Consider the following 55,573-nt stretch of genomic DNA (forward strand, 5'->3'; position numbering starts at 1 on the left):
CCTGCCGGCCCGGCACGAGCAGGCGGTCCTGCGCCACACGATCGAGCGGCTGCTCGAATCGAGCCACGGCGACTACGAGATCATCGTCACCGTCGGGCACGACGACCCGGAGACCGCCGCCGTCGCCGGGGCCGCGGCCGCGCGGGCGCCGGAGCGCGTACGGGTCGTCGTCGACCACCACGCGTCCAAGAACAAGCCGAAGGCCCTCAACACCGCCCTTCCGCACTGCCGGGGCGACATCGTCGGGGTCTTCGACGCCGAGGACCAGGTCCATCCCGAGCTGCTCGCCCACGTCGACCACGCCTTCCGCAGCGCACCCGCTGGTACCAGGGCTCCTCCAGGTCTACCGGGAGAAGGACTCGCAGCGGCTGTCCGGCCGCGGCGCGCCCCCGACCCGGACGGCGACGGCCTCGTCTGCACGTAGCGGTGCCGGACACCCCGCAACGGGAGGAGCCCCGGCGCCGATGGGCGCCGGGGCTCCTGCGGGTCCTGCTGCTCCCGCTGCTCCTGCGGGTCCTGCTGCTCCCGCGGGTTCGTGCCCTAGTGCTGGTACGCGGCGAGCGAGATGCCGATGTAGTGGGCCACGAAGGCGGCCAGGGTCAGCGAGTGGAAGACCTCGTGGAACCCGAAGAAGCGGGGGGAGGGGTTCGGGCGCTTGATCCCGTAGATCACGCCGCCCGCGCTGTAGAGGAGTCCGCCGACGACCACCAGGACCAGGACGGCGATGCCACCGGTGCGCAGGAAGTCGGGAAGGAAGAAGACCGCGGCCCAGCCCATCGCTATGTAGCAGGGGGTGTACAGCCAGCGGGGGGCGCCGACCCAGAAGACGCGGAAGGCTATGCCGGCCGCGGCCGCGATCCACACCGCCCACAGGAGCGTCCGTCCGGTGGAGGGCGGGAGGAGGAGGACCGTCAGCGGGGTATAGGTCCCTGCGATGATCAGAAAAATGTTGGCGTGGTCGAGACGCCGCAAGATCGCCTCGCCCCGCGGCCCCCAGGTGCCGCGGTGGTACACGGCGCTGATGCCGAACAGCAGGCAGGCCGTGAGGATGTACACCCCGCACGCCACCCGCGCCCGCGTGGAGTGGGTGAAGGTCATCAGCGCCAGGCCCGCGACGACGACGGCGGGGAACATCCCGGTGTGCAGCCAGCCGCGCATCAGCGGCTTGGCCTCCGGTGCGGCCGGAGCGGCGGCGGCGTCAGAAGTCATGGCCGACATGCTACCTACGGGTCCGTAGGTTTCCGTTAGTGCGCTTTACGGAAGATTGACGGGAGTGGCGATGCTCACGTGAGAAGCCCCCTGGACATATGCGCACATGCACCGGATGATCAGATGAGTGCGGTCGGCACCGGATGAGCGGAGCGCGAAGCGTCCGGGTCGCAGCCCCCACGGGGCAAACACCAAACAACCCCTCTTCAAGGAGCAATCGTGGCGCGCGAGAACGCGGCTCCCCTTTCCCTCCCGACGACCCACCAGGAGCTGATCTCCTGGGTGGACGAGATCGCAGCGATCACCGAGCCGGACCAGGTCGTCTGGTGCGACGGCTCCGAGGCCGAGTACGAGCGCCTGTGCGCGGAGCTCGTCGCCAAGGGCACGTTCAAGAAGCTGGACGAGGGCAAGCGACCCAACTCGTACTACGCCGCCTCCGACCCGTCCGACGTCGCGCGCGTCGAGGACCGGACCTTCATCTGCTCCGAGAAGGAGGAGGACGCGGGCCCGACCAACCACTGGAAGGCCCCCGCGGAGATGAAGGAGATCTTCGCCGGGGAGGAAGGCATCTTCCGCGGCTCCATGAAGGGCCGGACGATGTACGTCGTCCCGTTCTGCATGGGCCCCCTCGGCTCCGAGCTCTCCGCGATCGGCGTCGAGATCACCGACTCCGCCTACGTCGCCGTCGCCATGCGCACGATGACCCGCATGGGCAAGCCCGTACTCGACGAGCTCGGCACCGACGGGTTCTTCGTCAAGGCCGTCCACACCCTCGGCGCTCCGCTCGCCGAGGGCCAGGCCGACGTGCCGTGGCCCTGCAACACCACCAAGTACATCTCGCACTTCCCGGAGACCCGCGAGATCTGGTCCTTCGGATCCGGCTACGGCGGCAACGCCCTGCTCGGCAAGAAGTGCTACGCCCTGCGCATCGCGTCCGTCATGGCCCGCGACGAGGGCTGGCTCGCCGAGCACATGCTGATCCTCAAGCTCACCCCGCCGCAGGGCGAGGCGAAGTACGTCGCCGCCGCGTTCCCGAGCGCCTGCGGCAAGACGAACCTGGCCATGCTGGAGCCCACGATCCCCGGCTGGACGGTCGAGACCATCGGCGACGACATCGCCTGGATGCGCTTCGGCGAGGACGGTCGCCTGTACGCGATCAACCCCGAGGCCGGCTTCTTCGGCGTCGCCCCCGGCACCGGCGAGCACACCAACGCCAACGCGATGAAGACGATGTACGCCAACACCGTCTTCACCAACGTCGCGCTCACCCCGGACGGCTCCGACGTCTGGTGGGAGGGCATGACCGAAGAGGCGCCCGCGCACCTCATCGACTGGAAGGGCAACGCCTGGACCCCGGAGTCCCAGACCCCGGCGGCCCACCCCAACGCCCGCTTCGCCGTTCCGGCCTCCCAGTGCCCGACGATCGCCCCCGAGTGGGAGGACCCCAAGGGCGTCCCGGTCTCCGCGATCCTCTTCGGCGGCCGCCGCGCCTCCGCGGTCCCGCTGGTCACCGAGTCCTTCGACTGGAACCACGGCGTCTTCATCGGCTCGAACATCGCCTCCGAGAAGACCGCCGCCGCCGAGGGCAAGGTCGGCGAGCTGCGCCGCGACCCGTTCGCCATGCTGCCGTTCTGCGGCTACAACATGGGCGACTACATGGGCCACTGGATCGACGTGGCCAAGGGCAAGGACCAGTCCAAGCTCCCGAAGATCTACTACGTGAACTGGTTCCGCAAGAACGACGCGGGCAAGTTCGTCTGGCCCGGCTTCGGCGAGAACAGCCGCGTCCTGAAGTGGATCGTCGAGCGCCTCGAAGGCAAGGCCGCCGGCGTCGAGACCCCCATCGGCATCCTTCCCACCAAGGACTCCCTCGACCTGGAGGGCCTGGACCTCCCCGAGGCGGACCTCGACTTCCTGCTCACCGTCGACAAGGAGGTCTGGCGCGACGAGGCCTCCCTGGTCCCGGAGCACCTGAACACCTACGGCGACCACACTCCCAAGGAGCTGTGGGACCAGTACCACGCGCTCGTCGAGCGCCTGGGCTGAAAGACCTGTCCGGAGGCGACTCCGGGCACCTGAGTGTGGGAGCCCCCGACCAAGCGGTTCCCACCGCAGCACCGACCGGATCCCTGTCAGGAGTGTTGTCCGCGCTCCTCCAGGTAGGTCGTGTGCGTCTGCTGACGGCGGGCCTCTGCTTCGCGGAGGCCCGCCGTCAGGCGTTCCGCCTCCTCGTGCAGCAGCGAGAGCTGCAGCTCCAGGTGGCGCTCCGGGGACTCCCCGCCCGGCGTGAGCCGGGTCCACCAGCGCGTGCGGTTGTAGGTGTCCACGCACTCGGGCACGTCCAGCTCGATCGCCCGCGACAGCACGTGCACCGACTCCGGGTCGGCGGCCAGCACTTCCGCCACCCACCCCGGCTCCAGCAGCGCCCCGTACAGCTCCATCAGCTCCGCGAGCCGGCCCCCGGCCGGATCCGGCAGGTCCACCTCGGCCACGTACTCCCGCAGCCGCGCGAACCGTTCCCGGATGTCGTTCAGCTGCTCGGTGGGGCCCCCGGGCGGCGGCGGGGCCGGCCGCTCCGGCGGGGCGATCAGCGCGCCCACCCCGTAGAGCCCCGCCACGACCACCGGCCAGTACGTGCCCGCCGCCCCGGTGACGGTCAGGCCCAGCCCGGCCACCCCGCAGCCACTGCCGACCAGGTTCTTCTTCGACTCGACGTAGGCGAGAAGACGCGCGCCGAGCCCCCTCGCGAGGGACCTACTGGTAGCCACGGATCTCCTCGAAGGCCCCGTCCAGCGAACCGTTGCCCCCGGTGGCGTCGAAGAGCCGCCCGCCGGTCAGCTCGGTGATGTGGGAGAGCTCCTTGCGGTCCGAGTCCCCGAAGAGCACCGCGAAGACCGGCGTGCGCTTCTGCGCGTCCGGCAGCCCGGCGTAGAAGGAGTCGAAGTCCCGCGCCTTGTCGCCGCTCTGCCCGTCCGTCATCAGCACGATCGAGGTGAACGCGTCCGCGTTGCCCCGGCCCAGGTGCTCGTACGCGGCCTTCAGACTGCCGTACACCGCCGTACCCCCCTCCGGCCGGAGCGACTTCACGTCGTTTCGGATCGCGTCCAGCGCGGGCCCCGGATTCCCCGGCTCGACCACGTGCGTCAGCACCTTCTTCACCTTGTCGCCGAACGGCAGGAGCGTCACCTCCTCGCGGTCCCGGAACCGCTGCCCGGTCCCCGAATCGCCGGTCCCCGTCAGCTCGGTGAGCGCCGAGTGCAGCCGCCCTATGCGGTCCTCCTCCTCCATCGAGCCCGAGGTGTCCAGCACGTACACCGTCCGCGAGGGCCGGCGCAGCTCGTTCTCGTACGAGGCCAGCAGCCCGTCCGCGACCGGACGGGTGCCCGGGAAGGGCAGCTCGCGCCGCTTGTCCGCGGCCAGCCCGGCCGCCGGCTGCACCCCGGCCGCGACCGGCCGGCGGAAGGTCCTCTCGGTGATCGCCTTCTGCGCCTCGGCCCCGCTCAGGTAGTCGGTCAGCGCCCGCCCCGACTCGCGGGCCCCGGACGGGGCCGAGGTCAGCAGGGTCAGCGGGTAGTGCGCCGTGACCACCCCGTCGCGCGGCCGGATCACCGTCAGGCCCGCCTTCGCGTCCCGGTTCATGGACAGCAGCACGGACTCGTAGTTCACCAGCGCGTCCACGTCGCCGCGCTTGGCGTACGCCGTGGCCAGCCAGCCGGAGGAGCCCGAGGTCAGCTTCTGCCCGGCGAAGAACTCCTTCAGCTTGGGCTGCGCCGTCTTCACGTCCGCGTCGGTCAGCGCCGCCTGCGCGCCCGACAGCCCGGAGGCCACCGATATCAGGGCGGAGAAACCGGAGTTGGAGCGCACCGGGTCGGTCATCCCGTACGTCAGCTTCCCCGCGGCGACCGCCTCGTACACCGCCGACCAGGTCACCTCCTCCGGCTTCCAGCCGAGCCGGGCCAGCGCCTCCGCCCGTACGCCCAGCGCGACGGGCGAGGACATCACCGGCGTCTCGCTGCTGAGCTTGCCCGCCGCCTCCGGACGCAGCCGCAGGTAGTCGTTCGAGGAGAGCCAGATGGCGTCGTACTTGCCGTCGGCCTTCCCCGAGGCCACCTGCTCGGCCGCGTCCAGGGTGCCGGTCCAGGTGAGCTCGACGCCGACCCCGGTGGCCGCCTTCGCCGCCTTCAGCACCGGCTCCATGTCGGCCAGTTCGCTGGAGGCCAGCACGCGCAGCTTGCCCTCCTGGTACTTCGACTGCGTGGGCTTCGCCGGATCCGGAGAGCCGGCGTCGCAGGCCGAGGCCCCGAGCAGGGTCGCGGCGAGCGCGACCGCCGCGGCCAGCCGCCGGCGCACCGATGCGGTACGCACGCTCATCGCTCGCCACCCTCCAGCACACCGGGGACGCGCGTGCGGGCCAGATGGGCCGAGGCGGTCCGCAGCTCCCCGGTCAGGGACTCGACGGTGGCGGCCATGTTCTCGGTCGCCTGCGCCTTGAACGTGTCGATCGCGTCCAGCGTCCGGTAGATCTGCGCGAAGGCCGTGCGCAGCGTCTCGGCGCCCACCGCCGGATCGGCCGCGATCCGCTGGATCTCGCCGCTCTGCGTGGAAAGCATGTCCGCGTTGCCCCGGATCAGCTCCTCGGTCGTCCCCTTCAGGGCGTTGACCTGCTCGACCACCTTGCGCTGGTTGTCGAGGGCCGAGGCCAGCATCACGGCGATCCGCAGCGCGGACACGGTGGTGGTGGCGGCCCGGTCGACGCCCTTGATCAGCTCGTCGTTGTTGCGCCGGACCACGTCCATCGCCAGGTAGCCCTGCGCGCACACCGCGAGCTGGGTCAGCAGGTCCTGGTGCTTCTGCCGGACCGGGAAGAGCAGGTCGGCGCGCATCGCCTCGGCCGCCTGCGGATCCGCGTGGCCGGTCTCGGCGATCCGCTCCGCCACGGCCTCGTCCAGGGCCTCGGTGAGGACCGCGTACTCCTGGAGCTTGCCCATGGTCTCCCACAGGTGGGCCCGCTCGGTGTGCAGGGCCGCGTTGTCGCGGCGCAGCTCGTCCTGGCCGCTGCGCAGCGAGCCCACGATGCGGTTGAGCGTGGCCTGCGAGGAGGCGTACTTGGCCACGTGGTCGCGGAACCTGTTGCCCCCGGGCAGCTTCGCGAGCAGCTTGCGGGCTCCCCTGGCGGGCGTGTCCCGCGGGTCGAGGTCCTCGACGGTGCGGCGCAGTTCGACGAGGGAGCCCGCGACACGGGCCTGGGCGTCGCCGCCGCCGTCGGAGCCGAGCGAGCGCACGGCCCGGTCCAGCATGCGGTTGGACTGCCGGGCGGCGCTGCGGATGTCGCCGGCGCCGAGTGCGGATATCTCCCCGATCCGGCTCGCGAACTCGGGGGAGCGGGTGTCGATCCCGGCGAGCGAGCCGACGTACTCCCCGGCCCGGCGGGCCATCTCCTCGCGCACCCCGTCCTGGAGCGGGACGAGGCCCGAGGCCTGCTCCCGCTTGACGGGGGCGACGGGCTCGGGGGCGGTGAGGACGAGCGGGCTCTCCTCGGGTGGTGTCAGCGTCATGCGTGGGTCCCCCTAGCTCTTGGCGCGCGCGGCGAGCGCCATGAGGATCTTGACGGTCGGTGCGCTGACCTGGCGGATGCCCGTCAGCTCCGGGTTGAGGTACGCGGCGTGCGAGGCGGTGGCCGCGGTGAACTCGGGCACGCCGTTCTGCGGCCGGAACCCGTGCCGCACGGCCAGCTCGCGCAGCTTCGGGTCGTTCGCGAGGAGGGAGCCGAGCTCCTCGGCCTTCTCGCTGATCGGCACGAAGGTGTGCGGGGAGTTGACGGTGGTGTCCGGGTAGAGCACCACCATGCCGTCGGTGACACCCGGTGCGGGCTTCTGCTGGAGGAGCGAGGCCACCTGGGACTCGTAGGCCAGGATGAGCGGCTCGCCGCTGCCGGATATGAAGGCCCGGAAGGGGTCGTCCGTACTCGGCTCCAGCGCGCCCTGGACGCGGATCAGCTTCTGCATCAGGGGCGCGGTGCGCTCGATCCCGGCGTCGTCGGAGACCACCGTCTTGTCGTTGGCGACGTTGGAGGTGGCGGCCAGGAACAGCGCCCCGGAGTTGGACGTCATCGGATCGGTGGTCTTGATGAACACCGTGCCGGTCAGCTCGGCGAAGGCCGCGGAGCCGGAGAGCTGCTGCCACTTGCGGTCCTCGGCGGCCGCCTTGAGGTAGGGGCCCATGAGGAGGGTCCCGGAGTTCTTCCCGTTCGTCGTGGCGAGGCCGTTGTCGACGAGCACCTTGGCGGCGTTGGCGCGGGCGATGACCACGAGCGGGGAGAAGAACGGCTTGGTGGTCTGGGCCCCCTTGACGCCGGCCGCGGCCTCGATCTCCGGTGCGGGCTCGCTGCTGCCGGGGAAGGCGAAGTCGAAATCCTTGAGGGCGAGTCGGTCCATCGCCCAGGATCCCGAGGTTTCGGTCTTCACGGTGTAGCCCTTGTCGGCCAGGGCTTTGACGACGTCAGAGTCCCGGAAGTATGCGGACTTCTCGGATCCGATGACGCCCTTCACGGTCTTCGTCGCCGTGGCCGGCTCGTCCTTTCCTCCGGCGAGCGCGACGGCGACCACGCCGCCGAGGAGGAGGACCGCCAGTGCGATGCCCAGGATGCGTCTCACGGGTGCAGCGTGCTCGCGGAAACCCACATTCCGCGTCAAGTTGAATGAACGTCAGGTGTCCAGGCGGTCCCACTTCGAAATGCTGTGTGGATCGGCCGGTGCTGGCAGGCGGGGCGGCAGGCCGGGAGGATCGTCCCCATGGGCGTGAGCGCGTTGAAGTGGCAGGGCTGGGTGGTGGGCCTGACGGCGCTGGCCGGCCTGCTGGTGTTCGCCCCGCTGGGCCTGTACGTGTGGGCCAGCGGAGAACCGGGCGCGGCGCCGCCGCGACCGGCGGTGCAGGACGTACGGGTCACCGGCTGCCGGATCGACCCCGGCAGCCGCCGGGTGGTGGCGGCGGTCGAGGTCTCGGGCCGCCCCGAGGGCATCGGCGGCTACCTGGTCACGGTCGAGTTCCGTGAGCGGGCCACCGTGGACCCGGCCGCCGCCCGTGCGCCCCAGGCCCTGGTGAAACTCCCGAACGTGGCCCCGGACGCCACCGAACACGCGGAGGCCCTGGGTCCGGTCTGGCCGGCGTCCACGGTCCCCTGGTGCGGGGTGGCGGCGGCGGAGTTCACGGCGGCCCGGTAGGAGGGCATGGCGCCCGGTCCGGAGCCTCCGCGGCCCCGGACCGGGGCCGATCAGTGGCTGCCGGCCAGGTTCAGCTCGGCGGCGTGCGCGTCCATCCGCTCGGCGGCGAGGATCGCGACGGTGGTGTCGGCGCGGGACGCGGCGACGACCAGCGCCCGCCCGGCCAGGTCATGGGCCCGCCGGTGCAGAGCGGCGAGCCCGGCGGGATCCGCGACCTCGGCGCGGGCCGCCCGCGCCGGCTCGGCGCCCCGCAGCCGCGTCACCTGCGCGGCGATCCGCGCGGCGGCGCCGTCGAGCCCGAGCTCGTCGGTGACGGCGAGCAGGGCCGCCAGGTGCCCGGCCAGCTGGGTGTCCAGCGCCTCGGCGCGGCTGCTGTGCGGGTAGCCCGCGCGGCCGTCGGAGTGGTGGCCGCCCACGCGGTGGACGACCGGCTTCGTGCGGATCGGCTCGTACATGAGGGGGCCTCCTGCGTGGTCAGGAGGCCATCCTACATTGGATCTGTTCTAAAGTTGTGCTCGATCCGGCAACGAGTGCCGATCGGCCCGCTACGGCTGGCCGTAGCCGTCCAGGAACTTCCCGATCCGGGTCACCGCGTCCGCCAGGTCCTTGGCGTTCGGCAGCGTCACGATGCGGAAGTGGTCGGGCTCGGACCAGTTGAAGCCCGTACCGTGCACGACCATGATCTTCTCGGCCCGCAGCAGGTCGAGCACCATCTGCCGGTCGTCCTTGATCTTGTAGACGGCCGGGTCCAGCTTCGGGAACAGGTACAGCGCCCCCTTCGGCTTCACGCAGGTGATGCCGGGGATCTGCGTCAGCAGGTCGTACGCCGTGTCGCGCTGCTCCAGCAGCCGCCCGCCCGGCAGGACCAGGTCGTGGATCGACTGCCGGCCGCCGAGGGCGGTCGCGACGGCGTGCTGCGAGGGCATGTTCGCGCACAGCCGCATGTTGGCCAGGATCGTCAGGCCCTCGATGTACGACGAGGCGTGCTTCTTGGGGCCGCAGACCGCCATCCAGCCGGCCCGGTAGCCGGCGACGCGGTAGTTCTTGGAGAGCCCGTTGAAGGTGAGCGTCAGCAGGTCGGGCGCGATGGCGGCGGTGTTCGTGTGCGTGGCGCCGTCGTAGAGGATCCGGTCGTAGATCTCGTCCGAGCAGACGATCAGGTCGTGGCGGCGCGCGATGTCGGTCAGCCCGCGCAGCATCTCGTCGTCGTAGACGGCGCCGGTCGGGTTGTTCGGGTTGATGATCACGATCGCGCGGGTGCGGTCGGTGATCTTGCGCTCGATGTCGGCGAGGTCGGGCATCCAGTCGGACTGCTCGTCGCAGCGGTAGTGCACGGCGGTGCCGCCGGCCAGGCTGACGGAGGCCGTCCACAGGGGGTAGTCCGGCGCCGGGACCAGCACCTCGTCGCCGTCGTCGAGCAGCGCCTGCATCGACATCTGGATCAGCTCGGAGACGCCGTTGCCGAGGTAGATGTCCTCGACGTCCAGCTCGATGCCCTTGGTCTGGTAGTGCTGCATGACCGCGCGGCGCGCGGAGAGCAGCCCCTTCGCGTCCCCGTACCCGTGCGCGTTGCCCAGGTTGCGGAGCATGTCCTCGAGGATCTCCGGCGGGCACTCGAAGCCGAAGGCCGCGGGGTTGCCGGTGTTCAGCTTGAGGATGCGATGACCTGCCGCTTCGAGCCGCATGGCCTCTTCGAGCACGGGCCCGCGGATCTCGTAGCAGACGTTGGCGAGTTTCGTTGACTGGATCACCTGCATGACGGGAGCTTACGGGCCGGGCGGCCGCCGCGCCGAGGTATTCGGGACGGGAGTGGGGGATGGATATGTCCTGTTTCGAATGATGGGACGGTGGCGGCCCGGTCCGCCCTTGGAAACGGCGGCCACCGACCCGCCCCGACCTGCGGAATGGGTGAATCCGGGTGGCGCCGGATCCGCGGTGTTGCACGCGTCACGTCGGGGCGTGCGCACGGGGTGCGTACGGGGCCTGAGTACGGGCATGAGTACGCGCACTCATGCGCCGCGGCGCCACCGCGGCGCAGGCTTGCCGGGACGGCGGGCCGGAGGCGTGGGAAGGCGGGGGCGGAGCGTGGAATTCATGGTCGGCGGCATGGCGATCAGGACGGTGGGCACGGACGGGGACGACCGGGCGATCGAGTTCCTGGTCGCACCGCGGAGCGGGGAGGACGGCGAGGGTGCCGAGTGCGGCGGGGAGGCCGAGGAGGCGCATTTCGCGATCCACCGCGAGCACGGCCAGGGCTGGGAGAGCGCCCGGCTGACCATCGACCCCCTGTCGGGCAGCGTCCCGATCGCGGCGGTGGAATGGGCGATGGAATTCGCCCGCGAATACCTCTGAGCGGGCGACCGCAGCGGGCCCGCGATTCTCGCCGGCCCGTTGCCGGTGGTCCCCCTCCCGGGCGTGCCGGGCGTGGCCGCGGGCGTGCACGGCCCCGCCCGGGGTGTCCTACCTGCTGATGATCACCATGGGGATCTCGCGGGGGGAGGCGGACGCCTGGTAGTCGTCGAAGAGGGGCCACAGGGCCGTCATCGCCGGCCAGTAGATCTCGCGCTCCACGGCGCACGCCGTGCGGGCCGTGGCCTGGAAGACGGCCGCACCGACCTGGAGGCGCACCTCCGGGTGGGCGGTCAGGTTCCGGTACCAGGCCGGGTGCTCCGCGGCGCCCCAGTCGGCGGCGAGCACGATGTGCCGGCCCGCGTCCTCGACGTAGATCAGCGGGGTCCGGCCGGTCCGGCCCGTGGCGCGGTCGAGCGTGGTGAGCAGGAGGGTGGGGACCCCGTGCCACAGGTGGCCGTCGAGCCCGCCGGTGCTCACGTAGTCCCGGACGTGCTCCCGTTCGCGGCTGCGGCGCGGGTCGGTGGGGTGGTCCCAGTCGATGGTGATCGTCTGCATGGCGGTGCCTCCGAAATCAGACCCCCCGCGCGGCTTAACGATCCTTCGCCGATTCTGGATGCGGTGATCGCCCGGATCGCGCTCGGGGCAGCCCGCGTCCCCCCGGGGGCATCCCCCCGTCGGCAGCCCGTGGCAGCCCGTCGTGGCCCCGGCCCGGGAACACCGCCCGGCCGGGGCCACCAGCAGCTTCGTACCTGCCACCACCGCTCGAGGGGGGATCCCCTAAGGCAGGTAGCGCTCGATGACCTGCGGCCCCTCCTTCTCGATCAGCTGGCGCGCCTTCTCGAGCCGCTCCGGAGTCGGCTCCATGCCTTGCACCATCACGAGGTCCTCGGGGTCGTACGGCCGTTCCCCGCCGCTGAAGAGCTTGGCCGGCCGATTGGGCTGCTGGCCCGATTCACTGTCCATCGGGATACCTCCTCGCCGATTGCCCCCGGTTTCCGTGCCACCGGTCCCCTCATCCTCCGGCGACATCGCCATGAACGCACATCGGGCCCGTACCCCCGGCGGACCGCCCGGGCTAAGCGGCGGCGACGGCCGCCAGGGTCGTCACCGCCGTTATCGCGGCGCAGATGCTCAGGTTCACGGCCCTGTGCTCCCAGAACACCGCGACGAATTCGCGCAGCGTGGCGCTCGGCCAGTAGTACGTGGCCGTCGGGGAGCCGAGCACCTGGCCGTTGACCCCGACCGCGCGGGCCATCATCGCGGCCCGGAAGGCGTGGAAGTTGTTGGTGACGACCACGCACCGGTAGCCGGGGTCCGCATCGGCCATGATCGTGCGGCTGAAGGCGAGGTTCTCCCTCGTCGTGGTCGAGCGGTCCTCCAGCCGTACGTGCTCCTGCGGGACCCCGCGCGCGATCAGCCAGTCGGCCATCGCCCGCGCCTCCGAGAGCTTCTCGTCCGATCCCTGCCCGCCCGAGACCAGCAGCAGCGGGGTGCGCCCGCCCCGGGCCACCTGGGCGGCGTGGATCTGCCGGCCCTTCTCCAGCCGGGAGGCCAGCAGCGGCGGCACCCGCTCCCCGCAGATCAGCCCGGAACCCAGCATCACCACGTAGTCGACGTCGCCGCGCACCGTGATCCGCCCGTACAGGAAGGCGTAGGCGAGGAAGCAGAGGAAGAGGAAGGAGACGTAGCCGACGAGCATGACCAGCCCCGCCACCATCGTGTCCACGACCCGGTTGCCCCGCCCCGCCACCCCGAGGACCAGCGCGATCAGCGCGAAGATGCCCAGGCCGGCCGCCATGGAGAGCATGTTGGTCGGGCTGCGGCCCTCCTTGCGGAGCATCGTCAGACCGTTGCGGATCAGGTAGCCGCCGAGGACGAGCGTGCCGAGCGTCGGCACGACCAGTACCACCAGCACGGCGATCGCGTCCAGCGGTGACGGCAGTTCAGGTATCTGGAACAGCAGGCCGATCGAACCGCACATGAGGGTGAGGCCCAGCAGGACCGCGTTCCGGAAGCGCCGGCGGTCCTCCCGCACGCTCACGCAGAAGAGGACGAAAAAGAGCGCGGCGGGGAGAAAGGCGAGCATGTCGCCCATCGTAGGCGGACGGCCCCCGTCCCCCTGCCGTCCCTGTTGCTGCTGCCCCACATCCTCCTGCGGCCCGGACCCGCGGCGGCGTTCAGCGACCCCGGTACGGGGCCCTGCGCACCGAACGCCCCGCCAGGACCTGCGTCCTGCGCCCGTCCCGCATCACGAACCGGCCGTCGATCAGCACGTGCGGGATGCCGCTCGGCAGCACGCGCGGGTTCTCGTACGTCGACCCGGCCGCGACCGTGTCCGCATCGAACAGCACGAGATCGGCCCGGTACCCGGCCCGCACCAACCCCCGGTCCGCCAGCCGCAGCCGGGCCGCCGGACGGCCCGTCAGGTGGGCCACGCACTCCTCCAGCGAGAGGACCCCGAGCTCGCGCACGTAGTGGCCGAGGTAGTGCGGGAAGGTCCCGTACGCCCGCGGATGCGGTTTCGCGCCCTGGAGGATGCCGTCGGAGCCGCCGGTGTGGACCGGATGCCGCATGATCGCCCGGACGTTCTCCTCGTGGCCGACGTGCTGGAGGACCGTCGGCCCCAGCCGGTCCGCCAGCAGCAGCCGCCGGGCGCCCTCCCAGTCGCGCAGGCGCGTGCCCACGTACGACCCGAGCGCCGGGTCCGCCGTCCCCGCGATCTCGATCGTCGACCAGTCGACCGGCACGCCGTGGCAGCCGTCCGCCCCGGTCACCTCCAGCGCGTACCGGATCCGCTCCGACTCGGCGTCGTCGCCCAGCCGGGCGAGCACCGCCCGCGGGCCGCCCTCGTTCGCCCAGCTCGGCAGCAGCGCCACGAGGGTGGTGCAGCCGGGGGTGTACGGGTACGAGTCGAGGCTGATGTCGGCCCCGGCGGCGAGGGCGGCGTCGAGGAGGGCCAGCAGCTCGGCCGCCCGGCCCTCGTTCTCCGCGAAGTTCATGGTGGCGTGCGCCAGGTGGAGCGCGCAGCCGGCCTCCCGGGCCAGGGCGACCATCTCCGCGTACGCGGCCAGGGCGCCGCGCCCGTACGAGCGGTGGTGCGGGCAGTAGTAGCCGCCGTACGAGCCCACCACCCGGCACAGCTCGGTCAGTTCGGCGCCGGACGCGTACATGCCGGGGGTGTAGGTGAGCCCGGACGACATGCCGACCGCGCCCTGTGCGAGGCCCTCGGCGACGAGGGTGCGCATCCGGTCGAGTTCGGCGGCGGTCGCGGGGCGGTCCTCCCAGCCGAGGGCGTACGCGCGGACGGTGCCCTGCGGCACGAGGTAGGCGGCGTTGACGGCGATGCCGGTGCGGTCGAGCCGGTCCAGGTAGCCGCCCACGTCCCGCCAGTCGAACGCGATGTCCTCGCCCGCGCCGTTCCAGCCGGTGACGGCCGCCCGTACCTCGGCGAGCGTGCGGTCGTCGACCGGCGCGTACGAGAGCCCGTCCTGGCCGAGGACTTCGAGGGTCACGCCCTGCGCCGCCTTGGCGCTGTGGTCCGGATCGCGGAGCAGGGCGAGGTCGCTGTGCGCGTGCATGTCGACGAAGCCGGGCGCCAGGGCGAGGCCGTACGCGTCGACGGTGTGCCGGCCGCCGGAGCGGATCCGGCCGATCTCGGCGATCCGGCCCTCGTGCACCCCCACGTCGGCGGTGTACGAGGGCCCGCCCGTGCCGTCGACGACGCGGGCCCCGCGGATGACCAGGTCCACCGGCTCGGCCCGGCCCGCCTAGAAGAAGGTGCGGACGTAGTCGGTGACCGTGCCGTCCGCCTCGACCACCGGGATCAGCGGCCACTTCTCGAAGATCGTGCACGGGTGGGACATCCCGAGCGCCACCCAGTCGCCGACCCGCACGTCCTCCTCCGCGTCGGTCTCCAGCCAGGCGTGCTGGTCGGACAGCTTGACCACGCGGACCCCGGCGGCCGACCGCTCCTCACCGGTCAGCGCGTCGCGCACCAGCTCGGCCTCGGGCAGGCCGAGGTCGTAGGCGATGTCCCGCTTGCCGGCGTTGACGAAGGCCTGCGTGGGGGAGGGGCGGGAGACCACCTGAGTCCAGAGCCGGAAGGCGGGCCGCAGACCGCCCTCCTGCGGGACCCGGTTGAAGGGGGTGAGGCGGGTGTACCAGCCGTGGTCGTGGGAGACGTACGCCCCGGAACGCAGCAGCTTGAGCACCGGCCGGGACAGTTGCGGGAGCTCCCCGAACACGTCGGCGACGGCGTCGAACCAGGCGGAGCCGCCCGCGCTGACGACGATCTCGTCGAGTCCGGCGGCGAACCGCCCGGCCCGGTCGAACTCGACGGCCAGCCCCGTGAGCCGGCGCAGGTACGCGTGCACGGACTCCGGGTCGGCGCCCGGGACCTCGGCCTCGTACCCGGCGATGCCGACCAGGCGCAGGGTGGCCGCCGCGGCCACGGCGTCGGCGACGGCCCGGCAGTCCTCGTCGGTCCGCGCGCCGGTGCGGGCGCCCTCGCCGGCCCCGAGCTCGACGACGACGTCGACGACCTGGGACTGCCCTCGCAGGCCGCGGTCCATGAGCTCGACCCCGCGGACCGAGTCGACGTAGCAGACGAAGCGGAAGCCGGGATCGGCGGCGAGCTCGGCGGCGACCCAGCGCAGCGCCGCCGGGTCGACGAGCTCGTTGGCGAGGAAGATCCGCCGGATGCCGAAGGCGCGGTAGACGCGGGCCTGGTGGGGGACGGCGGCGGTGATGCCCCAGGCGCCGTGCTCCAGCTGGCGCTCGAAGAGCTGCGGGGCCATGCAGGTCTTGCCGTGCGGGGCGAAGGCGAGGCCGTGGCGGGCGGCGTACTCGCCGAGGGCGGTGAGGGTGTGCTCCAGCGCCTCGGCGTCGAGGGTCAGGACGGGGGGTGGTGAACCCGCCCGTGTACAGGTCCCGCTTCTCGGCGGCCAGCTGCCCGACGGTGAGGCCCGCCCGCTCGGCGTCGGGCGGCAGCCCCTTGAACCGGTGGTCGAGCGGTTCGTCGGCGAGCCGTCGGACTGCGTCGCTGCCCATGCGGAATCCTCCTCGCGTTGCATGTGCTGCAACGCCCGTTGCGTGTTTTGCCGCTTGCTGTCTAGCATCCTGCGTACGAGGGGTCAACGGCCGGCCTCGCGTACCGGTTCCGGACGGCGGCGGCACGGGAGGAGACGGCGTGAGCCAGTCGGTGGAGCGGGCGCTGCGGATCCTGCCGCTGCTCGCGCGCGGCCCGGCGGGACTCGGCGAGGTCGCCGAGGAACTCGGCGTCCACAAGAGCACCGCGCTGCGCCTCCTGCGCACCCTGCACGAGCACGGCTTCGCCTACCGCCAGCCCGACGGCCGCCACCGCCTGGGCGCCCGGCTCTTCGCGCTCGCCGCCGAAGCCGTGGAGAGCCTCGACGTCCGTACCGTCGCCCACCCCCACCTCGTCGAGCTCAACCGCCTCACCGGCCACACCGTGCACCTCGCCCTCCACCAGGACGACGAGGTCGTGTACATCGACAAGGTCGAGAGCCGCTACCCCGTCCGCATGTACTCCCGCATCGGCCGGCCCGTCCCCCTCACCGTCGCCGCCGTCGCGAAGCTGCTCGTCGCGGACCTCCCCGAGGCCGAGCGGCGGGCCCTGGCCGAGCGCATCGAATACCCCCGCCACACCGCCCGCTCCACCCCCGACGCGCAGGCCTTCCTCCGCGAGCTGGCCCTCGTACGGGAACAGGGCTGGGCCGCCGACCTCGGAGGGCACGAGGAGTCGGTCAACTGCCTCGGCGCGCCCGTGCGCGGGCCGGACGGGCGGGCCGTCGCGGCTCTGTCGGTCTCCGCGCCCAGCGTGGTCGTCAGCGCCGAGGGACTGCTCGAACTGCTTCCCCTGGTCCGGCGCACCGCCGAGACCATCGGCCGGGAGTACTCCGGCTCCCCGCACGCCCCCCACCACGACGAGGACACCCCGTGACCGAGAAGACCGCCCTCACCCCCGACACCCACACCACCCCGCCGGCCCGCTTCTCGCACGGCGTGCGCAAGGGGAACATCCTCCAGGTCGCCGGCCAGGTCGGGTTCCTCCCGCACGTGGAGGGCCGGGCGCCCACGCCCGCCGGGCCGACGCTGCGCGAGCAGACCGTCCAGACGCTGGAGAACGTCCGCTCTGTACTGGAGGCGGGGGGCGCGGGCTGGGACGACGTGATGATGATCCGCGTCTACCTGACCGACACCGGCCACTTCGCCGAGATGAACGAGCTCTACGACGCCTACTTCGAGCAGCAGGGGCTGAAGGAGGTCCCGGCGGCCCGCACCACGGTCTACGTGGGTCTGCCCGCAGGCCTCCTCATCGAGATCGACGCGCTCGCCGTCCTCGGCTGAGGCGCCGCGCGCCGCGGGCAGCGCGACGGCGGCGGGCCGCGCCCGGCGGTCGCCGGGCGCGGTGAAGGGCGCCCCCCTGGCGGTGGGGCGCCCCGGTGTCACGCACTCGGCTCACGTGCAGTACTGCGCCTGCTTCCCGATCGAGCGGTACATGCAGTCCGCGTTCTCCAGCAGTTGCAGCACGGCGTCGCGGTTGCGCGCCGTCTCCCGGTCGATCACCTCGTCCGGCGGGTAGAAGCCGCCGCCGCTGCCCGAGTCGGTCGGGTACATCTCGAAGGTGTACGCGAAGATCTTCTGGTTGCCCCACAGCCAGTCGTCGATCGTCCCGTCCGTGATGTACAGGTCGCTCGACTGCTCCGGCGTGTAGCCGTTGCTCCGCGCCATGCTCGTGCCGATGGTCTTGTACACGGCGAGGTCGTCGGCCGTCAGGCCCGGCGCCGTGTCGTTGTACGTCCACCCGAACGGCCACAGCACCAGCTCGCTGTACGTGTGGAAGTCGATCGCGGCCGTGATCTGCTGCTTGCCGCCGACCACCCGGCTGCGCACGAAGTCCGCGACCACCTTCACCTCGGGGCCCGACTCGGCGGCCGCGCCGCGGTAGGTCTCGGAGCTCTTGGAGCCGCTGGAGCCGCCGCAGCAGCCCCACTTGTAGTCCCAGTTGCGGTTGAGGTCGGTGCCGACGTACGAGGAGCCGGAATTCGGCTGCCGGTTCTTGCGCCAGGAGCGGTAGGAGCCGGTGGCGATGTCGTACTCGCCGCCGTCCGGGTTGAGGTCCGGCACGATCCAGATCTCGCGGCCGTTGACCATGTTGGTGATCCGCGAGTCGGTGCCGTACTTGGAGCCGAACTCCTTGAGCAGGTAGAGCGCCATCTCGACGGTCAGGTGCTCGCGGGCGTGCTGGTGGTGCGTGAAGAGCACCTCGGGCTCGTTCTCGTCGGTCGCGACGTTGTCGCTGATCTTGATGGCGATGATGTCCCGGCCCTGGTACGACTTCCCGATCACCTTCTTGCTCATGATCGAGGGGTACTGCGCGATGCGCTGGTCGATCTCCGCGCTGGCCTCGGCGTAGTTGTGGTACATCGAGTCCTTGGACGGGAAGTCCATCGGGCTCGCCGCGACGCCGCGCTCGGAGCGGTCCGGCGGTCCGGGCAGAGCGGTCAGCTTGTAGCCGAGCGCGCGCAGCTCCCGGGCCTGCATCGGATCGGCGCTGACGACGACCGAGCGGGCGTCGACCTCGTCGATGGAGACGCCCGTACGGAGCAGGGCCGTTCGCTCGGCCGGGGTGGCCGGGCCCTTGATCTCGTACTGGACGACGGCCTCGTCCTGGGTGGCGGTCGAGGGGGTGGGCGGCGGGGCCGCCGTCGCGCTCATGCCGTAGGCGGGTGCGCCGAGCGCGAGAGCGAGCAGGGCCGCCGTGACGGCGGCCCTGCGTCGGGTGTGGAGCCGCATGCGTTCTCCTGGGTGGGAGTGTGGGGGTAGCCGTGCGGACGCGCACAGCGTGCTCTCCTGGCATGTCCCGGTCAAGAACTCGATTCCGGCCAGATCCGCCGGGCGGGAGTCCCGGCGGTCGGCCCTCCACCGGGACGGCCACCCCCACACGTACCGCCTAGGGCAGCGCGTGAACCTTCGGACCCACCGAGTTGGACCAAGCGCCACCCGCCTTGGCGTCCCAGTTGGTCGACCAGGTCATCGCGCCGCGCAGCCCCGGGTAGGTCCGCGACGGCTTGAAGGTCCCGCAGTTCGTGCCCCTGGCCAGGCAGTCCAGCGCGTTGTTCACGATGGTCGGGGAGACGTAGCCGCTGCCCGCGCCGCTCGGCGAGGCCGGTACGCCGATGCCCACCTGCGAGGGGTCGAGCCCGCCCTCCAGCTGGATGCAGGCCAGCGCGGTGAGGAAGTCCACCGAGCCCTGCGAGTACACCTTGCCGTCGCAGCCGTTCATCGCGCCGCTGTTGTAGTACTGCATGTTGACGACGGTCAGGATGTCCTTGATGTTCAGCGCCGTCTTGAAGTAGCCGCCCGCCGTCGACTGCATGTCGATGGTCTGCGGGGCCATCGTGATGACGAGCGAGGAGCCCGCCTTGGCGGAGAGCGAGCGCAGCGCCTGCGTCATGTAGGTCGGGTTGAGGCCGTTCTCCAGGTCGATGTCGATCCCGCCGAAGCCGTACTCCTGCATCAGCGCGTAGGCCGAATTCGCCAGGTTGTTCGCGGAGGTGGAGTCGTTGACCGAGATGGTGCCCTTCTCGCCCCCGACCGAGAGGATGACGGACTTGCCGGCCGCCTTCTTCGCCGCGATGTCTGCCTTGAACTGGGCGACCGTGTAGCCGCCGAGGCCCGCGGAGTCGAGGTTGAACGTGATGGCCCCGGGCGTGGCCGTGGCGTCGGCGAAGGAGACCGCGATGATGTCGTACTGCGACGGGACGTCGGAGATCTTCTGGACGGTCGCGCCGTTGTTGAAGTTCTGCCAGTAGCCCGTCAGGGCGTGCTTGGGCACCGAGGGGTTCGGGTTCGGGTTGCCGCCGCCGGTCGTCGTCCCGGTCACCGCCGCCGACTTCGGGCCCTCGCCGGCCGCGTTGTACGCGCTCACCTGGAAGGAGTACGAGGTGGCCGCGGCGAGCCCGGTGATCTGGGCGGGGGATCCGGTCACGGTCTTGACGCGAACGCCGTCCTGATAGACGTAGTAGCCGCTCGCCCCGCTGACCGCGTTCCACGAAAGGGTGAGCGCGTTCGCGCTCTGGCCGGAAACGGCGGTCCCGCCCGGGGCGCCGGGGACGGACGGTCCCGGGTCGGTGCCCCCGCCGCCGTCCGGGCCGAACACGCTGAAGTCGTCGACGACGTAGGCCGGCTGCCCGTACCAGCCGTGCGTCCACACGGTGACCTGGGTGGTGTTCGCCCCCGTGGTGAAGGTGGTGGAGAGCTGCTGCCAGCCGCCGCCCGAGCCGGGGGTCCAGGTGGACACGTCCTGCGTGCCGGTCCCGGTCACGCCGAGGTAGACGTACGAGCCCTGCACCTGCTCGCTGAGCGTGTACGTGGAGTTCGGCTTGACCGTGACGGTCTGGCTGCACTGCGCGCTGTCCTGGCCCGCGGGGGTGGCCTTGAGGGCGGCGGCTCCGCCGTGGACGGGCGCGGAGACGACGGTGCCGCTCCCGGAGGTACAGGTCCAGTTCGCCAGACCGGACTCGAAGCCTCCGTTGCGGACGACGTTGACGTCGGCGGCTTGCGCGGTGCCGGCGGCGAGAGCGGTCAGCCCGCCTGCGGTCAGGGTGGCGGCGCCCAGCAGGGCGAGCGAGCGTATGCGGTTCACGTGGTCTCCGTGGGGGGAGAAGGGGATGTGAAGGGGGAGGTGGAACAGATGGGCGAACGCGCCCGGAGCCCTGGGTGGGGGAGGCCCGATGGGAACGTCACGGCGTGGGCCCCAAGTTGGTCCAGACCAATCTCCCTGTCAAGGCTCTTTGCAATGTGGCTTGAATTGATCGGCCGTCCGCTCCCGGATGTCCGGGTTTCCCGCCACCTGTGACCGGGGCCGCCGGTACGGGAATCACCAAGGCCCTGCCCCGCCAGGGACGACGCGGATATGGTGCTGGGGCAAGGGGGAAGGGCGCCGAACGTTTGCGGTCGCGCAGGGGTGCGCGTACGTGACGGCGGCGCCGACGTATGGGGCGTACGGGGTGAACAGGGGGATTCGCGTGCCGACCGCCATTGCCGTCACCAGCGCAGATCTGGTGCTTCCGGCCCCCGACCGGCACACACCGCCGGCCGTCGTCCTGCACCCGCCCGGACAGCTCGACCTCGCGGGAGCCCTCGCCGAGACCAGCGCCCTGCTGGAGCGCCACGGCCACCTCGTGGCCGTCGTACCGCCCTGGTTGCCGACGGCGACCGTCCAGCGGCTGCGCACCGTACGGGCCATCCTGGAGACCGACCGGATCGCCCTCCTCGACATCGATCTGCCCCCACTGGCCACGGCCCTGCTGGTGCGTCAGCTGCGCCAGCTCAGCGTGTGCGACTTCAGCCCCGGAATCATCGCCTGCGCGGCCCGGCTGCTCTCCCACTACATCCACGCCGGGGCCCTGCTGGGCTCGGTCGCCAGACTGGACCGGGTCCCGGTGGGCCTCAAGGCGCACGCCCGCTCCTGGTCGCCGGGCGCCCAGTTCGCCGTACTCGCCCACCCGACCCCGCACCTGGCCAGGCTGACCGGCTCCGGCGGGGGCGGCGCCCACGCCGGGGGCTCCGCGCTGCCGCCCGGACCGGCCTACGCCACCCACCTGACCTTCGCGCGCGGCCAGCTCTCCTCCGACTGGGTCACGGCCGAACTCGCCCCCGCCTGGCGGGTCCAGGGCGTGATGGAGAACCCGCTCCCCGCCGACTCCCCCGCGTGGTGGGCCACGGCGAAGCTGATCGAGTTCGCGGCCGCCATCCCGGACCCCTCCGTGCTCTACCAGCTGGTCGCCTCCGTCCGCCGCGAGGAGTGCCACTGGTGCGGCCTCGAACTGATCGGCGACCGCTGCGGCTTCTGCGCCGCTCCCCTGGCCGCCCCGCCGCCGGCCGGGACCGGGGAGCGCACCGCGCCGCCGGCCTTCGCCGGCGTCCCCAGACCAAGACACTGACCGGCTGACCGATCGAAGAACGGCGAGGTAGTACGGCCCATGAACTCACGCCAGCGCCGCGGCGTCATCCTGCTGCTCCTGTCGGTCCTGTGCGCCCTCGCGGCGTTCGGCGGGGTCCTCGTGGTGATCGGCGACGTCAATTCCAAGGTCGGGGCCGAGGTCACCGCCTACCGCGCCAAGGGCGACATCCCGCCGTACAGCCCGCTGTCGGCGGGCCAGTTCGAGGAGATCTCCATCCCCAAGCGCTGGCTGTCCGACACCGCCGTGACCGATCTGGGCCGGCTCAAGGACAAGATCGCGCTCACCACCCTGCGCAAGGGCTCGCTGCTCCAGTCGGACATGTTCGTCGACAAACCGCAGCTCCAGCCGGGGGAGCAGGAGATCGCGATCATGATCGACGCGTCGACGGGGGTGGCCGGCAAGATCTACTCCGGCGCCAAGGTCAACATCATCGCCACCTTCAAGGGGGCCAAGGAGTCCGACCCCTCCCGCTCGGTGATCATCGTGGCCAACGCCCGCGTCCTGAACGTCGGCCGACTCACCGCCCTCGACAAGGACAGCGACAAGAAGGGCCCCGCCGAGGCGGTCCCGATCACCTTCGCCCTGAACACCAAGGACACCCAGCGCGTCGCGTACGCCGAGTCCTTCGCGGAGCACGTGCGCCTGGCCCTGGTGGCCCCCGGCACCGACTCCGCGCCCGGCCCGGGCGACCGTACGTACACCCTCGACGGGGACAAGTGAGGCCCGGATGACCACCCGAATCCTCCCCGCGGCCGCCGACCCGGACGCCGCCCGCGCCATCTCCTCCCTCCTCAGCCAGCTCCCGGCCGCCGAACCGGGCGCCCCGGTCCCCGACTCCACCACCCTGCTCGACACGCTGGGGCGGCTGGCCGCCGAGTCCATCGACGAGCTGCCCGAGGTGGTCCTCGTACACGAGCGGATCGGGCCGGTGCCCGCGCTCGACCTCATCCGCGAGGTGGCCCTGCGGTTCCCCGCGGTGGGCGTGGTGCTGGTCTCCTCGGACGCCGGACCGGCGGTGTTCTCCGCCGCCATGGACTCGGGCGCCCGGGGCGTGATCGGACTGCCGCTCGCCTACGAGGAGCTCGCCGCCCGCGTCCAGGCCGCCGCCCAGTGGTCCACGGGCGTACGCCGCCACCTGGGCCGGGGGGCCGACGCGTTCACCGGCCCCGGCGGCAAGGTGGTCACCGTCGCCGGGGCCAAGGGCGGCGTCGGCACCACCTTCGCCGCCGTGCAGTTCGCGCTGGCCGCGGCCGCCTCGGGGCGGCGTACGGCCCTGGTCGACATGGACCTCCAGGCCGGCGACGTCGGCTCCTACCTCGACGTGCAGTTCCGGCGCTCGATCGCCGACCTCGCCGGGATCCACGACATCTCCCCGCGGGTGCTCCAGGACGCGGTGTACGAGGACCGGACCGGGCTCGCGCTGCTGCTGGCCCCCGCGGAGGGCGAGCGGGGCGAGGAGGTCGACGAGCGCGCCGCCCGGCACATCGTCGGAGCCCTGCGCAGCCGGTACGAGCTCGTCGTCATCGACTGCGGCTCCCAGGTGACCGGCGCGAACGCGGCGGCCGTGGAGATGGCGGACGTGGCCGTCCTGGTCACCACCCCGGACGTGGTCTGCGTACGGGCGGCCAAGCGGCTGGTGCGGATGTGGGAGAGGCTCCAGGTGCGCAAGGCCGAGGACACCGCGATGGTGGTCAACCGCTGGAGCAAGCACACGGAGATCCAGCCCTCCCTGATCGAGAAGATCACCAAGACGCGGGCCACCCGGACCCCGGTGCCCGCCGCCTTCAAGGAGCTCCAGGCGGTGGTGGACGCCGGCCGGGTGCAGGACCTCGACAACCGCTCCGCCGTCAAGCGGGCGCTGTGGACCCTGGCGGGCGAACTCGGCCTGCTGGCCGCCCCGTCCGAGGCGGAGCCCGAGGCCGCCGCCGCGGGTTTCCCGGGCGCGGCCCTGGCGGTGCGGACCGCGGGCCCGGTGGCGCGGCTGCGCCGGGGCCGGGAGGGCTGACGGATGTCCGCGCGCAGACCCGTACGGGACCGCGGACAGGTGGCGGTCGAGTTCGTCGGCATGGTGCCGCTGATCCTGCTGCTCGTGGCGGCGGTCTGGGAGTGCGTACTGATCGGGTACGCGTTCTCGCTGGCGGGCAACGCGGCGGACGAGGCGGCCCGCGTGGGCGCGGTGCACGGGGACGGGGCGTGCGATGCGGCGGCGCGCCGGCACATCGCGGGCGCCTGGCACATGAGCGTGCGCTGCGGCGCGTCGGGCGACGTCTACAAGGCGACCGTGGAACTCAACCTGCCGGTCTTCTTCCCGGGCCTGGACATCGGTACGCCGATCACGGGCGAGGGCGGCTCCCCGAAGGAAGAGGAGGACTGAGGTGGGACGAGAACGCGACCGGGGCCAAGTGGCCCTGGAGTACATCGGCTTCATCCCGATCCTGCTGTTCGTCGCGCTCTGCGGGATCCAGCTGGGCTGGGTCGCGTACGTGGAGCAGCAGGCGGACACCGCCGCCCGCACCGCCGCCCGCGTGGAGGCCCGCAAGGGCGAGGGCGGGGAGGCGGCCGGAAAGGCGGCGATCCGGCCGAGCCTCGCCTCGCTGGCGGTGATCGACGTCGCCGAGACGCGCGACGCGGTGACGGCGAGGGTGAGCATCACCGTCAGGTCGATCGTGCCCGGCCTGGACCCCGTCAAGGCCGAGCGAACGGCCGTCATGCCCAACGACGATCCGAAGGGGTGAGCGCACCATGAGCCTGCGTTCCCGCGTCAACGCCCCCGACGACCGGCACAGTCCGCGCGAGGACGGCCGGCTGGTCTCCGCGTACCGCGCGAAGCTGCTGGAGGAGATCGACCTCGCCGAGATGTCGGCGCTCGCGCCCGCCGAGCGCCGCGCGCGGCTGGAGCGCGTACTCGGGCACATCATCAGCCGCGAGGGCCCGGTCCTGTCCACCGTCGAGCGGGCGCAGCTGATCCGCCGCGTCGTGGACGAGGCGCTCGGCCTCGGCGTGCTCGAACCGCTCCTGGAAGACGCCTCCATCTCCGAGATCATGGTCAACGGACCGGACCAGATCTTCGTCGAGCGCGCCGGCCGGGTCGAACAGCTGCCGCTGCGCTTCGCCTCGAACGAGCAGCTGATGCAGACCATCGAGCGCATCGTCTCCACCGTCAACCGGCGCGTGGACGAGGCCAATCCGATGGTCGACGCGCGCCTGCCCAGCGGCGAGCGCGTCAACGTGATCATCCCGCCGCTCTCCCTGACCGGCGCCACCCTCACGATCCGCCGCTTCCCGCGCGCCTTCACCCTGCACGAGATGATCGGCCTCGGCTCGCTGGACGAGCAGATGCTCCTGCTGCTGTCCGGGCTGGTCCAGGCGAAGATGAACGTCATCGTCTCCGGGGCCACCGGCACCGGCAAGACCACCCTCCTCAACGCCCTCTCCGGACTGATCCCGGAAGGCGAGCGGATCATCACCATCGAGGACTCGGCGGAGCTCCAGCTCCAGCAGGCCCACGTCATCCGCCTCGAATCCCGCCCGGCGAACGTCGAGGGCAAGGGCCGGATCACCATCCGCGACCTCGTACGCAACTCCCTGCGCATGCGCCCCGACCGCATCATCGTCGGCGAGGTCCGCGGCGGCGAGACCCTCGACATGCTCCAGGCGATGTCCACCGGCCACGACGGCTCCCTGGCCACCGTCCACGCCAACAGCGCCGAGGACGCGCTCATGCGCCTGCAGACCCTCGCGTCGATGTCCGAGGTGGAGGTCCCCTTCGAGGCCCTCCAGGACCAGATCAACAGCGCCGTGAACGTGGTCGTCCAGCTGACCCGGTTCGGCGACGGCTCGCGCCGCCTCACCGAGATCGCCATCCTCGATTCGCACGGGCGCGAGCCCTTCCGGATCACCACCGTCTGCCGGTTCGCCGCCCAGCCGATGGGCGCCGACGGCCGCGTGCACGGGTACTTCGAGTACCACCCGCTGCCGCGCCGGATCGCGGACCGCCTCTACATGAACAACCAGCCGATCCCGCAGGCCTTCGGGGTCGCCATGTCCGACGACCAGCTCGCCACCCGCATCACCCGGACCGTCCTGTGAACCCACTGATCCTCCTCACCCTCGGCATCACCCTGCTGGCCTGCGTCCTCGTGGTCGCGGGCGTCCAGGCGTACGCCGCCGGCCGCGCCCAGCGCGCCGCCCTCGTCGAACGCCTCGCCGCCGACGGCGCACCGGAGCCCTCGGGCCGCCGGCGCCGCTTCCCCGGGGTGGACCGGCGGCTGCGCCGGACCGCCCTCGGCAGACGGATCGAGCTGAAACTGGCCGTGACCGGCCTGGACCTCACTCCCGGCGAGTTCTTCGTCTACGTGCTGATGTCGGTGGCCGGGGTGTGGCTGGTCGCGGCCAGCTTCCTGGCCCCCTTCTTCGGGCCGGTCGCCGGCCTGATCGGCCTGTGGGCGGCCGACGCGTACCTCAACTGGCAGCGGGCCCGGCGCAGCGAGCGGTTCATCAACCAGCTGCCCGAGCTCGCGAGGATCCTGGCCAACGCCACCCAGGCCGGGCTGGCCCTCCGTACCGCCATCGCCATAGCGGCGGAGGAGCTGGAGGCCCCCGCCGGCGAGGAACTCTCCCGCGTCGCCGACCGGCTCGCCGTCGGCCACTCCATCGACGAGGCACTGGGCGAGATCGCCGAACGGCTGCCCTCGCGCGAGCTGGTCGTCCTCGTCTCGACGCTGGTGCTGTCCGCGCGCGCGGGCGGCGCGATCGTCGGCAGCCTGCGCAACCTGACCGTGACACTGGAACAGCGCAAGGAGACGCGGCGCGAGGTCCGCACCCAGCTCTCCCAGGTGACGGTCACCGCCTACCTGGTACCGGCGATCGGGCTCGGCTCGCTGCTGCTCGTGAACGCGATGATGCCGGGTGCGCTGGACCGGATGACCGGCGCGTTCTTCGGCCAGACGGCCGTGCTGGTGGCGATCGGGCTCTTCACGCTGGGCTTCGTCCTGATCCGGCGGCTCTCGAAGATCGACGTGTGAGGGGGCGACGACGGACATGACGGCCCTGCTGCTCGCCGTACTGCTGGGGATCTCGGTCCTCGGCGTCTTCCACGGCATCCGCCTCTACCGCGCCGAGGTCAAACTGCCGAGCGACCTCGCGCTCGCCCTGGAGGTCGGCGCCACCCGTACGACCGCCGTCGGATCGGCCGTCGACCGCCTCGGCATCCGCTGGGCGCCGCTCGTCCTGCGGCTGATGGGCCCGGCCCGGGTCGCCCGCAAGCGCCGCCAGATCGACCTGGCGGGCAATCCGGCGGGCCTGACGATAGACCGGTACGCGGCGCGCCGCGCGGTGTACGGGTTCCTCGGCGCGCTCGGCGCGTTCGCCATGCTGATCAACGGGCAGCTCGTACCGGCCCTGCTGATGGTCGCGTTCGGCCTCTTCTGGATCGAGGTCGGCCTGTGGTCGGCGATCCGGGTCCGGCGCGACCACATCGAGCGGACGCTCCCCGACTTCCTGGACGTGCTCGCGGTCGTGGTGAGCGCGGGGCTCGGCTTCCGGCAGGCGCTGGAGCGGGTGGCGGCCAAGTACGACGGCCCCTGGTCCGACGAGATCCGGATCACCCTGCAACAGATGGACATGGGCGTCAGCCGCCGCCAGGCCTTCGACGAGCTGCGCAGGCGCAACGACTCCGAGCAGGTGGCGCAGTTCGTGACCGCGCTGCTCCAGGGCGAGGAACTGGGCTCGCCGATCGTGGACACGCTGATCGCGATCGCCGAGGACATGCGCCGTACGGATGCCCAGAACGCCCGCCGGCGTGCGGCCCGCGCCGTCCCGAAGGCCACGTTCGCGGTGACCATGTTCATGCTGCCCGGGACGCTGATCCTGCTGGTGTGCGGCTTCGTGTACGGCGCGGACGTGGACTTCGGCGCACTGCTCGGGGGCGGGTGAACCATGGCGGTCCTCCACATCCCCCTCGCGGGGCCGGCCGTACGCGGGAAGACCGCGGCGGCGGGGGCCGGGGAACTCTCCCCGGCGCTGCGCTCCAACGCGCTGCGGGCGCTCTGCCGGCGGGTGTTCGCCTTCCGGATGGTGATGATCGGTCTGGGCGCGCCGCTGGCGCTGGGGCGCACGGCGGCCGGCGGGCCGACGTACCTGGTCGGCGGCGCGATCCTGCTCACCTTCATGCTCTCGTACGTGCTCTTCCGCGACTGGGAGCGCTTCGGGCCGCTGCTGCTGGACCACCGCTGGCTGCTCGCCCCGGACCTGGCCTGCTGCGGGCTGCTGCTGGTCACGGCGCGGCCGGAGTCCCCGCTCGGCTTCGCCGTGCTCTGCACCCCGCTGCTGGCCGGGCTGGTCTACGGGTGGCGCGGCTCGGCGGTGTACGCGGCCGTCGCGGCGGTGGCCGTGGCCGCGGTGGCCGGCGGGCTGACGCTGCCGGCGCTGTGCCTGCTGGCGGGGGCGGCGGGGGCCTCGCTGCGGGACCTCCTCATCCGCTTCGGCGCGGCGAGCGCGGCCCTGACCGAGGCGAGGGCCCGGCTGGCGGCGGCCGAGGCGGTACGCGCCGAACGGGACCACCTGGCCCGCGAGATGCACGACTCGGTGGCGAAGACCCTGCACGGCCTGGCCCTGGCGGCGGACGCCCTGGCCCGCACCACGGACCCGGCGACCGTGCGCCGCCAGGCGGCCTTCCTCTCCGGTGCGGCGCGCGCGGCGGCGGCGCAGTCCCGGGCCCTGCTGACGGACCTGCGCCGGGAACCGGAGGGGACCGCGACCGCCCTGGCGGCCGAACTCCGCCGCCTGGTCGGCACGGAAGCGGAGCTGCGCACGCGGGGGCCCCTCCCGGAGCCGCCCGCCTCGGTGGCCCACCACATCCTGTCGATCACCGCGGAGGCCCTGGAGAACGCCCGCCGCCACGCGGCGGCCTCGCGGGTGACGGTCACGGCGGCAGCGGACCCGACGGAGCTCACCGTGACCATCGAGGACGACGGCCGCGGCCTCCCCCCGGGTGCCCGGCACACCCGGGGCCGCTACGGGCTGCTCGGCATGGCGGAACGCGCGCGGGCGATGGGCGGCCGGCTGACGATCGAGGCCCGGCGGCCCGGCCCCGGGACGGTGGTGGCGCTGCGCGTGCCGCTCGCGGCCCTGACCCCGGAGGGGAGCCCGTGATGCCGCTGCGCATCCTGATCGCCGACGACAACCCGGTGGTACGGGCGGGTCTGGCGTCCCTCCTGGCGACGGCGCGGGACCTGGTGGTGGTGGCCCAGGCGGCGGACGGCCGCGAAGCCCTGAGCCTGACCCGCAGGCACGCCCCGGACGTGATCCTGCTGGACGTGCGCATGCCGGGCGTCGACGGCATCTCGGCGCTGCCGCACCTCGTACAGCTGGCGCCCGTACTGATGCTGACGTACAGCCAGGAGTCGGAAGTCGTCCGGGAAGCGCTGCTGCTGGGCGCGGGCGGCTACCTGGTCCACGGCGAGTTCACGCCGGAAGACCTGGTCAGGGCGGTCCGGGACGTCCGCGAGGGCCGGGCCCACTTCACGGCGACGGCGGCGAGCGCGCTCCTCGCGGAACTCCGTACCTCTTCGCAACCGCAACGAAGTGTGGCACGCTCTTCCGAGGGACTGCACAACTCGGTTCTCTTCGGCCTGAGTTCGAGGGAGGCGGAGATCATGGACCTCATCGCGTCCGGGATGAGCAACCAGCAGATCGCCGCCGCCTGCTTCATCAGCGAGAAGACGGTGAAGAACCACATCAACCGCATCTTCGCGAAGCTCCAGAGCACGAGCCGCAGCGAGGCGATAGCACGCTGGCTGGGAACCGCCCGTCCAGGAGTGAGCGGCCATGGGTAGACGGAGTGCGCAGTGGGTCCGTAATTGGGCCCCGGGACCCTTGGTGGACACCGGTGACTCCCCGTACGGTCCGCAAACCAGCAGCGTCACCGGCCCGGGAGGAAACCCCCATGTTGCAGAACACCCTGGCGAGGATGCGGAACCGGTACGGAACCAGGCCCTCCCGGGACCGAGGCCAGACGGCCTTCGAATACCTGGGCATCATCCTGGTGGTGGTAGTGATCATCGGCGCAATCGTCGGCACGGGCATCGGTCAGAGCATCACCAACAAGATCAAGGATCAGATCACCGCCATCACAGCGGGCAAGTGACAGCCCACCGACCTGGTGATCGAGGGCAGGCCTTCCCCATCTACATCGTGGTGGTTGCCGGCCTGCTTTTCGCCGCGTTGGCGTTCTTCGCGGTCGGGATGGCAGGTGCGACCCGTAGTAACGCCCAAGGTGCGGCGGATGCCGGGGCACTCGCTGCTGCGCGTGAAGCGAGGGACAACGCATTTCTGGGCCTCGACCTGCTCAGCCTCACCCCCGCCGATTGGGGGAAGATCGTCAACGGCGATCTCCTCAACGAGACGGGCGCGTGTGGGAAAGCCGTCGACTTCGCCACGTTGAACGATGCCGATGCGGAGTGTGAACCTGCCCTGCCCAAGTTCACGGTCAAGGTGACGACCAAGGGCACCGTCGGAAACTCGGTCGTGCCGGGTGCCAGTGGCACGAAGGGCAAAGCAACGGCCACGGCATTGATCGAACCGCGATGCACTCTGCGGTCGGCTCCGACCCCTGCCCCCACACCGACTCCGGCGCCAACACCGAGCCCATCGCCGTCTCCTGGGGAGGCGAGTGTCGCTTTCGTGTGCAGTGGGAAGACCCTCACGTTGGATCCCGCGAAACCAGGCCCGTTGTCCCGGCTGGCGAGAACGCTCTTCAGCGTGCGACTGGTCGACTGACAGCTAACGAGAGACAAGGAAACTGCGTAGATGAGCATGCGGCACAAGGTGCAAGTCCGCGGGGGAGCGGCCGTTGCGGTTGCGGCGGTCTTGGCCCTCACATTGGCCGGATGCGGCGGCAGCGACGACAAGCCGTCAGGTGCGCAGAGCTCCTCCGCCCCGAAGCCCGCTGGGGGTGTCTCGCAGCAGCCGTCAGCCGGCAACCAGAGTTCAGCTCCTCCGGCAGTGATCGCGACGGCGGCCGGGGAGGACGGGGTTGTCCTCGAAGTCAACGAGGCCAAGCGCGATGGCGGCGGGTTCCTCACGGTGAGCGGCCAACTCAAGAACACCAGCGACAAGGATTTCAGCCACACCACGGCATGGCGCGGCAACGAACTCACGAGCAGCGGCGAGTCGGTTGCGGGGGCCACTTTGGTCGACAAGGCAGGAAAGAAGCGCTACTACGTGCTGCGCGACACCGAGGGAAGGTGTCTTTGCACCACAGGGGTGAACTCGATCGGAGCCGGCAAGTCGATGCCGTTCTTCGTTCAGTTTCCCGCGCCCCCGACGAACACTGCCGAGGTTGAATTCAACCTCCCCACCTTCGCAACGGCCACCATCAAAATCTCCGGGTGACCCCCATGAATAAACGCCACCGCGTCTCCGCATCCACCGCCGTCGTCGGCCTCGTCATCGCCGGGGTCCACTTCATCGGGGCGACCAGCGCCCACGCCGACGGGGTCAAGCCCTCCGTGCCCCCCGGCACCGAGCCCTCGGCCTCCGCGCCCGTGCCCATCGACTCCAGTGCCCCCGGCTTGAAGATCCCCCAGGGTGGAACCCTCGCTCCGGTCAAGGTCCTGGACATCGCCGAGGTCGTCGAGGACCTCGGCGGTGAGCAGCGGCGGCAGGAGACCAACCAGACCGTCATGATGGCCCTCCAGTCGGAGGTGCTCTTCCCCGAGAACAGTGCCGTCTTCAACGCCCAGGCCGCCGCCCGGATACAGGCCATCGCCAACGAGATCAACACGCAGAAGGCCACCCGCGTCCGGGTCTTCGGCTTCACCGACGACCAGGGCAGCTACGAGCACGGCAAGGAACTCTCCAAGCAGCGCGCCGACGCGGTCCAGGCCGAGCTCGCCAAGACCGTCACCAGTCCCGGCGTCGTCTACGACGTGCGCGGCTACAGCGAGGACTACCCGATCGCCGACAACGGCACCGAGGAAGGCCGCAAGAAGAACCGCCGCGTCGAGATCACCTTCCCCCGCACCACCCCGGCCGGCGGCAGCTAGGACCGCCGGGCGGACGCGCCCCGGGCGCGCCCCCTCAGGCCCCGGCGGCCCGCATCAGTGTGGCCGCCGCCGCGGCCGCGTTGTGGGCCGGGGCGGGGCCGGGGGTCAGGGCGGCCACCACCGTGGCACCCTCGACCAGGATCAGCAGCTGGTCCGCGAGGTCCTCGCGCCCGGCTCCGGCGGCCTCCGCCAGGAGTTCCTGCAGCTCCGCCTTGTGGCGGCGTACGACGTCCAGCACCGCGGCGGGGCCCGTGCCCAGCTCCCCGTACGCGTTCAGGAACGCGCAGCCCCGGAAGTCCGGCTCCGAGAACCACGCGGCCAGCCACGCGAAGACCGCCCCGACCGGATCGGCGGCCTCCGCCACCGCGCCGCGCAGACTCGCCGTCCACCGCCGGTCGCGACGGTCGAGGTAGGCCGCGACCAGGGCTTCCTTGGCCGGGAAGACCTTGTAGAGCCGCTTGAGCGGTACGCCCGACTCCGTGCGGATGCGGTCCATGCCGACGGCCTGGATGCCCTCGGCGTAGAACAGCGCCTCCGCCGCGTCCAGCAGCCGGGTCCGGGCCTCTTCGTCGTCCATGAAGGCAGCGTAGCCCAGGATCGCTTGCATTGAGAACGGTCGTTCTCTAGTGTCCTCACGCATAGAGAACGACCGTTCTCGCAGGCTCTCCCGTTGAGGTGTCCGTCATGACCGAAGCCCCCGCCCTGCGCCCGCCCCTGCCGCCCTTCACCGAGGAATCCGCCCGCGCCAAGGTCCAGGCCGCCGAGGACGCCTGGAACAGCCGCGACCCCGAGCGCGTGGCCCTCGCGTACACCGAGAACTCGTTCTGGCGAAACCGCGACCGCTTCCTCAGCGGCCGGGACGAGATCCGTGAGTTCCTCGCCGAGAAGTGGGAGCGCGAACTCGACTACCGGCTCCGCAAGGAGCTGTGGGCGTACACCGGCAACCGCATCTCCGTCCGCTTCGTATACGAGTGGCACGACGCGTCCGGCCAGTGGTGGCGCAGCCACGGCAACGAGCAGTGGGAGTTCGAGGACGATGGGCTGATGCGCCGCCGCGAGGCCAGCATCAACGACGTCCCGATCACCCCCGGGGACCGGCGCCTCACCTGACAGGTGTGCCGCCCGCCGGCCCGCGGTACTACGAGATCGGGGCGCCCCGGCCCGCGTGGCCGCCAGCTCCTTCGGGGCCTCTACCGCCCTCGGCCTCGCCGCCCGCCGTCCCAAGCTGCTGCGCAGCCTGGCCATCGTCGGCGAGCTCGCGAGCGCGCTCGGCGGCCGGGCGCGGATGCGGACGCTGGTCGGGGACGGCCACCTCCCCCACCTCACCCATCCGGAGCGCTATGCCGAGGACCTCACGGCGTTCATCAGGTCGAGTTGCGGTACCGGTCCGGCCGCCGCGAGCCCGGCATGATCGGCGGGGCGCCTCCTGAGGGTCATCTCCTGTCGGCGGCCCCCAGTCCGGTCAGGGCCTGGGTGACCAGGTCGCTCTGGTGGGTGGTGCCGGCGAGGTTGGGGTGGAGGCCCGTGCAGGCCTCCCCCGTGGCGGGGATCGCGCGGCAGAGGTCGGACGGCTGGTCGGTCTGGGTGCCGGGGCCGGTGAGGTCGTCCTTGAGCCCGTACATCCACCGCTGGTCGGGGGCCGCGCAGACACCGTGTCCGGTGCTGGAGGCGTACGTGTCCACGTAGACCGCGCCGGCCCGCTCGGCCTGGGTGCGCAGGACGGTGTTGACCCGGCGCTCCAACGCGTCGAGGAAGGGCATGTCCGCCTTGGTGACGGTGCCGAGCTGGCGCCAGGACCCGAAGGAGCAGCCGCTGGTGTCGGCGACGACGGCCGGGTACCCGACGACCGCCACCTTGGCGTGCGGCGCGCGGGCCCGGATCTCCTTCAGGGCGGTCGCGAGGTCCGCTTCCAGGGCGGTGAACCTGGCGTCCAGCCGGCTCTGGCCGGAACCGCGGGTGTAGTGGGTGGAACAGGGGCTGCCGGTTCCGAACGAGGCGATGCCCTGCGCGATGCATCGCGCGACGACATCGACGAAGCCGATGGAGTTGCCGCCGATCCCGAGCGTGACGAGATCGGTGGCGGCGGTGACGGCCTGGATCTGGGCCGGCCGGGGCGCCCAGCCGCCCTGGGGCGGGACGGACGGTGGCCCGGTGAGCTCGGTCTGGGGTTCCAGGACGCCGGCTCTGACCTGGGCGGCGGAACACGTGACGTCGGTCAGGCGGAGGGTGAGTCGGCGGGCGGTCTGCTGCGGATAGCTGAGCGTGGAGCGGCCGCAGCCGTCCTCGTCGGCCCAGGGCCGCACGAAGGCGCCGGCGCTGTACGAGTCGCCGAGGGCGGTGTAGTCGAGGGGGGTCAGCTCGCCGCTGTCGGCGGCGGCGGACGTGGGGGAGAGGGTCGCGGCCAAGGCGGTGAGGGTGAGGGCTGCGGCGGCTGCGAGGCGCATGGTCCGGTCCTTCGGGTGATGCGCCGGCCCGGGCGGCCGAGACGCATCACCCAAAGTAGCGGCTTTGACTACGGAGAGTAGCGAAGCGCGACTCAAACCCCCGGATCGAGTGATCGCGCGTCAGGCATTGCCCTCGCGGGCGTGCCGGGCCCGCGTCCTCACGAAGCCTGGTGGGCCTGCGTGATGAGGTCCGTCGCGACCTCCAGGGCCGCCAGCCGGGTCTCCTCCGGGTTGCCCTCCACGTGCTGGAGGAACATCATTCCGGCGTGCAGGGTGAACAGCGCGCTCACGCACCGCACTTGGTCCGTCAGCGGCCCGTCCTCCGTCCGCAACAGCTCCACCAGCGTGAACAGCCGGCGCTTCACGGTCTCGCCGATGCTCAGCTCCCGCATCGTCGCCTGGTTCTCCTGCATGAAGCGGTACAGCGGCGAGCCCGCCGCCATCGCCTCGCTGTAGCGGCGCAGCACCTCGCGCTTCATCTCCAGTGTGTGCGGCTGCCGCTCCGCCCAGTCGATCAGCTCGTCGATCGGCCGGGTCAGGTCCTCGAAGACGCTGATGATGATGTCTTCCTTGGTCTTGAAGTGGTAGTACAGCGCCGCCTTCGTGACCTCCAGCCGCTCCGCGATCTCGCGCAGCGACGTCTTCTCGTACCCCTGCTCGGCGAAGAGCTCCAGCGCGACGTCCTGGATGCGCTGGCGCGTATTGCCGCGGCGCGCCTGCGGACTGCTACTGGACATGGCTCTCCCAAACTACTTACTTGACGCCCGGCTAGTGACGGGTCTACCTTCCCCAGTGTAGTGAACTAGCCGGGCGGCAAGTAAGGGCCCGGAGCGCATGGGTAAACGGGGAGTGACATGGCTGAAAACATCAACGCGGCGGAGATCTCCGAGGAGGTGAAGCCGCGCAGCGTCCGTGTCGTCCTCATGGCACTCATGATCGCGATGCTCCTCGCCATGCTCGACAACATGATCATCGGTACCGCGATGCCGACGATCGTCGGCGAGCTCGGCGGCCTGGAGCACCTTTCCTGGGTGGTCACCGCGTACACGCTGGCGACCGCCGCCTCCACCCCCATATGGGGGAAGATCGGCGACATGTACGGGCGGAAGGGCTCCTTCCTCACCTCCATCGTGATCTTCCTGATCGGCTCCGCGCTCAGCGGCATGGCCCAGGACATGGCCCAGCTGATCGGCTTCCGCGCCGTCCAGGGCCTCGGCGCCGGCGGCCTGATGGTCGGCGTCATGGCGATCATCGGCGACCTGATCCCGCCCCGCGAGCGCGGCAAGTACCAGGGCATGATGGCCGGCGTGATGGCCCTCGCCATGATCGGCGGCCCGCTGGTCGGCGGCACCATCACCGACCACCTCGGCTGGCGCTGGTCCTTCTACATCAACCTGCCGCTCGGCGCCGTCGCCCTCGCGATGGTCACCGCCGTCCTGCACCTGCCGAAGAAGGCCGGGGGCCAGCGGCCGAAGATCGACTACCTGGGCGCGGCCCTCCTGACCGTCGCCATCACCTCGACCGTCCTCGTCACGACCTGGGGCGGCACCGAGTACGCGTGGGGCTCCGGCCAGATCATCGGCCTGATCGTCGTCGGCGTCGTGTCCATCGCCGCCTTCCTCTTCGCCGAGACCAAGGCCGCCGAGCCGGTCATGCCGCTGCACATCTTCCGCAGCCGCAACTTCACGCTCATGTCGATCATCGGCTTCCTCGTCGGTTTCGCGATGTTCGGCGGCGTGCTCTACCTGCCGCTGTTCCAGCAGTCGGTCCAGGGAGCCTCCGCCACCAACTCCGGCCTGCTGCTCCTGCCGATGCTGCTCTCGATGATGGTCGTCTCGCTGATCGCGGGCCGCGTCACCACCAGCAGCGGCAAGTACAAGATCTTCCCGATCGCGGGCGGCGCGCTCATGGTCGTGGGGCTCTTCCTGCTCGCGCAGATGAACACCGACACCACGCGTCTGATGTCCGGCGTCTACATGGCCGTCCTCGGCGCCGGCCTCGGCTTCCTGATGCAGATCACCATGCTGGTAGCTCAGAACAGCGTGGACATGAAGGACATGGGCGTCGCGTCCTCCTCGGCCACCCTCTTCCGTACGCTCGGCGGCTCGTTCGGCGTGGCCCTGATGGGTTCGCTGTTCACCAGCCAGGTCACCCAGACCATGACCGAGCGCCTCGGTCCGGGCGCCGCCACCGCAGCGGGCTCCGCCCAGCTCGACGCGGCCAGCCTGGCCAAGCTGAAGCCGGCGATCCGCGAGGCCTACCAGCACGCGGTCGCCGCCGGTACGCACTCGGCGTTCCTCCTCGGCGCGGGCGTCGCCGTACTGGGCTTCGTGGCGGCCTGGTTCGTCAAGGAGGTCCCGCTGCGGGGCGCGGGTCCGGCCCAGGGCGGGGACGCGGCCGACGGCAGCGGGGCGCAGGCTCCGGCGCAGTCCCTCGCGCACTGACCCCAGGCCCCCCCCGAACCCGGCAGCCTCCGGGTTCACGGTTCATCGGCCCGGCCCCGGCGGATTCCCGCCGGGGCCGGGCTTTTTCACGCCCCGACGCCGTGGGGCGCGGGGTCCATGAGTACGGGTGGTGCGGGGGAGGTTGAGCTCGTTACGTCCTGTTTCAGGTGGGGTTCAAATCGGGATCATCGAGTAGCAAGGTTCTATTAGCTGGATTTTATGGCGAATTGGTGGGAACCCGTCTGCCTCACGGATCGTCATGGAAGGGAGAGCGCACACGTACGCGGACGGGGAGGGGAATGATCATGGGCTTGATGGCGCGCGCGAACGGGCAGGGTATGCGGGGCACGGCAGCCGTCGTGGCGGCGGCCGCCGCGGTGGCCGGGACGGTCTGGGGAGTGGCGACCTTCGTGGGACCGGGCCAGGGCGCCGGACACCAACCGGCGCAGGAGAACGTGTCCCGCCGGAGCGACCCGCCCGCCCCGCCCGGCACCCCCGGCACACCCGACGACGGCGCGAAGGGCGGCGGCGCCCAGGGCGCAGGCGGTGCTCCGCGGTCCGGCATACCCGAGGGCATAGCCCACGCCTCCGAGAGCGGAGGCAACGCCGTCAACATCACCATCGATGACGGCCCGGACCCCCAGTGGACCCCCAAGGTCCTCGCCGTGCTGGAGAAGTACGACGTCAAGGCCACCTTCTGCATGATCGGGCCGCAGGCCAAGGCCCACCCCGACCTGGTCAAGCGCGTCGTCGCCGCGGGGCACCGGCTCTGCGACCACACCATGGACCACGACACGGGCATGGGCAGGAAGCCCGTCGCCTACCAGGAGCGGCAGATCCTGGACGCGAAGAAGATGATCGAGGACGCGGCCGGCGCGGGCGCCGAGGTCGAGTACTACCGCGCCCCCGGCGGCGCGTTCACCCCCGACAGCCGCCGCATCGCCGCCGCGAACGGCATGCGCCCGCTCGGCTGGAACGTCGACACCAAGGACTTCGGGAAGCCCGGCGTCGCCGCCATCGTCAAGGCGGTCAAGAGCGAGATCGGCAACGGCCCGACCGTCCTCTTCCACGACGGCGGCGGCAACCGCGCCCAGACCGTCGAGGCCCTCGACCAGGTGCTGGCCTGGCTGCAGGACCGGGGCCGCCCCACCGGATTCCCCGTCCGCACCGCCCCGGAAGGCTCCTGACACGCCGTCCGGCGGCGAACGGGTGAAGGTCGCCGCCCCACCGCCGCCCGCGGTGTTCCCTGGTCGCGCACACAGCCGCCCGTACGACGGCCGTGCGACGCGGGCCGCACCGCGCGACCCGTACGACCGCCCGTACGACCGCCCGTACGACCGCCCAGGACCCAGGAGGCCCCCGTGATCGCGCCGAACCAGCTGACCGACCCCACCGTCCGCGCCTTCGTCACCGCCGTCAACGCCGGCGACCGGAGCGCCTTCTCCGCCCTCCTCGCCCCGGACGCCACGATGTCCGACGACGGCTCGGACCGCGAGGTCGCCCAGTGGGCCGAGAAGGAGATCTGGTCCGCGAACGGGCACATGGACGTCGTCAGCGAGTCCGACGGCGGCCTCGCCCTCGTCGTCGACTACCGCAACGACACCTGGGGCGAGATGCGCACCGCCTGGCGGTTCGTCACCGACAGCGGCCGCGTCAGCCGTTTCGAGACCGGCCAGGCCTGAGCAGCCGGACCTGAGGGGCCAGGCCTGAGCAGCCAGGCCCGAGCGGCCGCCATCCGCACGCCCCATCCCGTACGGGTGAAAGCGCGCCCGGGCTCGTTCCAGCCCCCGCCGGGCCCCGTTGGACCGGTCATGAAGCGCACCCGTACCGCCGCCATCGCCCTCGCCGCCGCGGCGGCGGCCCTCGCCCCCGCCCTCGGCCAGGCCGCCGCCACCGCCGCGGACGGCTCGTACCTCCAGGACCCGGCCGGCGGCGAGAAGACGATGAAGTCGCAGTGGACCAAGGACGAGATGCACAAGGTGGAGGGGCAGTTCCGCTTCTACCCCGGCGTGCAGTACAAGATGGTGACCCGCCCCGGCCCCTCGGGCGCCCCCGACTACGAGCGGAAGGTCGCCGACCCCAAGACCCTCGCCTGGCAGCCCTCGTTCGACTTCGGCTGGGCGGTGTCGGACTCGACGCTGGTGAAGAAGGCCGTGACCACGAAGGACGGCAAGCACCCGATCGTCGTGCACGCCGTGCTGCGCCGCGTCTCGGACCACGCCAAGGCGGTCGAGGTGCACCAGGAGCTGGCGAACCGGCCGGCGACGGGGCGCGCCAAGGTCCCGGGCGGAAAGAGGATCGCCTGCGACACCGGTGAGTACGCGGTGGAGTGGTCGCTCACGCGCTCGGGCTACGGCACGCTCACGGGAACGCTGCGCTGGGACTCCAGCTGTGAGCAGTACCGGACGGCGTTCTCGACGGAGAACGGCAAGGTCTGACCCGGAGACGGGAAGCGGGCAAGGGCGGAGCAGGGGGGAAGGGCCGAGCAAGGGGGAAGGAGAGGGCCGGCCGCCCCGCGCACCTTGTGGGTGGTCGGCGGCGACTGGTCCGCGGCCTTGGATCAAGAGCCGTTGCGGCCATTCTGTCGCATGGGATGGGGTGCGGCAGGGTCGAAAGTCCTGTGTCGGACGGGATGTTCGGCGTTCTTCACGGTCAGTGCTTCTTCTTGCCGGCCTCGTTCGCCGTGGCGGCGATCTCCTCCAGCACGGTCTTCGGATCGCCGTTCGGTTCCACGGCCCGCCCGATGCTGCGCTTGATCGTGTCGCTGACCGTCACCCACGAGGGGTCGTTCACCGGGTACAACTGCGCGCCGCGCAGGGCGGTCAGGAAGAACTGGTCGTTGCTGTCCAGGCCGGCGCCCGACGGGTTGCGGGAGGCCGAGACGGTCGACGGCAGCAGGTGGTACCGGCCCGCGAAGTCCGACAGCTTCTTGTCCTCGTAGATGAAGTCCAGGAACTTGCCGATCTCCGCGCGCTTGCCGTTCTGCTTGAACGCCATCATCCAGTCGGCGACGCCCACGGCCGGCGGACTCTCCCCGGAGCCGAGGTTGTCCGCGACCGGCATGGCGGCGGTGCGCACGTCGATGCCCTTGGCCCGCGCCTCGTGGAGGAGCTGCGGGTAGCCGTTCAGCATGCCGACCTCGCCGCGCGTGAACGCGGCGAAGGCGTCGGCGCGGTTGAGCTGGGACGGCGGAACGGGCCCGGTCAGGCCTGGGCCGACCAGGTTGTCCTTGAGCCAGCGGAAGGTCTGGATGTTCTGGTCCGAGGCCAGGTTGTAGTTGCCGCTGCTGTCGGAGTAGCCGCCGCCGTTGCTGAGCTCCCAGATCATCGCCTCGGCGTGCGCCTCCTCCGGACCCAGGGGGAGCGCGTACGGGTACTTGACGCCCTTGTCCTTGAGTGCCTTGGCGGCGGACTTCAGGTCGGACCAGGTCTTGGGCTCGCTGACGCCGGCCTGCTTGAAGAGGCCCTGGTTGTAGAAGAGGAGCCGGCTGCTCGCCACCCAGGGCAGGCCGTAGAGGGTGTTGCCGACCGACCCGGCCTCGGCCAGCGGCTGGAGGAAGTTGGCCTCCGCGGTGACCGTGAGGAGTTCGTCCGCGGAATAGAGCTTGTCCTGCGCCGCGAAGTCCGAGTAGGAGCCCATGAGGGCCATGTCCGGCGCATTGCCGGCCTTGACCATGCGGGAGACCTCGCGGTCGATGTCCGCCCAGGGCAGGAGTTGGACCTGCACCTTGATGCCGGGGTTGGCGCTGGTGAAATCCGCCGTCACCTTGTCCCAGAAGGCTTTGGAACTGGTGGCCTGGCTGTCCCCGTATTCCGCGGCGACCAGACGGAGCGTACCGCTGTCACCTGCGCTGTTGCCCGTATCGCCGCATCCCGACAGCGGGAGCAGCAGACCGAGCGCGACCGCGGCCGCACGCGGGCCGAAGATTCTTCGTTGCACGGGTGTATTCCCCTGAATTTCTTTTGAGTCCCGTTACTACTTATGAGTTGCTCCGGGCTGGGGTGTCCGTCCGTGGCCCGTTGGCCGGAATTCTCTCCTGTGCGGGTGCGGTTGATTCCATGGGGGCGGAACTTGTGGTCAATGCTCCAAGTGCGGCTTTTCCGGCTGGTGTTTTTCGATATGTGATCAACGAATCGGACGCGCGTAGACATGCCGAATCGCCCGATTCCGGCCCCTTGGGGCGCCGGAGCGGGTGAGAGGTCCGGATCAGGTCAGAGGGTCGGCCGGAGCCGGCGCGGGCCCGTCGGCCGCAGCCCGCTGGCCGCTCCCGTGTCCTCAGTCGGCGAAGTCGCCCGCGTACGGGTCGGGCTCGCCCGTCTCCGGGTTGCGGCCCTCCTGCCAGCGCCGCTGGGCCTTGCGCCAGTGCACGAAGCTGAGGTGCCCGCCGTCCCAGAAGGTGATGCTGACCGGGCTCACGTCGAACTCGTCGGAGCAGAGCCGGTACAGGAACTCCGCCATGCCGTACGGGTACACGGCGAAGGCGTCGGCGGTGTGCCGGCCGACCACCAGCACGGGCCAGCGGTCCGGATCGGGGTCGGTCGTGAGCCAGCAGAGGATGTCGGAGCCGCCCGTGACACCCCACGCGATGATCGCCTCGGGGTCGACGCCGAAGGCGGCCCGGCCGCCCTCCGCCTCCCACAGCTGGCGGGCGTTGGCGGTCTCCTCGGCCATCTCGGCCGGGTCCCACTGGAGGCCGGGCTTGGGGAGCGGGAGGAGGATGCTGGCCTCGCCGTTGATGGAGCCGGCGCCGAAGCGGCCCATGAAGGCGACGAAATCGGCCGGGAACCGGGTGCGCCAGGTGGCCTCGACCGCCGGCCAGTCGATGTCCTCGTCGGCGCCGTGCGTCGCCGGCATGATCTGCTCCAGCGCCTTGATCCGCGCGTTCTCCGTCATGCCGCTCCCCTGAGACCCCAGCTCAACCGCCCCAACCTACCGCCGTCCCCGCGCGGAGCCTAGGCGGTGCCCCCCGGACCATGGCGGGCCGGGCCACCGCTCGCCCCCCGGCGGCGGCCGGGGGGGGCGGGTCAGTGCGTCGGTCCGGCCGTCCGGTCCTCGACGGACAGCAGGGCCCCGACCCGCAGCCCCCAGGCCGCCATCGCGCCCGCCTCGGCCTCCAGGACGTGCCGGGAGCGGAGCCGGGGCAGGCCGAGGCGGTTCGGCGCCATGGTGGTCAGGGCGATGACGCGCAGGCGGCGGTCGAGGTACGCCACGTCGATCGCGAACCGCATCCGGAACGTGTGCACGCTCCCGGCCGGGGTCAGGAGCAGGGCCGCGCCGGGGATGCCGTCGCGGCCGAGGAGCCCGCGGGTGCGGGCGCGGTAGGAGTCCGCGATCTCCAGGGGAACCGCAGGCAGGTCCGGCCCGAGCCGGAGGAGGCCTTCTCTGGTGGTCATGGCGGCAGGGTAGGGGCGGTTGGGCCCCCGGGCCCATGCGGGCGGCGGAGTCCGCCCCTACCGTCGGCGGATGGGCCTCATCGTGATCACCGCCGCGGCGGTCGCCTACGGCGTGGCCGCGGGGCTGCTGCTGCCGCGGGCGGCGTACCGGCTGTCGGTCGCACCGGACGCCCCGTGGCGCGACCGCTGCCCCGAGGGCCACCCCATCCCCGGCTGGCTGGGCCTATCCCGCTGCCAGGCCGGGGGGCCCGGCTCCGCCGCCCACCGCTACGGTGCGGGCCCCGCGTGGACCGCCGCCCTCGCCGGAGCGCTGTGCGGGGTCCTGGGGGGAGTGCTCGGGGGGCGGCCCGAAGCGGTCGTGTTCGTCGCCGCGGCTCCGGTACTGCTCCTGCTGGGCCTCGTGGACCTGGCCGTACAGCGGCTGCCCGACGTGCTGACCCTGCCGCTCGCCGCGGCCCTCGCCCTCGGGCTCGGGGGAGCGGCGCAGCTGCCGGGCGCCGCGGGGTCCTGGACCGATGCGCTGGCCGGCGGGGGCGTGCTCGCCGGGGCGTACCTCGTGCTCTTCCTCATCAACCCCGCCGGGATGGGCTTCGGCGACGTCAAGCTCGCGCTCGCCCTCGGGGTCACTCTTGGGTGGTACGGCTGGGGGGTATGGGCCGCCGGAGCCTTCCTCGGGTTCCTCTACGGCGCCCTGTACGGGCTCGGCCTTGTGCTGCGGGGCTCCGCAGGCCGCCGTACGACGTTCCCGTTCGGCCCCTTCATGGCCGCCGGAGCACTCACCGGAGTGCTGCTGGGCGGTTTCGGAGCGTAATCATCTTGCGCCGATGCACGCATCAGGCTTTACGAAGGGTTATGGTGGAACCCCCCCCTCGGGCCGGTCCGTATCCCCCCCACGGACCGGCCCGTTTTCTGTCTCCACCACCCCACACCTCAAAGCGCAGGTCAGCCGCGCTGCGCCCAGATGTTCGTGCCGGGGGTGGACACCGCGAAGGAGTCGATCTCCTTCAACTCCTCCTCGGAGAGCGGCGCACCGCCGAGCGCGGCCACGTTCTGCTCCAGCTGGGAGACGCTCGAAGCGCCGATCAGCGCCGAGGTCATCCGCTCGTCCCGGAGCACCCACTTCAGCGCCAGCTGCGCCAGCGACTGCCCGCGGCGCGCGGCGATCTCGTTCAGACCGCTCAGGCGGCGGACCACGTCCGGCGACAGCAGGTCGGGGTTGAGCGACTTGCCCGCGGCCGCGCGGGAGTCCTCCGGGATGCCCTTCAGGTACTTGCCGGTCAGAAGGCCCTGCGCGAGCGGCGCGAAGGAGATGCAGCCCATGCCGGCCTCCTCCAGGGTGTCCAGCAGCCCGTCCTCCTCCGTCCAGCGGTTGATCATGGAGTAGGAGGGCTGGTGGATGAGCGGGCGGATGCCCATCTCGCGCAGGATCCGCGCGGCCTCGGCCGTCTGGGCGGCCGTGTAGGAGGACACGCCCACGTACAGCGCCTTGCCCTGCCGGACCGCGGACGCGAGCGCGCCCATGGTCTCCTCCAGCGGGGTCTCCGGGTCGAAGCGGTGCGAGTAGAAGATGTCGACGTAGTCCACGCCCATCCGCTTCAGCGAGGCGTCGAGCGAGCTGAGCAGGTACTTGCGGCTGCCCCATTCGCCGTAGGGGCCCTCGTGCATGAAGTAGCCGGCCTTGGTGGAGAGGACCAGCTGGTCGCGGTAGGGAGCGAAGTCCTGCGCGAAGATCTTCCCGAAGTTGAGCTCGGCCGAGCCGGGGGGCGGGCCGTAGTTGTTCGCCAGGTCGAAGTGGGTGACGCCGAGGTCGAAGGCCCGGCGGAGGATCGCCCGCTGGGACTCCAGGGACTTGTCGTCGCCGAAGTTGTGCCAGAGGCCGAGGGAGATGGCGGGGAGCTTGAGGCCGCTGCGGCCGGTGCGCCGGTACTCCATGGAGTCGTAGCGCGAGGGCTCTGCCCGATAGGGATTGTTATCAGTCACGTTGTCCTCCCTATCACGGACTTGTGACAGACCGAGTTGGGTACCCGATCCCGCCGCGCAGTAATGTGGCGGACTCGGGGGTGGGACCGCAATTCGCACGGGGGCATTGCACGGAGGGGCTGGAAGATCGTGAAGCTGCGCGACCTGGTGTACAGGCTCTACGCACGCCGGGTGGAAGGCCGCCTCGACCATGACGCGTCGCCCAAGCACATCGGCGTGATCCTGGACGGGAACAGGCGCTGGGCGAGGGCGTCCGGAGGCACGACGGAACAGGGCCACCAGGCGGGGGCCGACAAGATCTCCGAGATGCTGGGCTGGTGCACCGAGACGGACGTCGAGGTCGTCACCCTGTGGATGCTCTCCACGGACAACCTGGACCGGCCGGAGGTCGAGCTCCGCCCGCTGCTCAACATCATCGAGAACACCGTCCGGGGCCTGGCCGCGGACGGCCGCTGGCGCGTCCACCACGTGGGCAACCTCGACATCCTCCCCGCGCAGACCCAGTCCGTGCTCAAGGAGGCCGAGCAGGCCACCCACGACGTGGACGGGATACTGGTCAACGTCGCCGTCGGCTACGGCGGCCGCCAGGAGATCGCCGACGCGGTCCGCTCGCTGCTGCTGGAGCACGCGGAGAAGGGCACCTCCTTCGAGGAACTCGCCGAGATCCTCGACATCGACCACATCGCCGAGCACCTCTACACGCGCGGCCAGCCCGACCCGGACCTCGTGATCCGCACCAGCGGCGAGCAGCGGCTGTCCGGATTCATGCTGTGGCAGAGCGCGCATTCGGAGTACTACTTCTGCGAGGTCTTCTGGCCGGCCTTCCGCAAGGTCGACTTCCTGCGGGCCCTGCGCGACTACGCCGCCCGCCACCGGCGCTACGGAGCCTGACGGCCGGGCGGGCTGACGCCCCCTCGGCCCCGCCCGCCACCTCCACCCCTCCCGCAGGGCCTTCACCTGGGATTCACCGAGCGTCCGTCATATGCCATGGCATGGCCGGGCCTGATCGGGGAATATCCCTTTCAGGTCGACGCCCGATCCACGGGTGTCGAGTCTCAGCGGGCGACATGGGGTCGTCCGCCCGGGAGGCCCTTTGCACCAGGACGCACGTGCGGTTCGCACGGACGGAGTGGGAGGGCCGGAAATCGGCCCCGCAGGGGTGCCGATGACCGGTCCGGTCTTCATGGCCCGACCTCTTCCGAGGGGGTACGTCCTTCCGTGGTGACCAGCACAAAGCGCCGCCTGCCCGACAGGCGGACCTACGTCCTCGACACCAGCGTCCTGCTGGCAGACCCCAACGCGATCACGCGCTTCGACGAGCACGAGGTCGTGCTCCCGATCGTGGTGATCACCGAGCTGGAGGCAAAGAGGCACCATCCCGAACTCGGCTACTTCGCGCGTCAGGCCCTGCGCCTGCTCGACGACTTCCGGGTTCGCTACGGTCGCCTCGACGCCCCCATCCCGTTGGGCGATATCGGCGGCACCCTCCGTGTCGAGCTCAACCACTCCGACCCCGGCGTCCTGCCCGCCGGCTTCCGGTTGGGGGACAACGACTCGCGGATCCTCGCGGTCGCCCGCAATCTCCAGGCCGAGGGCTACGACGTCACGGTCGTCTCGAAGGATCTCCCGCTGCGCATCAAGGCCTCCTCCGTGGGGCTGCTCGCCGAGGAGTACCGGGCGGAGCTCGCGATCACCGATGCCGGCTGGACCGGCATGAGCGAGCTGGCGCTGTCCGGAGAGCAGATCGACCTGCTCTACTCGGAGGAGCGGCTGTACGTACCGGAGGCCGCCGAACTGCCCGTGCACACCGGACTGGTCCTCCAGTCCGAGCGGGGCAAGGCCCTGGGCCGGGTCACGCCGGACGGCAACGTCAGGCTCGTACGGGGCGACCGCGAGGCCTTCGGACTGCACGGCCGCAGCGCCGAGCAGCGCATCGCCCTGGACCTCCTGCTCGACCCGGAGATCGGCATCATCTCCATGGGCGGCCGGGCCGGCACCGGAAAGTCGGCGCTGGCACTGTGCGCGGGCCTGGAGGCGGTGCTGGAGCGCAGGCAGCACCAGAAGGTGATGGTCTTCCGGCCGCTGTACGCGGTGGGCGGCCAGGACCTCGGCTACCTGCCCGGCGACGCCAACGAGAAGATGAGCCCCTGGGCGCAGGCGGTCTTCGACACCCTCTCGGCGGTGGCCGGGCGCGAGGTCATCGAGGAGGTGCTGAACCGCGGGATGCTGGAGGTCCTGCCGCTCACGCACATCCGCGGGCGCTCGCTGCACGACGCCTTCGTGATCGTGGACGAGGCGCAGTCGCTGGAGCGCAATGTCCTTCTGACCGTTCTGTCCCGGATCGGTGCGAATTCGCGGGTCGTTCTGACCCACGATGTCGCCCAGCGGGACAACCTGCGGGTCGGCCGGTACGACGGAGTGGTCGCCGTCGTTGAGAAGCTGAAGGGGCATCCGCTCTTCGCGCACGTCACGCTCAACCGCTCCGAGCGCTCCCCGATCGCCGCGCTGGTGACCGAGATGCTGGAGTCGCTGTAGGCCGCGACGGGGCAAAAACCCCATAGCGGGTAAGTGAGTTGGCGCCGCCCGGCAAAGGCACGAGAGCCTAGCCGGGCGGCGTCGTGCTGCACAGCCCTTTGAGGAAACCAACGGCAACATGCCTGGTGTGACCTTTCACACGCAACGGAGAATTGCCTTGCGGTGTCGGGGTCCGGCAGAGTCTGTTTTCCGTCAGGCCCCGCATACGGCACACCTGTATCTCCCGTTACTACGACGGGTGGTACGCGCAGCACCACAACTCCAGAGCCGTTCGCCGTATGCCGCCCGAGTCATCACGCGGCAGCCCCCGCAAGGGAGTTGCCCACGGGCCCGCGCCTCCAGTGATCACAGCTCCACGGAGGCCAGTGTCGAGGGGCACTATTGCGCCCGCCCGGTCACTGCGGACGCTGCTGGAAGGACACCGTGTGAGCCGGATCTCGGTCCGGGGATTCGCAGTGGCTTCGGCCACCGCAGTCACCACCGTTGGCGCAGTCGTGGGCGTTGCCGCTGGCGACCCCGCCTCGAACGATCTCGAGACCACCGCGTCCGGGGCGACCCTCCTCGCCGACATTCCGGTCGGCGAGCAGGCGCAGGTCCAGAGCGCGTCCCTGACGCAGCAGGCCGACGCCATCGCCCAGGGCGCAGACACCGACGCCAAGCGTGTCGCCGAGGAAGCCGCCCGCATCCAGGCCGCCGAGGACGCCAAGTCCAAGAAGGCCGAGGCGCAGAAGGCCGCCGACGAGAAGGCGAAGAAGGACCGCGAGGAGAAGGAGCAGATCGCCTCCCGCTCCGCGGCGCGCAGCGCCGGCGACTTCGCCGTCCAGAGCTCCTACACGGTCGCCCAGGTCAAGGAGATCGCCCGGCAGATCGTTCCGGCCGGTCAGTTCCAGTGCTTCTCGAACATCATCAACGAGGAGTCCACCTGGAACTACAAGGCCGTGAACTCGTCCTCGGGCGCGTACGGTCTGGTCCAGGCACTCCCGGGCTCGAAGATGTCCTCGGTCGCCGACGACTGGCGCACCAACCCGGCCACCCAGATCCAGTGGGGCCTCAACTACATGAACGAGCGGTACCACAGCCCTTGCGCCGCCTGGAGCTTCCACCAGTCCAACGGCTGGTACTAGAGGACGCCCCCGCTCGACCTCGAAGAGCCCCGCACCGTCCTACGGTGCGGGGCTCCTCGCGTGTACGGTCTTTCGAGGCGGGTACACGGGCGGGGGAAGGGAAACACATGGTGAAGAGGGCAGGCTGGCTCGGCCGGCTCGGCAACAGGCTCAACCGCGTGGAGGCGAGACTCCAGGCGCGGCGGGCCGAGGTCGAGGCGGAGAGCATGGGCGCGGTACCGGTTCCGCCCGGAGTTCCCGGCGTGGCCCGGTCGGGCGGGGGCACGAGCGCGGTGGCGCCGGCGGACCCGGCGTCCGGGACGTCCGCCGAGCACCCCGGCCACCCCGGCCACGCGCCGCACCCGCCGGCCCTGCGCGGGCGCCCCGACCCGGTGAGCGTGGTCCCGTGGGGCATGCGGGTCGCCGCCGAGGTCAGCTGGCGGCTCCTGCTGCTCGCGGGGATGCTCTGGGTCGTCATGAAGGTGATCAGCGAAGTCCGCCTGGTCGTCCTGGCCTTCGCCGCCGCCCTGCTCGTCACGGCACTGCTCCAGCCCTTCGTGGTCCGGCTGCGCCGCCTCGGCCTGCCGCGGGGGCTCGCCACGGCCGTCACCGCGATCCTCGGATTCGTGGTCATCGGGCTGGTCGGCTGGTTCGTGGTCTGGCAGGTCATGGAGAACCTCGACGACCTCTCCAACCGCGTCCGCGAGGGCATCAACGAGCTCAAGACCTGGGCGCTGGACAGTCCGTTCCACGTGACCGAGAAGCAGATCAACGACATCGCGAAGAACCTCAGCGAGACGATCGGCACCAACACCGAGCAGATCACCTCCGCCGGCCTCCAGGGCGTGACGGTGCTCGTCGAGGTGCTCACCGGCATCCTGCTCGCGATGTTCTCGACGCTCTTCCTGCTCTACGACGGCAAGCGCATCTGGACCTGGGTGCTCGGCCTGGTTCCCGCCACCGCCCGCCCCGGCGTCGCGGGCGCCGGCCCGCGCGCCTGGCGCACGCTGACGGCGTACGTGCGCGGCACGGTGCTGGTGGCGCTGATCGACGCCATCTTCATCGGCCTCGGCCTCTACTTCCTCAAGGTGCCGATGGCGGTCCCGCTGGCCGTCTTCATCTTCCTGTTCGCGTTCATCCCGCTCGTCGGCGCGGTGGTCTCCGGCGCCCTCGCGGTCGTCGTCGCCCTCGTCACCCAGGGGCCGTGGACCGCGCTGATGACGCTGGCCGTCGTACTGGCCGTGCAGCAGATCGAGGGGCACGTGCTCCAGCCCTTCATCCTGGGCCGGGCGGTACGCGTGCACCCGCTCGCGGTGGTGCTGTCCGTGGCCGCGGGCGGCATGGTCGCGGGCATCGGCGGAGCGGTGGTCGCGGTCCCGCTGGTCGCCGTCACCAACACGGTGGTGGTCTACCTGAGGGCCTACTCCCGGGACCAGCTCCTGCACGGCGCCGCCGCAGTCGGCCCGGGTCCGCACGGCTCGACGGCGCTCGAACAGGCCGCCGTGGAGGCCGGGCGTGATCAGCAGGCCTGAGCCCGACGGGGACCGGGCGGCCGCGGCCGCCTCCTGTGGCGCAGCGAGGACATGCGCGATCTGATGACGAGCCTGCGCACATGAACGACAGGGCCCCCGCCGCCGGGAACGGCAGCGGGGGCCCTGGAGCTCGTACGGTGGTCCGCACGAAGGGGTACTACTCGGCGGCGAGGGCGGCCTCGGCGTCGAGGGTGACCGCGACGGCCTGGATCACCGAGGCGATCTTGAAGGCCTCCTGGACGGTCTCGCGGTCGACACCGGCCTTGCGCAGGACCTGCTCGTGCGAGTCCAGGCACTGGCCGCAGCCGTTGATCGCGGAGACGGCGAGCGACCACAGCTCGAAGTCGACCTTCTCCACGCCCGGGTTGCCGATGACGTTCATCCGCAGACCGGCCCGCAGCGTGCCGTACTCCGGGTCGGAGAGCAGGTGGCGGGTGCGGTAGAAGACGTTGTTCATCGCCATGATCGCGGCCGCGGACTTGGCGGCGGTGTACGCCTCCGGCGACAGGGCCGCCTTCGCCTCCGGCTCCAGCTCACGCAGGACGCGCGGGGAGCGGGCGGCGATCGCGCAGGACAGGACCGTGCCCCACAGCTGCTGCCCGGTCAGGGTGTCCTGGTTGCCGATGACCGAGCCGAGGTTCAGCTTCAGGTCCTTGGCGAAGTCCGGTATGGCGGACTTGAGGGAGTCGAGGGACATCCGTCACTCACCCGCCAGCAGGGCGCCGGCGTCCAGGGTGCCCTCGCCCTTGTTCCAGTTGCAGGGGCACAGCTCGTCGGTCTGCAGGGCGTCGAGGACCCGCAGGACCTCCTTGGGGTTACGGCCCACGGAACCGGCGGTCACCATCGTGAACTGGATCTCGTTGTTCTGGTCGACGATGAAGACGGCGCGCTGCGCGAAGCCGTCCTCGCCCTGCACGCCACAGGCCTGCATGAGCTCGTGCTTGGAGTCGGCCAGCATCGGGAAGGGCAGGTCACGCAGGTCGGAGTGGTCCTTGCGCCAGGCGTGGTGGACGAACTCGGAGTCGCCGGAGACGCCGAGGATCTGGGCGTCGCGGTCCTGGAACTCCTCGTTCAGCTTGCCGAACGCGGCGATTTCGGTCGGGCAGACGAAGGTGAAGTCCTTCGGCCAGAAGAACACCACGCGCCACTTGCCCTCGTAGGTCTTGTGGTCGATCTGGGCGAACTCGCTGCCGGCTTCGAGCGAGACGCAAGCGGTCAGATCGTAGGTGGGGAACTTGTCACCGACAGTGAGCACGTGCTCTCCTTGCGAGATGGGAAGGTGATCCCTTTTGGGGGCTTTCCCTGCGGGGTTGGACGTGTCTCACATGCTGGCACAAGCAGCATTGATCGCGGAAATCGCAAGCGGTGGTCGCGGTGATCAGGGTTCCCTATCAATGCCTCTTTATGGACAGAGAGCGACGGGGAGCGATCAGTCGGGGGACACCTTTCGGCGCGAGCGCGTCACCGCCTCCGCGGAGGTCCGCCGAGCGGCGCACGGCCCGGCAAGGAGTTCCGCCGGGGCTAGTGTGGTGGCGGGTGATCGGAGGTACCTGTCAGTGGCCGTCGGCAACAGGGGAGCGAAACAGGCGACGCTCGCGCAGCTGCGCGCGTTCGCCGCCGTCGCCGAACACCTGCACTTCCGGGACGCCGCCGCGGCGATCAACATGAGCCAGCCCGCGCTCTCGGGGGCCGTCTCCGCACTGGAGGAGGCCCTCGGCGTCCAGCTGCTGGAGCGCACCACCCGCAAGGTGCTGCTCTCCCCGGCGGGCGAGCGGATCGCCGCCCGGGCCAGGGCCGTCCTCGACGCGATGGGCGGGCTGCTGGAGGAGGCCGAGGCCGTACGGGCCCCCTTCACCGGGATCCTGCGGCTCGGGGTGATCCCCACGGTGGCCCCGTACCTGCTGCCGACCGTGCTCGGGCTGTTCCACCGCCGCTACCCCCGGATGGACCTCCAGGTGCACGAGGAGCAGACCTCCTCGCTGCTGGACGGGCTCGCCGGCGGACGCCTGGACCTGCTGCTGCTCGCGGTGCCGCTCGGCGTCCCCGGCGTCACCGAACTGCCCGTCTTCGACGAGGACTTCGTCCTCCTCGCACCCCGGGAACACCCGCTCGCCGGGCGCCGGGACATCCCGCGCGAGGAACTGCGGGGCCTGCGGCTGCTGCTGCTCGACGAGGGGCACTGCCTGCGCGACCAGGCCCTGGACATCTGCCGCGAGGCGGGCCGGCCCGAGGGGGCGGCCGTCACCACGACCGCCGCCGGGCTGTCCACCCTCGTCCAGCTGGTCGCCGGCGGGCTGGGCGTGACCCTGCTGCCGCGCACCGCGCTGCGGCTGGAGACCGCCCGCAACGAGCACCTGGCCACGGGGTACTTCGCCGAGCCCGCCCCCTCGCGGCGGATCGCGCTGGCCATGCGGACGGGAACGGCCCGGCAGGAGGAGTTCCGGGCCATCGCGGCCGCGCTGCGCGAGGCCGTACGCCCGCTCCCGGTGTGGCCGGCCGAGTAGGGCGGCCCCGCCGGGCGGCCGTACTCGTACGGACCCCCGCGCGCCCGGCGCCACCGCGTGCGCAGCCCGCCGGCGAACCCGTGGTGCAGAGATGACTGCCGGCCTGCCGTGGCGGCCATTCGTAGGGACTTTCGTCGCGCCGGGGACGGATCGGAGCCGGGCCCGCGGGCGGCTGGCACTTTGAGGGCGAAGGGCACTGCCCCGTCCCCGGAAGGCTCCCGGAAGCTCCCGAAAGGCGCGCCATGCACGCACCCCCCACCGACGTCACCGCGCTCCCGCCCCAGCAGTCGACAGAGCCCGCCCCGACGGCCGCGCGGCCGTCTGCCGGATCCCCCGACCGGGTGGCCGGGCCCACGTGGTGGATGTGGGCCATGGCCTCGGGGCTCTTCCTCCTCTACATGCTGCTGTCGCTGCGCACCCATGAGCGGCTGCTGTCGCACGCCTTCGACCTGGCGATCTTCGAGCAGGCCGTGCGCTCGTACGCGGAGGGCCACCTGCCCCTCTCCGAGGTCAAGGGGCCCGGCTTCCCGGTCCTCGGGGACCACTTCTCGCCGGTCCTGGCCGTGCTGGCACCCCTGTACCGGCTGTGGCCCTCGGCGCGGACCCTGCTCGTGGCGCAGGCGGGGCTGATCGCCGTCAGCGTCCTGCCGCTGACCCAGTGGGCGCGCCGGAGCCTCGGCTCCACCGCCGCCCTGGTGCTCGGGCTCTGCTACGGACTCTCGTGGGGCATCGCCAGCGGGGTCGGATTCGACTTCCACGAGTGGGCGTTCGCCGTCCCGCTCCTCGCGTGCTCCCTGAGCGCGCTCGGCGAGGGCCGGCCGCGCGCCGCCGCGTGCTGGGCGCTGCCGCTGGTCCTGGTCAAGGAGGACATGGGGCTGACGGTGGCCGTGGTCGGCCTGCTCATCGCCTGGCGCGGAGGCCGGCGGGCGCGCCGGCTCGGGCTCGGCGTGGCCCTGGCCGGTGTGGCGTCGACGCTGCTGGCGGTGTTGGTGGTGCTGCCCGCGTTCAGTCCGAGCGGCTCGTACTTCTACACGGTGTACGCGGGCGCGTCCGGGGGCGGCCAGGGCGGCGGCTTCGCGGAGGCACTGCGCACGGCCACGATCGGGCTGGTCACCCCCGAGACCAAGGTGACGACCCTGATGCTGGTGCTGGCGCCGACCCTGTTCCTCGCGGTGCGCTCGCCGCTGGTGCTGGTCGCCGTACCGCTGCTGGTGGGCCGGGCCGTCTCGAACAACCCGGCCCACTGGGGCACCGGCTACCACTACTCGCTCACGCTGATGCCGATCGTCTTCGCCGCCTTCGTCGACGCCCTGGGGCGCCGCGGCACCACGGGCGCCGGCCTGCGCCGCTACCTGGCGGGCGCGGCCGGGGTCTGCGCACTGCTGCTGCCGGTGTACTCCCTGGCGCAGGTGGCCTACCCGGAGACCTGGCGGTCCGATCCGCGGATCGCGGCGGCGCACCGGGTGATGGACCGGATCCCGGACGGGGCCACGGTGCAGGCCTCGGACGGGCTGGTGCCGCACCTCTCCGACCGCACGAGCGTCAGCCTCTACGGGTGGCCGGCCAGCCGCCCTGAGCCGCAGTGGATCGTGGTGGACACGCAGGTGCCGCAGCAGCGGCGCTGGCCGCTGTCCGCGACCGACGAGTCCATCGCCCTCGCGGGGGCCCGGGCGCAGGGGTACCGGGTGGTGGCCCAGGAGGCCGGGTTCATCCTCCTCGGCCGGTCCCCGAACACTCCCTAGGTCTCCGGCGGGACGCGGGGGCGGCCGCGGGGCGGGATCGGGGCCGCCCCGCCCGGGAGGCGGCCGGCCTCGGACAGGGCCCGCCGCAGGAGGAACTCGATCTGCGCGTTGGCGCTGCGCAGTTCCTCGCCCGCCCAGCGCGCGAGGGCGTCGTACACCTGCGGATCGAGCCGCAGCAGCACCTGCTTGCGCGCCTGCCGCCCCGCCCGCGCGGCCGGCCGCTCCCGGCCCTCGGCCGCTTGCGGGTCCTGGGGCTCGCCGGCGGGGCTCACTGGTAGAGCGTGCCCGTGTTGACGACCGGCTGGGCGGCCCGGTCGCCGCACAGGACCACCATCAGGTTCGAGACCATGGCGGCCTTGCGCTCCGGATCCAGGTCCACGATGTCCTGCTCCGCCAGCCGGGTCAGAGCCAGTTCGACCATGCCCACCGCCCCTTCCACGATCTGCTTGCGGGCCGCCACGACCGCGCCGGCCTGCTGGCGCTGGAGCATCGCGGAGGCGATCTCCGGAGCGTACGCGAGGTGCGTGAACCGGGACTCTATGATCCGCACGCCGGCCGGCTCCACCCGGGCGTGCAGTTCGAGGGCCAGCTTCTCGGTGATCTCCTCGGCGTTGCCGCGCAGCGAGAGCCCGCCCTCCTCGTGGGCGTCGTACGGGTACTCGATCGCGATGTGCCGCACCGCCGCCTCGGTCTGGGTCTCGACGAACTGCGTGAAGTCCTCCACCTCGAACGACGCCCGCGCGGTGTCCTCCACCCGCCACACCACGACGGCCGCGAGCTCGATCGGGTTGCCGTACGCGTCGTTGACCTTCAGGACGGCCGTCTCGTGGTTGCGGACCCGGGTGGAGATCTTCTCCCGCGAGGTCAGCGGATTGACCCAGCGCAGCCCGTCCGTACGGATCGTCCCCCGGTACCGGCCGAACAGCTGGACCACCCGGGCCTCGCCCGGAGCCACCATGTTCAGCCCGCCCATGGCGACGGCCGAGGCAGCGATGAGGAGGACGCCGAGCACGATCAGTGCCACGTGCGCGGCCGACGCGTCCGAGGCCGCCCCCAGGGCGATCATCCCGGCACCGGCCAGGACCCCCAACAGCCCCAGGAGCAGGGCCAGTCCACCCCCCACGCTGCGTGCCGTGAACTCGCGTACGTCTCCTGCCACAGCAGCCGTCTTTGTCATCATCTGCCCCCATTCGCGCGGTCGCGGCCGGTCGGGCCGCTTAGCAAAGTGATATCACTTTTTCGCGCCGCCGCAACCCTGCGGGCCCGGTGCGCGTCGGTTCCCTTGATGTGGGTGCTGATTCTCACGTCCGAATTGACCGATATTGGCCATGGTTGGCCAACCTTTGTCACAACCTGCGGTGTTAGCTTTCTGAGCTGACGTCGGGGGGGTAATCGAGCGGAGCGGGAGCGATGGGCCGAGCAGAAGCGCGTAAGGCGCAGCAGCGCAGTACGCGACGGGCGCCGCGCGGGCGCGCCACCGGGAAGGGGCGTGCCGGCGAGCGGACCGGCATACGCCGCTTCTTCACATGGAAGAAGATCCTCGGGGCCTTCTTCGGGATCATCCTGCTCGGCATGGGCGCACTCGTCGCCCTCTACTTCTACGTGGACGAGCCCGACCCGAACGCCGACGCACTGACCCAGAGCAACGTCTACAAGTACGCGGACGGCTCGATCATGGCGCGCGACGGCAAGACCAACCGCGAGATCGTGCCGATCAGCCGGATCCCGAAGGACGTCAAGACCGGCTTCATCGCCATCGAGAACAAGTCTTTCTACCAGGACAGCGGCGTCGACCTCCTCGGCATCGGCCGGGGCCTGTTCAACACGGTCACCGGCAAGGGCAAGGCCGGCGGCTCGACGATCACCCAGCAGTACGTCAAGAACTTCTACCTGAATCAGGACCAGACGGCGACGCGCAAGCTCAAGGAGCTGGTGATCTCCCTCAAGGTCGACCAGCGCATGAAGAAGGACGAGATCCTCGCCGGGTACCTGAACACCAGCTACTTCGGCCGCGGCGCGTACGGCATCCAGGCGGCCGCCCAGGCCTACTACGGCGTCGACGTCGACAAGCTGACCCT

57 protein-coding genes and 2 pseudogenes (1 of these 59 cut by a window edge) are annotated in these 55,573 nt (G+C 71.3%); 34 read left to right on the plus strand and 25 right to left on the minus strand.

Annotated elements, in window-relative coordinates; all coding sequences use genetic code 11:
• A pseudogene (locus tag ACS04_RS03685) lies at positions 1-322 on the plus strand (glycosyltransferase); the annotation flags it as partial.
• Between the two features lie 218 nt (positions 323-540).
• On the opposite strand, the gene trhA reads toward ACS04_RS03685, so the two are convergent.
• Positions 541-1,218: a PAQR family membrane homeostasis protein TrhA gene (gene trhA, locus ACS04_RS03690; protein ID WP_107438524.1), complete on the minus strand. Its 678-nt coding sequence runs from the start codon at positions 1,216-1,218 to the stop codon at positions 541-543.
• A gap of 210 nt (positions 1,219-1,428) precedes the next feature.
• On the opposite strand from trhA, the gene ACS04_RS03695 reads away from it, so the two are divergent.
• The gene (locus ACS04_RS03695; protein ID WP_048475020.1) at positions 1,429-3,255 is read left to right on the plus strand and encodes a phosphoenolpyruvate carboxykinase (GTP); all 1,827 of its coding nucleotides are present in this window, start codon (positions 1,429-1,431) and stop codon (positions 3,253-3,255) included.
• Positions 3,256-3,341: 86 nt separating this feature from the next.
• Here the strand turns inward: ACS04_RS03695 and ACS04_RS03700 are convergent, their stop codons facing one another.
• The 4 genes from ACS04_RS03700 to ACS04_RS03715 are packed head-to-tail and all read right to left on the minus strand — an operon-like array spanning position 3,342 to position 7,862.
• Entirely contained in the window at positions 3,342-3,977 is a 636-nt protein-coding gene (locus ACS04_RS03700; protein ID WP_063839229.1) for a hypothetical protein, read from the minus strand.
• Positions 3,964-5,580, minus strand: coding sequence for a substrate-binding and vWA domain-containing protein (locus tag ACS04_RS03705; RefSeq protein ID WP_048475022.1), 1,617 nt, complete (start codon positions 5,578-5,580; stop codon positions 3,964-3,966). Before ACS04_RS03705 ends, ACS04_RS03700 begins: the two co-directional genes overlap by 14 nt.
• A complete protein-coding gene (locus ACS04_RS03710) occupies positions 5,577-6,764 on the minus strand; it encodes a toxic anion resistance protein (protein WP_048475023.1) in 1,188 nt (395 codons plus the stop codon). Before ACS04_RS03710 ends, ACS04_RS03705 begins: the two co-directional genes overlap by 4 nt.
• Positions 6,765-6,776: 12 nt before the next feature.
• The gene (locus ACS04_RS03715) at positions 6,777-7,862 is read right to left on the minus strand and encodes a substrate-binding domain-containing protein (protein WP_048475024.1); all 1,086 of its coding nucleotides are present in this window, start codon (positions 7,860-7,862) and stop codon (positions 6,777-6,779) included.
• Between the two features lie 144 nt (positions 7,863-8,006).
• On the opposite strand from ACS04_RS03715, the gene ACS04_RS03720 reads away from it, so the two are divergent.
• Positions 8,007-8,429, plus strand: a complete 423-nt coding sequence (locus ACS04_RS03720) for a hypothetical protein (RefSeq protein ID WP_158977166.1) — start codon at positions 8,007-8,009, stop codon at positions 8,427-8,429.
• A 50-nt stretch (positions 8,430-8,479) separates the two neighbouring features.
• On the opposite strand, the gene ACS04_RS03725 is transcribed toward ACS04_RS03720, so the two are convergent.
• A complete protein-coding gene (locus tag ACS04_RS03725; protein WP_048475026.1) occupies positions 8,480-8,884 on the minus strand; it encodes an SCO4983 family protein in 405 nt (134 codons plus the stop codon).
• Between the two features lie 90 nt (positions 8,885-8,974).
• Entirely contained in the window at positions 8,975-10,186 is a 1,212-nt protein-coding gene (locus tag ACS04_RS03730; RefSeq protein WP_048475027.1) for a pyridoxal phosphate-dependent aminotransferase, read from the minus strand.
• A 349-nt stretch (positions 10,187-10,535) separates the two neighbouring features.
• On the opposite strand from ACS04_RS03730, the gene ACS04_RS03735 reads away from it, so the two are divergent.
• Positions 10,536-10,781 carry a hypothetical protein gene (locus tag ACS04_RS03735; RefSeq protein WP_158977168.1) on the plus strand — a complete coding sequence of 82 codons (246 nt, stop codon included), beginning with the start codon at positions 10,536-10,538 and terminating at the stop codon, positions 10,779-10,781.
• A gap of 108 nt (positions 10,782-10,889) precedes the next feature.
• Here the strand turns inward: ACS04_RS03735 and ACS04_RS03740 are convergent, their stop codons facing one another.
• From ACS04_RS03740 to ACS04_RS03760, 5 genes and pseudogenes are all read right to left on the minus strand, one after another.
• Positions 10,890-11,336 (minus strand): nitroreductase family deazaflavin-dependent oxidoreductase, encoded by a 447-nt coding sequence (locus ACS04_RS03740; RefSeq protein ID WP_048475029.1) that lies wholly within the window; start codon positions 11,334-11,336, stop codon positions 10,890-10,892.
• A gap of 222 nt (positions 11,337-11,558) precedes the next feature.
• On the minus strand, positions 11,559-11,744 hold the full coding sequence (locus tag ACS04_RS03745) for a hypothetical protein (protein WP_030159484.1): 186 nt from the start codon (positions 11,742-11,744) through the stop codon (positions 11,559-11,561).
• A 112-nt stretch (positions 11,745-11,856) separates the two neighbouring features.
• Positions 11,857-12,867: a YdcF family protein gene (locus ACS04_RS03750; protein ID WP_048475102.1), complete on the minus strand. Its 1,011-nt coding sequence runs from the start codon at positions 12,865-12,867 to the stop codon at positions 11,857-11,859.
• 91 nt (positions 12,868-12,958) lie between these two features.
• Complete coding sequence (locus tag ACS04_RS03755) at positions 12,959-14,530, minus strand: N-acyl-D-amino-acid deacylase family protein (RefSeq protein WP_048475030.1); 1,572 nt, start codon at positions 14,528-14,530, stop codon at positions 12,959-12,961.
• 18 nt (positions 14,531-14,548) lie between these two features.
• Positions 14,549-15,830: pseudogene (locus ACS04_RS03760) on the minus strand (amino acid deaminase).
• A gap of 139 nt (positions 15,831-15,969) precedes the next feature.
• Between ACS04_RS03760 and ACS04_RS03765 the strand changes: the two are divergent.
• On the plus strand, positions 15,970-16,743 hold the full coding sequence (locus ACS04_RS03765) for an IclR family transcriptional regulator (protein WP_048475031.1): 774 nt from the start codon (positions 15,970-15,972) through the stop codon (positions 16,741-16,743).
• A complete protein-coding gene (locus tag ACS04_RS03770) occupies positions 16,740-17,150 on the plus strand; it encodes a RidA family protein (protein ID WP_048475032.1) in 411 nt (136 codons plus the stop codon). The genes ACS04_RS03765 and ACS04_RS03770 overlap by 4 nt, the downstream gene beginning before the upstream one ends.
• Positions 17,151-17,261: 111 nt before the next feature.
• Here ACS04_RS03770 and ACS04_RS03775 read toward each other — a convergent pair whose 3' ends face one another.
• Positions 17,262-18,599, minus strand: a complete 1,338-nt coding sequence (locus ACS04_RS03775) for a M14 family metallopeptidase (RefSeq protein WP_048475033.1) — start codon at positions 18,597-18,599, stop codon at positions 17,262-17,264.
• 157 nt (positions 18,600-18,756) lie between these two features.
• Positions 18,757-20,451 carry a chitinase gene (locus ACS04_RS03780; RefSeq protein WP_048475034.1) on the minus strand — a complete coding sequence of 565 codons (1,695 nt, stop codon included), beginning with the start codon at positions 20,449-20,451 and terminating at the stop codon, positions 18,757-18,759.
• A 382-nt stretch (positions 20,452-20,833) separates the two neighbouring features.
• Here ACS04_RS03780 and ACS04_RS03785 point away from each other — a divergent pair, with 382 nt between their 5' ends.
• From ACS04_RS03785 to ACS04_RS03845, 14 genes are all read left to right on the plus strand, one after another.
• Entirely contained in the window at positions 20,834-21,751 is a 918-nt protein-coding gene (locus tag ACS04_RS03785; protein WP_048475035.1) for a hypothetical protein, read from the plus strand.
• A 39-nt stretch (positions 21,752-21,790) separates the two neighbouring features.
• The gene (cpaB, locus tag ACS04_RS03790; RefSeq protein ID WP_048475036.1) at positions 21,791-22,492 is read left to right on the plus strand and encodes a Flp pilus assembly protein CpaB; all 702 of its coding nucleotides are present in this window, start codon (positions 21,791-21,793) and stop codon (positions 22,490-22,492) included.
• 7 nt (positions 22,493-22,499) lie between these two features.
• Positions 22,500-23,777: a CpaE/TadZ family protein gene (locus ACS04_RS03795; RefSeq protein ID WP_048475037.1), complete on the plus strand. Its 1,278-nt coding sequence runs from the start codon at positions 22,500-22,502 to the stop codon at positions 23,775-23,777.
• 3 nt (positions 23,778-23,780) lie between these two features.
• Positions 23,781-24,146, plus strand: coding sequence for a TadE/TadG family type IV pilus assembly protein (locus tag ACS04_RS03800; RefSeq protein WP_048475038.1), 366 nt, complete (start codon positions 23,781-23,783; stop codon positions 24,144-24,146).
• A 1-nt stretch (position 24,147) separates the two neighbouring features.
• On the plus strand, positions 24,148-24,507 hold the full coding sequence (locus ACS04_RS03805) for a TadE/TadG family type IV pilus assembly protein (protein ID WP_048475039.1): 360 nt from the start codon (positions 24,148-24,150) through the stop codon (positions 24,505-24,507).
• Between the two features lie 7 nt (positions 24,508-24,514).
• Positions 24,515-25,861, plus strand: a complete 1,347-nt coding sequence (locus ACS04_RS03810; RefSeq protein ID WP_048475040.1) for a TadA family conjugal transfer-associated ATPase — start codon at positions 24,515-24,517, stop codon at positions 25,859-25,861.
• Complete coding sequence (locus ACS04_RS03815) at positions 25,858-26,796, plus strand: type II secretion system F family protein (protein ID WP_048475041.1); 939 nt, start codon at positions 25,858-25,860, stop codon at positions 26,794-26,796. The genes ACS04_RS03810 and ACS04_RS03815 overlap by 4 nt, the downstream gene beginning before the upstream one ends.
• A gap of 16 nt (positions 26,797-26,812) precedes the next feature.
• Positions 26,813-27,706, plus strand: a complete 894-nt coding sequence (locus tag ACS04_RS03820; RefSeq protein WP_048475042.1) for a DUF5936 domain-containing protein — start codon at positions 26,813-26,815, stop codon at positions 27,704-27,706.
• 3 nt (positions 27,707-27,709) lie between these two features.
• Positions 27,710-28,924 carry a sensor histidine kinase gene (locus ACS04_RS03825; protein WP_048475043.1) on the plus strand — a complete coding sequence of 405 codons (1,215 nt, stop codon included), beginning with the start codon at positions 27,710-27,712 and terminating at the stop codon, positions 28,922-28,924.
• Positions 28,924-29,607, plus strand: coding sequence for a response regulator (locus ACS04_RS03830; RefSeq protein WP_048475044.1), 684 nt, complete (start codon positions 28,924-28,926; stop codon positions 29,605-29,607). The genes ACS04_RS03825 and ACS04_RS03830 overlap by 1 nt, the downstream gene beginning before the upstream one ends.
• A gap of 110 nt (positions 29,608-29,717) precedes the next feature.
• Complete coding sequence (locus tag ACS04_RS03835; RefSeq protein WP_048475045.1) at positions 29,718-29,918, plus strand: hypothetical protein; 201 nt, start codon at positions 29,718-29,720, stop codon at positions 29,916-29,918.
• Complete coding sequence (locus tag ACS04_RS36025; RefSeq protein ID WP_078864398.1) at positions 29,915-30,550, plus strand: pilus assembly protein TadG-related protein; 636 nt, start codon at positions 29,915-29,917, stop codon at positions 30,548-30,550. Before ACS04_RS03835 ends, ACS04_RS36025 begins: the two co-directional genes overlap by 4 nt.
• 30 nt (positions 30,551-30,580) lie before the next feature.
• Complete coding sequence (locus ACS04_RS03840) at positions 30,581-31,165, plus strand: hypothetical protein (protein WP_048475046.1); 585 nt, start codon at positions 30,581-30,583, stop codon at positions 31,163-31,165.
• A gap of 5 nt (positions 31,166-31,170) precedes the next feature.
• Positions 31,171-31,818: an OmpA family protein gene (locus ACS04_RS03845; protein WP_048475047.1), complete on the plus strand. Its 648-nt coding sequence runs from the start codon at positions 31,171-31,173 to the stop codon at positions 31,816-31,818.
• Between the two features lie 34 nt (positions 31,819-31,852).
• Here ACS04_RS03845 and ACS04_RS03850 read toward each other — a convergent pair whose 3' ends face one another.
• Positions 31,853-32,395 (minus strand): TetR/AcrR family transcriptional regulator, encoded by a 543-nt coding sequence (locus ACS04_RS03850; protein ID WP_048475103.1) that lies wholly within the window; start codon positions 32,393-32,395, stop codon positions 31,853-31,855.
• Positions 32,396-32,502: 107 nt separating this feature from the next.
• Between ACS04_RS03850 and ACS04_RS03855 the strand changes: the two genes are divergently transcribed.
• Positions 32,503-32,928, plus strand: a complete 426-nt coding sequence (locus ACS04_RS03855) for a nuclear transport factor 2 family protein (RefSeq protein ID WP_048475048.1) — start codon at positions 32,503-32,505, stop codon at positions 32,926-32,928.
• A gap of 55 nt (positions 32,929-32,983) precedes the next feature.
• On the plus strand, positions 32,984-33,229 hold the full coding sequence (locus tag ACS04_RS03860; protein WP_048475049.1) for a hypothetical protein: 246 nt from the start codon (positions 32,984-32,986) through the stop codon (positions 33,227-33,229).
• Positions 33,230-33,251: 22 nt separating this feature from the next.
• Here ACS04_RS03860 and ACS04_RS03865 read toward each other — a convergent pair whose 3' ends face one another.
• Both ACS04_RS03865 and ACS04_RS03870 read right to left on the minus strand, forming a co-directional pair.
• Complete coding sequence (locus tag ACS04_RS03865) at positions 33,252-34,262, minus strand: SGNH/GDSL hydrolase family protein (RefSeq protein ID WP_048475050.1); 1,011 nt, start codon at positions 34,260-34,262, stop codon at positions 33,252-33,254.
• A gap of 158 nt (positions 34,263-34,420) precedes the next feature.
• On the minus strand, positions 34,421-34,999 hold the full coding sequence (locus ACS04_RS03870) for a TetR/AcrR family transcriptional regulator (protein ID WP_048475051.1): 579 nt from the start codon (positions 34,997-34,999) through the stop codon (positions 34,421-34,423).
• A 117-nt stretch (positions 35,000-35,116) separates the two neighbouring features.
• On the opposite strand from ACS04_RS03870, the gene ACS04_RS03875 reads away from it, so the two are divergent.
• From ACS04_RS03875 to ACS04_RS03890, 4 genes are all read left to right on the plus strand, one after another.
• Positions 35,117-36,706, plus strand: a complete 1,590-nt coding sequence (locus tag ACS04_RS03875) for an MDR family MFS transporter (RefSeq protein ID WP_048475052.1) — start codon at positions 35,117-35,119, stop codon at positions 36,704-36,706.
• 314 nt (positions 36,707-37,020) lie between these two features.
• Positions 37,021-37,893 carry a polysaccharide deacetylase family protein gene (locus ACS04_RS03880; protein WP_048475104.1) on the plus strand — a complete coding sequence of 291 codons (873 nt, stop codon included), beginning with the start codon at positions 37,021-37,023 and terminating at the stop codon, positions 37,891-37,893.
• 174 nt (positions 37,894-38,067) lie between these two features.
• Positions 38,068-38,388, plus strand: coding sequence for a hypothetical protein (locus tag ACS04_RS03885; RefSeq protein WP_048475053.1), 321 nt, complete (start codon positions 38,068-38,070; stop codon positions 38,386-38,388).
• A gap of 129 nt (positions 38,389-38,517) precedes the next feature.
• The gene (locus ACS04_RS03890; RefSeq protein WP_048475054.1) at positions 38,518-39,144 is read left to right on the plus strand and encodes a hypothetical protein; all 627 of its coding nucleotides are present in this window, start codon (positions 38,518-38,520) and stop codon (positions 39,142-39,144) included.
• Positions 39,145-39,358: 214 nt separating this feature from the next.
• Here the strand turns inward: ACS04_RS03890 and ACS04_RS03895 are convergent, their stop codons facing one another.
• The 3 genes from ACS04_RS03895 to ACS04_RS03905 form a co-directional block, all read right to left on the minus strand.
• Complete coding sequence (locus tag ACS04_RS03895) at positions 39,359-40,645, minus strand: extracellular solute-binding protein (RefSeq protein WP_048475055.1); 1,287 nt, start codon at positions 40,643-40,645, stop codon at positions 39,359-39,361.
• 336 nt (positions 40,646-40,981) lie between these two features.
• A complete protein-coding gene (locus tag ACS04_RS03900) occupies positions 40,982-41,599 on the minus strand; it encodes an SMI1/KNR4 family protein (protein WP_053080688.1) in 618 nt (205 codons plus the stop codon).
• Between the two features lie 131 nt (positions 41,600-41,730).
• Entirely contained in the window at positions 41,731-42,099 is a 369-nt protein-coding gene (locus ACS04_RS03905; protein ID WP_048475056.1) for a DUF192 domain-containing protein, read from the minus strand.
• Positions 42,100-42,169: 70 nt separating this feature from the next.
• Between ACS04_RS03905 and ACS04_RS03910 the strand changes: the two genes are divergently transcribed.
• Positions 42,170-42,910, plus strand: coding sequence for a prepilin peptidase (locus ACS04_RS03910; RefSeq protein ID WP_048475057.1), 741 nt, complete (start codon positions 42,170-42,172; stop codon positions 42,908-42,910).
• A 131-nt stretch (positions 42,911-43,041) separates the two neighbouring features.
• Here the strand turns inward: ACS04_RS03910 and mgrA are convergent, their stop codons facing one another.
• Positions 43,042-44,079: an L-glyceraldehyde 3-phosphate reductase gene (gene mgrA, locus ACS04_RS03915; RefSeq protein ID WP_048475058.1), complete on the minus strand. Its 1,038-nt coding sequence runs from the start codon at positions 44,077-44,079 to the stop codon at positions 43,042-43,044.
• 129 nt (positions 44,080-44,208) lie between these two features.
• On the opposite strand from mgrA, the gene ACS04_RS03920 reads away from it, so the two are divergent.
• The 4 genes from ACS04_RS03920 (at position 44,209) to ACS04_RS03935 (ending at position 49,249) form a co-directional block, all read left to right on the plus strand.
• A complete protein-coding gene (locus ACS04_RS03920; protein WP_048475059.1) occupies positions 44,209-44,970 on the plus strand; it encodes an isoprenyl transferase in 762 nt (253 codons plus the stop codon).
• Positions 44,971-45,297: 327 nt separating this feature from the next.
• A complete protein-coding gene (gene phoH2 / locus ACS04_RS03925) occupies positions 45,298-46,614 on the plus strand; it encodes an RNA 5'-3' helicase PhoH2 (RefSeq protein WP_048475060.1) in 1,317 nt (438 codons plus the stop codon).
• Positions 46,615-47,039: 425 nt separating this feature from the next.
• Positions 47,040-47,738, plus strand: coding sequence for an aggregation-promoting factor C-terminal-like domain-containing protein (locus ACS04_RS03930; protein WP_048475061.1), 699 nt, complete (start codon positions 47,040-47,042; stop codon positions 47,736-47,738).
• Positions 47,739-47,845: 107 nt separating this feature from the next.
• A complete protein-coding gene (locus ACS04_RS03935; RefSeq protein ID WP_048475062.1) occupies positions 47,846-49,249 on the plus strand; it encodes an AI-2E family transporter in 1,404 nt (467 codons plus the stop codon).
• Positions 49,250-49,406: 157 nt separating this feature from the next.
• On the opposite strand, the gene ACS04_RS03940 is transcribed toward ACS04_RS03935, so the two are convergent.
• Together ACS04_RS03940 and ACS04_RS03945 are read right to left on the minus strand one after the other, a co-directional pair.
• Positions 49,407-49,946: an alkyl hydroperoxide reductase gene (locus ACS04_RS03940; RefSeq protein ID WP_048475063.1), complete on the minus strand. Its 540-nt coding sequence runs from the start codon at positions 49,944-49,946 to the stop codon at positions 49,407-49,409.
• A 3-nt stretch (positions 49,947-49,949) separates the two neighbouring features.
• Entirely contained in the window at positions 49,950-50,504 is a 555-nt protein-coding gene (locus tag ACS04_RS03945) for a peroxiredoxin (protein ID WP_048475064.1), read from the minus strand.
• 301 nt (positions 50,505-50,805) lie between these two features.
• On the opposite strand from ACS04_RS03945, the gene ACS04_RS03950 reads away from it, so the two are divergent.
• Both ACS04_RS03950 and ACS04_RS03955 read left to right on the plus strand, forming a co-directional pair.
• Positions 50,806-51,753: a hydrogen peroxide-inducible genes activator gene (locus ACS04_RS03950; RefSeq protein WP_048475065.1), complete on the plus strand. Its 948-nt coding sequence runs from the start codon at positions 50,806-50,808 to the stop codon at positions 51,751-51,753.
• 242 nt (positions 51,754-51,995) lie between these two features.
• Positions 51,996-53,495: a DUF2079 domain-containing protein gene (locus ACS04_RS03955; protein WP_053080689.1), complete on the plus strand. Its 1,500-nt coding sequence runs from the start codon at positions 51,996-51,998 to the stop codon at positions 53,493-53,495.
• On the opposite strand, the gene ACS04_RS03960 is transcribed toward ACS04_RS03955, so the two are convergent.
• The gene (locus ACS04_RS03960; protein ID WP_048475066.1) at positions 53,492-53,767 is read right to left on the minus strand and encodes a type II toxin-antitoxin system antitoxin; all 276 of its coding nucleotides are present in this window, start codon (positions 53,765-53,767) and stop codon (positions 53,492-53,494) included. The genes ACS04_RS03955 and ACS04_RS03960 overlap by 4 nt on opposite strands.
• The gene (locus tag ACS04_RS03965; RefSeq protein WP_048475067.1) at positions 53,764-54,675 is read right to left on the minus strand and encodes an SPFH domain-containing protein; all 912 of its coding nucleotides are present in this window, start codon (positions 54,673-54,675) and stop codon (positions 53,764-53,766) included. The genes ACS04_RS03960 and ACS04_RS03965 overlap by 4 nt, the downstream gene beginning before the upstream one ends.
• Positions 54,676-54,905: 230 nt before the next feature.
• Here ACS04_RS03965 and ACS04_RS03970 point away from each other — a divergent pair, with 230 nt between their 5' ends.
• Positions 54,906-55,573 carry the 5' portion of a transglycosylase domain-containing protein gene (locus ACS04_RS03970; protein WP_048475068.1) on the plus strand. Its footprint extends 1,573 nt past the window's final position, so 668 of the gene's 2,241 nt are visible here — the first part of the coding sequence; it begins with the start codon at positions 54,906-54,908; the stop codon falls past the right edge of the window.

Source organism: Streptomyces roseus (genome assembly GCF_001044425.1).
Taxonomy (GTDB): Bacteria; Actinomycetota; Actinomycetes; order Streptomycetales; family Streptomycetaceae; genus Streptomyces; species Streptomyces roseus.

Excerpts from the sequence above, each read along its gene's own strand:
- trhA (WP_107438524.1), bottom strand. The coding sequence starts at position 1,218 with ATGTCGGCCATGACTTCTGACGCCGCCGCCGCTCCGGCCGCACCGGAG.
- ACS04_RS03705 (WP_048475022.1), bottom strand. The coding sequence starts at position 5,580 with ATGAGCGTGCGTACCGCATCGGTGCGCCGGCGGCTGGCCGCGGCGGTC.
- ACS04_RS03710 (WP_048475023.1), bottom strand. The coding sequence starts at position 6,764 with ATGACGCTGACACCACCCGAGGAGAGCCCGCTCGTCCTCACCGCCCCC.
- ACS04_RS03725 (WP_048475026.1), bottom strand. The coding sequence starts at position 8,884 with ATGTACGAGCCGATCCGCACGAAGCCGGTCGTCCACCGCGTGGGCGGC.
- ACS04_RS03730 (WP_048475027.1), bottom strand. The coding sequence starts at position 10,186 with ATGCAGGTGATCCAGTCAACGAAACTCGCCAACGTCTGCTACGAGATC.
- ACS04_RS03735 (WP_158977168.1), top strand. The coding sequence starts at position 10,536 with ATGGCGATCAGGACGGTGGGCACGGACGGGGACGACCGGGCGATCGAG.
- ACS04_RS03740 (WP_048475029.1), bottom strand. The coding sequence starts at position 11,336 with ATGCAGACGATCACCATCGACTGGGACCACCCCACCGACCCGCGCCGC.
- ACS04_RS03745 (WP_030159484.1), bottom strand. The coding sequence starts at position 11,744 with ATGGACAGTGAATCGGGCCAGCAGCCCAATCGGCCGGCCAAGCTCTTC.
- ACS04_RS03750 (WP_048475102.1), bottom strand. The coding sequence starts at position 12,867 with ATGCTCGCCTTTCTCCCCGCCGCGCTCTTTTTCGTCCTCTTCTGCGTG.
- ACS04_RS03775 (WP_048475033.1), bottom strand. The coding sequence starts at position 18,599 with ATGCGGCTCCACACCCGACGCAGGGCCGCCGTCACGGCGGCCCTGCTC.
- cpaB (WP_048475036.1), top strand. The coding sequence starts at position 21,791 with ATGAACTCACGCCAGCGCCGCGGCGTCATCCTGCTGCTCCTGTCGGTC.
- ACS04_RS03795 (WP_048475037.1), top strand. The coding sequence starts at position 22,500 with ATGACCACCCGAATCCTCCCCGCGGCCGCCGACCCGGACGCCGCCCGC.
- ACS04_RS03800 (WP_048475038.1), top strand. The coding sequence starts at position 23,781 with ATGTCCGCGCGCAGACCCGTACGGGACCGCGGACAGGTGGCGGTCGAG.
- ACS04_RS03810 (WP_048475040.1), top strand. The coding sequence starts at position 24,515 with ATGAGCCTGCGTTCCCGCGTCAACGCCCCCGACGACCGGCACAGTCCG.
- ACS04_RS03820 (WP_048475042.1), top strand. The coding sequence starts at position 26,813 with ATGACGGCCCTGCTGCTCGCCGTACTGCTGGGGATCTCGGTCCTCGGC.
- ACS04_RS03825 (WP_048475043.1), top strand. The coding sequence starts at position 27,710 with ATGGCGGTCCTCCACATCCCCCTCGCGGGGCCGGCCGTACGCGGGAAG.
- ACS04_RS03830 (WP_048475044.1), top strand. The coding sequence starts at position 28,924 with ATGCCGCTGCGCATCCTGATCGCCGACGACAACCCGGTGGTACGGGCG.
- ACS04_RS03835 (WP_048475045.1), top strand. The coding sequence starts at position 29,718 with ATGTTGCAGAACACCCTGGCGAGGATGCGGAACCGGTACGGAACCAGG.
- ACS04_RS03840 (WP_048475046.1), top strand. The coding sequence starts at position 30,581 with ATGAGCATGCGGCACAAGGTGCAAGTCCGCGGGGGAGCGGCCGTTGCG.
- ACS04_RS03845 (WP_048475047.1), top strand. The coding sequence starts at position 31,171 with ATGAATAAACGCCACCGCGTCTCCGCATCCACCGCCGTCGTCGGCCTC.
- ACS04_RS03850 (WP_048475103.1), bottom strand. The coding sequence starts at position 32,395 with ATGGACGACGAAGAGGCCCGGACCCGGCTGCTGGACGCGGCGGAGGCG.
- ACS04_RS03855 (WP_048475048.1), top strand. The coding sequence starts at position 32,503 with ATGACCGAAGCCCCCGCCCTGCGCCCGCCCCTGCCGCCCTTCACCGAG.
- ACS04_RS03865 (WP_048475050.1), bottom strand. The coding sequence starts at position 34,262 with ATGCGCCTCGCAGCCGCCGCAGCCCTCACCCTCACCGCCTTGGCCGCG.
- ACS04_RS03870 (WP_048475051.1), bottom strand. The coding sequence starts at position 34,999 with ATGTCCAGTAGCAGTCCGCAGGCGCGCCGCGGCAATACGCGCCAGCGC.
- ACS04_RS03875 (WP_048475052.1), top strand. The coding sequence starts at position 35,117 with ATGGCTGAAAACATCAACGCGGCGGAGATCTCCGAGGAGGTGAAGCCG.
- ACS04_RS03880 (WP_048475104.1), top strand. The coding sequence starts at position 37,021 with ATGGCGCGCGCGAACGGGCAGGGTATGCGGGGCACGGCAGCCGTCGTG.
- ACS04_RS03890 (WP_048475054.1), top strand. The coding sequence starts at position 38,518 with ATGAAGCGCACCCGTACCGCCGCCATCGCCCTCGCCGCCGCGGCGGCG.
- ACS04_RS03900 (WP_053080688.1), bottom strand. The coding sequence starts at position 41,599 with ATGACGGAGAACGCGCGGATCAAGGCGCTGGAGCAGATCATGCCGGCG.
- ACS04_RS03905 (WP_048475056.1), bottom strand. The coding sequence starts at position 42,099 with ATGACCACCAGAGAAGGCCTCCTCCGGCTCGGGCCGGACCTGCCTGCG.
- ACS04_RS03910 (WP_048475057.1), top strand. The coding sequence starts at position 42,170 with ATGGGCCTCATCGTGATCACCGCCGCGGCGGTCGCCTACGGCGTGGCC.
- ACS04_RS03935 (WP_048475062.1), top strand. The coding sequence starts at position 47,846 with ATGGTGAAGAGGGCAGGCTGGCTCGGCCGGCTCGGCAACAGGCTCAAC.
- ACS04_RS03940 (WP_048475063.1), bottom strand. The coding sequence starts at position 49,946 with ATGTCCCTCGACTCCCTCAAGTCCGCCATACCGGACTTCGCCAAGGAC.
- ACS04_RS03955 (WP_053080689.1), top strand. The coding sequence starts at position 51,996 with ATGCACGCACCCCCCACCGACGTCACCGCGCTCCCGCCCCAGCAGTCG.
- ACS04_RS03965 (WP_048475067.1), bottom strand. The coding sequence starts at position 54,675 with ATGATGACAAAGACGGCTGCTGTGGCAGGAGACGTACGCGAGTTCACG.